This is a genomic window from Nocardia sp. NPDC059177 (assembly GCF_042755165.1).
Classification (GTDB): Bacteria; Actinomycetota; Actinomycetes; order Mycobacteriales; family Mycobacteriaceae; genus Nocardia.
This window is the reverse complement of sequence record NZ_JBHZBX010000024.1, coordinates 1-56,541: the sequence shown is the minus strand read 5'-3', so window position 1 is coordinate 56,541 and position 56,541 is coordinate 1. Positions and strand designations below refer to the sequence as shown.

The following is a 56,541-nucleotide window of genomic DNA, read 5'->3' as shown; positions in this document are numbered from 1 at the left end:
CGTGGAAGTTCCGGGCGGTCGGGCAGGGCTACGACTCCGGATTGGCTGGTCTCGCCACCGATTTCGGCATCTCCGTCGACGACGAACCGGCCCAGCCGCCGGCCCCCACACAGCAGTACACACCCCCGCCTCCGGCGCCACACGCGGGTCACCCGCCGTTCCCGGCACCGAATCCACCGCACGCCCCGGCTGCACATCCCGCGCCGGGCCAGCCGCAACCCGGCCAGCCCTACGCCCCGGCGCCGTTCCCGCCCGCACCGCACTCCGGCCAGCCGCCCGCCGCACCTCCGCATCCGGGTCAGCCGCAGCCCTACGCTCCGCAACAGCCGGCTCAGGGCCAGCCACAAGGCGCGCCGGTCAACCTCAGCAAGGTCTCGCTCACCAAGGAAGCCCCGTCGGTCTCGCTGACGAAGCATGGTGCCACCGGTGGTGTCATGCGGGTCAATCTCAACTGGACCTCGATGGCCGCCACCGGCCGCCTGTTCGGCAAACTCCGCGGCAAGAACGTCGACCTCGACCTGTGCTGTTTCTTCGAACTGGTCAACGGCGCGATCGGCTCGGTCCGTGCCCTGGACCGCCGCTTCGGCGCCCTCTACGAACCGCCGTTCATCCACCTCGATCAGGACGACCGCACCGGCGCCAGCATCGCCGGCGAGAACCTCTCGATCAATCTCGACTTCACCCAGTTCTTCCGCCGCGTCCTGGTCTTCGCGTCGATCTACGAGGGCGCCAGCGATTTCCGCGGTGTGCACGCCACCGTCACCTTGCAGCCGGTGGGCTCGGCGCCCATCGAGATGACCCTCGACGGCTGCACCGACAACTCGCGCGACGCCGTGCTGGCCGTGCTCGAGAACGTCAACGGTGAACTCGTCGTGCGCCGCGAGGGCACCTTCGTCCGTCCGCCGGCTGGTCAGCCGGGCGGTGGCGTGATGGAGATCGCCCGGCTCTACAACTGGGACTTCGGTTTCCAGGCGGGGCGCGGTAAGTGATGCGCCATCCCGCGACCCGGGTGCTGAACGCGCTTGTCTACCACCCCGACAAGCACGTCGCCCAGACTCCCGCCGCCTTCGGCCTGGACTACCGCGATCTCACCCTGCGCACCGCCGACGGCGTGAACGTGCACGGCTGGTTCGTCCCCGCCGAACGCCCGCGCGGGCACATCCTCTACGCGCACGGCAACGCGGGCACCATCGGCGACCGCGTGTCCATCATCGCGCTGCTGGTCGCCGCCGGGTTCGACGTGCTGGCCTTCGACTACCGCGGCTTCGGCCACAGCGGGGGTTCGCCGGAGGAACAGGGCACCTACCTCGATGCCCGCGCCGCGCGCACGGCCCTGCTCGAACAACCCGGTGTCGACCCGGACCGGGTGCTCTACCTGGGCAAATCCCTCGGCGGCGGGGTCCTGCTCGAGCTGGCCACCGAGTTCGCGCCCGCCGGCATGATCCTGATGTCGACCTTCAGCGGGATGCGCGACGCCGCCCGCTCGGTCTACCCGTTCCTGCCCGCCCCGCTGATCCCGGACGCCTACCCGAGCCTGCGCCGCATCGCGACCTTGCGGGTGCCGATCCTGATGATGCACGGCGACCGCGACGAACTGCTCCCGCTGCGGCACGCCGAACGGCTCTACGCCGCCGCGCGGGAACCGAAGGAGCTGATCGTGGTGCCCGGCGCGGGTCACAACGACGTCATCGACGCCCTCGGCGCGCGCTGGGCGAAGCTCATCAGCGAATGGTCGGAATTCCTCGACAGCTGAGCCGGGCTGCGTAGCCTGGCGGTATGAGCGAAACGAGCGAAATCCTCGGCCGCTTGGCGGCGCTGCCCGACGCCGAACTGGTGACGGTGCTGCGCGCCGCCGTCGCGGGCAGGCCGGGGCTGGTCGCGGTCGCCGCCGCCCTGTCCGAGGTCGAAACCGGTCATGCCGAGACCGGCGCACCTGTGAACCTCGACACCGCCATAGTCGACGCGCATGTAGTGCCTGCCGCATCCGAGCAGGTCGGAGCCACCTTTCCGGTACCGCCGGTACCGCATGGCCTGCCCGGGCCGGTCGCACCGGCCGCTACCGGCGGATATTCCAGCTCCGGCGTGCCGACATTCGACTCCGTTCGGGATAAGGTCGAGCAGCGCTTCGGCACCGCGCAGGGGATGGACGAGCTCGATCGGCAGACCCCGGCGGGCCGCAGCGCCGACGAACAGTGGGAGGCGCGGGAGAAAGCCGCGCGCGAGCGTCTGGATCAGATCCGGAAATCGATGCACCGCAACGATTCCGGCGCCGACGGCACGTAGACCGCGAGGTCCTCCCGGAGCGAGCAGACGACCGTGATGGGTGGACCCGAAGATGACGCAGGCGCGCCAGATCGCCGAACGACTGCTCGACGCGCAGGTGGACTTCCTGCTCGCCGAGGTGACCGGCGACCGGTTCGCCGAGGTGATCGCGCGCGACGTGGCCGCCGTACTGGCGGTCGGTGACACCATCGTCTTCGGCGACGTGGTGCCCCTCGACCAGGGCGAGCAGACGGTCGCGACCGTGTTCGACCGCATCGGCGGCAGCCCGGTGATCGCCGACACCGTCGGCATCTTCGCCGACGCCATCTACGACCACATCGCCGCTAATACCGAGTACACCCTCGGCGACGTGGTCGAGCGCGAGCCGGTGGAAGCGTTGCTGGAGAAGATCTTCGGCATGCACCAGGCCCAGGAACGCATCCTGGACCGGCTCACCGAGAGCCCGCTGGTCGCCACCGTGGCCTCCCGTTTCGTCGACAAGCTGATCGGCGATTTCGTGCAGGCCAATCGGGAACGCGCCGAGAAGATCCCGGGTGTCTCCTCGCTGATGTCGCTGGGCCAGTCGGCGGCGAACCGGGCCAAGAAGGTCGCCGACAGCACCTTCGTGGGCGACCTCGCCGGCAAGGGCGCCCTGTTCGCGCTCAAGCGCACCAACAACGCCATCCGTGACATGCTGCGCGATGCGCCGGTGCATTCCGCGGCGATGGAATTCTGGGACCTGCACGCCGACGAACCCGTCGCCGGCCTGCGCGAATACCTGACCCAGAAGGATCTCAACGAGCTGGTCCAGCTCTGCTACGAGATCGCGGTGACCACCAGGGAGAAGGAATACTTCAGCCTGCTCGTGCGCGAATGCGTCGAGGTCTTCCACCAGAAGTACCGCGACCACACCCTCACGGCCATGCTCCCCGAACTCGGCCTCACCGCCGAGGACATCAGCACCGAGATCCTGCGCTACGGCCCCGCCGTCATCGAAGCCGCCAAGCGCAACGGCGTCCTGGCCACCCTCCTCCGCGAGCGCCTCGAGCCCTTCTTCCTCTCCGACCAGGTCCTCGCCATCCTCACCCCCGAGTAATCAGAGACCGCGCTCGCTCAACGCCGTGCGCAGCGGAATACCGTTGCGCTGAGCGAGGATCCGGCGGCGGCGCACATCCGCGGCGGACCGCGGACGGAATCCGGGCCCGCAACCCGCACAGCAGCTGGGGTGGAAGCGCAGGCCCGCGTCGAGAACAGCGGCGAGTGCCCGCCACCCGCTGTGATCGCGTCTCCGGGGTACGGAGAGATAGCGCCCGGCATCGACCATTGGTGCCCGGCACCGCGGACACCCCCTGCCGTGTTCGCTCGGCCGGATCTTGACCGAGACCCGGCACGGCAGACAGACATGATGACTCGAATACGGTGCCCCCATGCCCTCATCGTAGGGGCGGCGGCTCGTTCACTGCCAACGGTTATCCGGTGACCATCAAGCCCCGGAGGGGTCGAGGGAACCGCCGGGGCCTGAGGGTGGGAAGGGCTCAGTGGGAGCCGAGGAGGGTGCCGAACAGGGTGGCGAACTTCGCGGCGAGGCTGTCGCCGAGGAAGGCGAGGGCGCCGGGGGTAGCGGCCATCGTGCCCGCGTCGCTGATGGTGCAGCCGGGGGCGGCGGGGATGCCGTCGAGGCGGTCCTTCAGCCACAGCAGCGCGGCGGGTCCGCCGACCACCTCGGCGACGATGTGCTCGCTGGCGTGGTCGCGGGTGTAGGTGAGCGAGGTGCCCGGGTCGCGGCAGTAGGTGTCGACCAGCGCGTCGGTCGCCGCCAGCGGCAGGATCTCGTCCCAGGCCGAATGCCACAGGAACATCGGCATATCGGGCACGGTCTTGCCCATCTTGGTGTCGGCGAGCATCGCCGCGACCGGCGCGTCGTCGAGCGGATCACCGTCGGAGCCGATCATGCCGATCATGTTCAGGAACGGCAGCAGGGCCGACTGGTACTGCACGCACAGCGGGGACTTGATCGCGGACAGGGCCTTGCCCACCGGGTCGAGCCGCTGATCGAGATAGGCGGCGAAATCCGGGTATTCGCGGGCGAGACCGAGGATCGCGGCGAAGACCAGGCCCGAGGTCGCCTGGTTGTTCGCCATGCGCAGTGCCGCGCCGAGATCCGCGCCGACACCGCCCTCGGCCGCGCCGACGATGTTGAGTTCGGGGGCGTAGGTGGCGTGCAGTTCGGCGGCATGGCCGGTCGCGATCGACCCGCCCGAATAGCCGTAGAGGCCGACTCGCGCCTGCGGTCCCGCCTCGAGCGGCGCGAAATTCGTCGCGGCGCGGATGCCGTCGAGGGTGATCCGGCCGGCCAGCGGCCCGGCGGCGTAGGCGGAGTTCGGGCCCTGGTGATCGGGCACGACCACGGCCCAGCCCTGCGACAAGGCGGCCTGCGCGAACAGGAATTCGGCCGGGGCGACGATCTGTCCCGCGAGCGGGGCGACCGAAAGATGTTGCAGCGCATACGACGGCGCGCAGTAGCCGGCCGTCGAGTCCTCGGCCAGCTGGACCGAGAGCAGTTTGCGCGGCTCCACGGACTTGCCGCGCGGCTTGATCACCGTCGCGACCGCGGGGATCGCCTCGTCGCGGCTGTTGTTCGACCGGTAGGAGATCTGCCAGGCATCCACCGCGATCGGCAGCAGGCCGAAATCGGCGACGGTCACCTGGCGGACCGCGATGATCCCGCCCGGTGCGGTCGCGGCGACCACATCGGCGGGCGGGAGGTAGAAGCCGGGATCGAGCTCGGGTGGCAGCGGGATCACCGGGGCGGGGGGAATCGCGGTGGGTTCGGCCGCGACCGGCCCGGCGACCACGGCCGAGCTCACCGCGATCATGCCCGTGACCAGGGCCAACCACCGCGAAACGGTAGGAGTTTTCATCGTGCACAGTCCTCACGTGATTTGAGACGACGGCGTCTCAATGAGGGCTACTATGGCATGGATGTGGCGTGGATCGCAATCAGCCGCGGGTGGCGTCCACCGATGTCAGCGCGTTGAGCAGGGTGGAGAAGACCTCGACGAGCTCGTCGACGGGTGGCCGTGGGTCGTCGAGGCTCCACTGGTGCACGGCGCCGTTGACCGCGCCGATGAACGCCGCCATCGCCATCCGCCAGCCCCCGGGTGGCGTGTGCGCGTCCGGCACCCCGGCCGCGATGGCGGCGACCACCTCGCCCCACTGCTCCCTGATCCGCGCGCGATGCGCCTCGACCGCCGGGCTCACGCCCACGATCTCCACGAAAGCGACCGTGGCACAGCGGATATCGGTGGTGATGGCCCGGGTGTAGGCGCGGATCGCCACGTCGGTGAGCGCGCGCATCTCGGTGGTGCCCGCCGCGGCCAGCGCTTCGGTGACCGCCGCGCGCGCCGTGCCCTGCACCGAGTCGTACACCGCGACCAGCAGTTCCTCGCGGTCGGCGAACAGCTCGTAGAACTGCCGCCGCGACAGCCCGGCCGCCGCACAGACATCGGTCAGCGAACTGTTGGCGTAGGACTTCTCCGCGAACACGCTCAACCCGGCCTCGATGAACAGCGCCCGCCGCTCGACCTGCCGTTCGGCGACCGAGTTTCCGGTGTAGTTGTGTCGAGTCCGCGCCGGTTTCACGCGTCCGACCCTACTGACCCACCCGGCGGGCCCGGTGGCTCAGACACCGCCCGCACCTACACTCGCCACCATGGGCGAGCACAAACAGCGGATGCTGGCGGGAGAGTTGTACAAGGACAGCGATCCCGAACTGGTCGCGGAACGTCAACGCGCGCAACGACTGTGCGACGAGTTCAACCGCACCGGACCCGACGAGACCGAGCGGCGCACCGCAGTGCTCACCGAACTGCTGGGCAAGATCGGCGCGGGATCCTGGATCATGCCGCGGTTCCAGTGCGACTACGGCTACCTGATCGAGATCGGCTCCAACAGCTTCCTCAACTACGACGCCGTCCTGCTCGACTGCGCCTCCATCGTCATCGGTGACGACTGCTCGATCGGCCCGCGCTGCCAGCTGCTGACCGCCCTGCACCCCATGGACGACCACGAGAAACGCCGACAGCGCTGGGAGTCCGCCGCGCCGATCCGGATCGGTGACAACGCCTGGTTCGGTGGCGGGGTGATCGTGTGTCCCGGGGTCACCATCGGCGACGACGTGGTGGTCGGCGCGGGCAGCGTGGTCACCCGTGATCTGCCCGATCGGGTGTTCGCCGCGGGCAACCCCGCGCGCGTGATCCGCACACTCTAGCCGGTCGCCGGCGCGTGGCGTCGGGTCGCGCCGGGGGGTGCGCGGCCATACTGTCTGTCCATGGGCGAAGCGCGGATCGAGACCGAACAGGAAGCCACCCGGCCGCTGCGCGAGGACATCCGGTTTCTCGGCGGCATCCTGGGCGACACCATTCGCGACCACGAAGGTCCCGAGGTGTTCGACCTGATCGAACGGGTGCGGATCGAGGCGTTCCGGGTGCGCCGCGAGGAGGTGGAGCGCAGCGCGGTCGCCGATATGCTCGACGGCACGCCCACCGAGGTCGCCATCCCGCTGATCCGGGCGTTCAGCTACTTCGTGCTGCTGGCCAATCTCGCCGAGGACATCCAGCGCGATCGCCGCCGGGCCGCGCATGTGGCGGCGGGGGAGGCGCCGCAGGACTCGTCGCTGGCGGCCACCTACGCCAAACTCGACGCCGCCGCCCTCGACGGCACGACGGTGGCCGAGCTGCTCACCGACGCCCTGGTGTCGCCGGTGATCACCGCCCATCCCACCGAGACCCGCAGGCGCACGGTGTTCGACGTGCAGTCCGAGATCACCGCGTTGATGCGGCTGCGCCGCCGGCTCTGCCCCGGCGAGCACGGCTTCGACGAGTCCGAACTGCGGATCCGCCGCGCCGTGCTGACCCTGTGGCGTACCGCGCTGATCCGCTTGGCGCGCTTGCGGATCCAGGACGAGATCGCGGTCGGCCTGCGCTACTACGACCTCACCCTCTACGACGTGATCCCCGCGATCAACGCCCAGGTGCGCGCCGCGCTGCGCTACCGCTGGCCCGAGCACGAGCTGCTGGACCGCCCGATCCTGCGCCCCGGCTCCTGGATCGGTGGTGACCGCGACGGAAACCCTTATGTGACAGCCGAAGTCGTGCACACCGCGGCCGGGCGGGCCGCGGCCTACGCCTTCGGGCGATACCTGGACGAGCTGGTCGAGCTGGAGAAGTCGCTGTCGCAGTCGGGCAGGCTGGTGCCGGTCACCGACCCGGTGGCCGCGCTCGCCGCGGCGGGCTACCCGGACCCCGCCTTCTTCGCCGACGAACCGTATCGCCGTGCGCTGCACGCGATCCGGGCCCGGCTCAGCGCCACCGCCGCACTCGCCCTCGGCGACCTGCCCGCGAGCGGCCTGGACACTGCGGCAGCGCCGTATCCGGCACCGCAGGCCGTGCTCGACGATCTCGACGCGATCGACGAGTCGATGCGCGCCAGCGGCGACGGACTGCTCGCCGACGACCGGCTCGCCGCCCTGCGCCACGCCATCGAGACCTTCGGCTTCCATCTCCAGAGCCTGGACATGCGCCAGAACTCCGAGGTCCACGAGCAGGTCGTCACCGAGCTGCTCGCCTGGTCGGGCGTGCATCCGGACTATCCGAGCCTGTCCGAGGCCGAGCGCGTCGCCCTGCTGTCGGACCAATTGCGCACGCGTAGGCCACTTCTCGGCCCGCACGCGCAGCTCAGCGAGCTCGCCGACAAGGAGCTGGGGGTGTTGCGCGCCGCCAAGGAGGTGATCGACACCTTCGGCGCGCCCGCCGTCCCGAACTACATCATCAGCATGTGCACCTCGGTCAGCGACATACTCGAGGCGGCCCTGCTGCTGAAAGAGGCAGGCATCCTCGATCCGGGCACCGCGGGCGGCACCCCGAGCAGTCCCGTCGGGATCGTGCCGTTGTTCGAGACCATCGAGGATCTCGGCGCGGGCGCGGTGACGCTGGCCGCGGTGCTGGAGGTCCCGGTCTATCGCGAGCTCGTCGCCGCGGCCGGAATGCGCCAGGAGGTCATGCTCGGCTACTCCGATTCCAACAAGGACGGCGGCTATCTGGCCGCGAACTGGGCGCTGTACCGCGCCGAACTGGACCTGGTGGAGACCGCCGGGAAAGCGGGTATCCGGCTGCGGTTGTTCCACGGTCGCGGCGGCACCGTCGGCCGCGGTGGCGGGCGCAGCTACGACGCCATCCTGGCCCAGCCGGCCGGCGCGGTGCGCGGCTCTCTGCGGCTCACCGAACAGGGCGAGGTGATCGCCGCCAAGTACTCCGAACAGGGTGCGGCACACCGCAATCTGGAGTCATTGATCGCCGGCACCCTGGAATCGACGCTGCTGGATGTGGAAGGTCTCGGCGCCGACGCCGAACCGGCCTACGAACTGCTCGACGATCTCGCCGCCCGCGCTCGCGCCGCCTATGCGCGGCTGGTGCACGACACCCCGGGTTTCGTCGAATACTTCCGTCAGTCCACGCCGGTGGCCGAGGTCGGCGATCTCAATATCGGCAGTCGTCCGGCCTCGCGCAAACCGACCAATTCGGTCGCGGATCTGCGCGCCATTCCGTGGGTGATGGCCTGGAGTCAAGCCAGAGTGATGCTGCCCGGCTGGTACGGCACCGGCACCGCGCTCGAGGACTGGGTCGGCGGTGATCCCGAGCGGCTGGCGCGGCTCACCGAGCTCTACCGGACCTGGCCGTTCTTCCGCACCGTATTGTCCAACCTCGCGCAGGTGATGGCCAAGAGCGATCTCGACATCGCCGCGCGCTACGCCGACCTGGTGGCCGACGAGCGGCTGCGCGCGGAGATCTTCGGCATGATCGCCGACGAGCACGCCCGCACGATCCGGATGTATCAGGCGGTCACCGGGCATGACGAGCTGCTCAGCGACAATCCGTCGCTGGCCGAGTCGATCCACAACCGGTTCCCGTACCTGGAGCCGCTCAATCAGCTCCAGGTGGATCTGCTGCGCAGGCTGCGCGGCGGTGACGAGTCCGAACTGGTGAAGCGCGGGATCCTGCTCACCATGAACGGCCTGGCCACCGCTCTGCGTAACTCCGGGTAGGCCTACAGGCAGACGCTGATGCTGATCGGGCCGACCGGGATGCTGGTGCAGATCGCCACCGAGCCGACGACCGGCTGCGCGGTGGCGGCCGACGCGGTGCCCGCGCCGATGGCGGTGGCCGACAGTGCGAGCGCGACGATGGCGAGCGGGCGGGCAGTCTTGGCAAACATAGGTACATCCTCGATTGTTCGGTGATATCGCACCCCTGGCCGGGGCATTCCCATCGAAACATATTCGCCGCGTCTGGTCACCCCTCTTTGAAACAGATACTGGTCAGATGTCCGAAAGATTGTCGCCGGGGAATTGCGGCACCGCGCGCACAATAGAAAATGACGATTTCCGCTCGGAGTGGAAATTCAGCCTTTCCGCGTGGGGACATCTCGGCGAGGAGCCCAGCCGAGTTCGGCGGAGATGGCGTCGGCAGTCGCCCTGACCTGCGGCAACAGTGCGAGCACCTGATCGTGGTCGAGCAGCACATCGGGCACCGACACCGACACGGCCGCCACGACCTCGCCGATCCCGTCGCGCACCGGCACCCCGACGCAGTTGACGAAACTCTCGTGTTCCTCGTGGTCCTCGGCGAAGCCCAGCGCGGCGACCAGTTCCAGCTCGGCCAGATACTGCGCGGGCGTGCGCAGGGTCCGGGTGGTGAACGGGTGATAATCCAATCGCGCTGCGACAGCGGACCATTCGGCTCTCGGTAGCGCGGCCACGAGAACCTTGCCGACCGCCGTGCAATGCAGCGGCGCCGGTCTGCCGATACGCGAATACATCCGCACGGCCTGTTCGGCATCGACCTTGTCGATGTAGACGGCATCGCCGGATTCGTAGGCGGCCAGGTGCACGGTCTGCCCGGTGGCGGCGCCGAGCGCGCTCAAATGCGGGCGTGCGACCGTGCGCACATCGCGGTTCTCCAGTGCGCGACTGGCCAATTCGAACACCCGGGTGCCCAGCGAGTACCGGTGCGCGGCGTCGCGCACGACGAAACGCTCGGCCAGCATGGTCTGCAGCAGCCGCAGCACGGTCGACTTGTGCACCCCGAGCCGCCCGGCCAGTTCGTCGAGGGACTGCGAATCCTCGCCGAGGGCAATGAGAATGGTCAGGGCGCGCGACACGCTTTGGCTCATGCCCCGATCGTCCCATCCCGGGCCCGCGGAGAGCGCCCGAGTCGCCTCCGGTGCTATGGCCGGACGCCGGAGTTCTTGCGCCGGTGGCACTTTCGCCGTGTCACCGGTCGCGGTACGGGCAGCCGCGGTGCACAGATGGCCGCAGCGCGGGTGGGTGCGGTCGAACCGATCGTCCACACACGGGCGCGTACGAACACGAGGTCGCCGAGCTGTGCGCGCTCGTAGACGACGCGGCGTGCACGAGCGGTCAGGGGCCGGTGATGAGCACGGTCGTGCCCCGCCGACGGTGACCGCGCTGGGCTGCGCCGATGTAGCCTGCATCGCATCCGTTACGGCCGAAGGGACGCTGTGAACATCATCGACAACGATGTCGTGGACGCGCTCGCCGACACGGTGCTCGGTCCCCAGGACAAGAGCGTGCCGCCCGCGGCCTGGGGTCGCAGCGTGCGCGAGTACCTCGGCACCGCGCCGGAACTGCGGCAGTGGCAGACCCCGCTGCTGACCCTGGATCGCGGCAGGCTCGACGCCAACCTCGCGCTGATGGCCGAATGGACCGCCACCGCGGGCGTCGCGCTCGCCCCGCACGGCAAGACGACCATGGCGCCGCAGCTGTGGCGCGAACAGTTGATGGCCGGATCCTGGGCGATCACCCTGGCCACCGGCTGGCAGGCCCAGCTGGCGCGCTCGTTCGGGGTCGGCCGGATCATGCTGGCCAATACGCTGCTCGACCCGGTCGGCCTGGCCTGGGCCGCCGCCGAAACAGCACGCGACGCCGCGTTCGAGTTCTACTGCTGGGCCGACAGCGTCGCCACCGTCGAACAGATGGACGCAGTCCTGCGCGCAACCCCGCCCGGCCCGCCGCTGCGGGTACTCGTCGAACTCGGCGGTCCACACGGCCGCGCCGGCGCGCGGACCAGAACCGAGGCGCATGCGGTCGCCGCCGCCCTGCGGGCCAGTGACCGGCTCACCCTCGCCGGAGTCGCGGGTTACGAAGGCGCGCTGGCGCACGATCGCAGCACCGCGGGCATCGCCGCCGTGCGCGGCTATCTCGGCGAACTCGCCGCGCTGCACACCGAACTCGCCGCGGCTGGCGCCTACCCCGGCCCCGCGATCGTCACCGCGGGCGGCAGCGCCTATCCCGAAATGGTGGTCGAGGAACTGGCCGGCCTGGCCGACACCACCACGACGGTGGTGCTGCGCAGCGGCGCCTACCTCGTCCACGACGACGGCTTCTACGCCGGCATCTCCCCGCTCACCGCGCCCGCGGTGGCACCCGGTCTGCGCTCGGCCATGCACGGCTGGGCGCGCGTGGTGTCGCGGCCGGAACCCGAACTCGCGCTGCTCGACGGCGGCAAACGCGACTTCCCCTACGACGAGGGCCTACCGGTCCCACAGTCGGTGGCCGGTACTCCGCTGCCCACCGCTGCCGTGGTCACCGCACTCAACGACCAGCACACCTTCCTGCGAATCCCCGGCGCGGGCCCGGCGGAACTGCCCGTCGGCAGCATCGTGCGCCTCGGCCTGTCCCATCCGTGCACGGCCTTCGACAAATGGCGGCTCATCCCGGTGATCGACAGCGTCGAAGCCGCGACGCCACGCGTGGTCGACCTGATTCGCACCTACTTCTGACCGCGTCGTCAGCTGAGCGCACCGCCGAGCCGGCGCACGCGATCGCCGCGGTCAATTCGCCCGGCGCCGTCGAGAAAGTCGACCAGGATAGCGGTGCCGGCCGCGTTCGATGCCGACCTCGGTGGCCGTCTCGATCGCCCAGTCCCGGAGCCGTGATGCCCGCGCTGGACTGATTCCCGGAGTGCGGGCATGGTCTGCTTGGGGTGTACCTGCAACGAGGGAGAACGCGATGTCCACAGCAATCGTCGTCGGTGGCGGTATCGGGGGACTGGCCACGGCCGTGGGGCTGGCCCGGCGGGGATGGTCGGTCGAAGTGTTCGAGCGGGCGGCGGAGATCGCCGAGGTGGGCTCGGGAATCTCGTTGTGGAGCAACGCGTTGCGCGCGCTCGACGCGATCGGGGTCGGTGGCGAGGTGCGTGCGCAGGCGGTCGAGGACGCGTCGGCGGGGATTCGTGATCCGCGCGGGCGCTGGCTCGCGCGCACCGACGTGGCGACCTTGCGCGCGCGATACGGCGCACCGGTGGTGATCCATCGGGCGGCGCTGCTCGAGATCCTGCGCTCCGCCTTGCCCGATGATGCTGTGCGGCCCGGGATCTCGGTTACCGCGGCGGGCGCCGACGGATCGGTGGTGCACTCCGCGGGTGAGTCGAGCGCGGATCTCGTCGTCGGCGCGGACGGCCTCCGCAGTGTGGTCCGGCAGGCGGTCTGTGGCGAGGTAGCGGCCAGGTACGCGGGGTACACCGCCTGGCGCGCGGTGGTCGAGCTGCCCGGCAAGCTGACGGAATTCGGTGAGACCTGGGGTCGCGGAGCGCGTTTCGGTATCGCGCCGCTCGCCGACGGCCGGGTGTACTGTTTCGCCGTCTACAACGCGCCCGAACACTCGGCGGGCACCTTCGCCGAGGTCCGCGCCCGCTTCGCCGGCTGGCACCACCCGATTCCCGAGCTGCTAGCCGCCGCCGACCCGGACACGGTGCTGCACAACGACATCTACGACATTCCGGCCCTGCCCTCGTTCGTGGCCGGCCGCATCGCCCTGATCGGCGACGCGGCCCACGCGATGACACCGAACCTCGGCCAGGGCGGCTGCCAGGCGCTGGAGGACGCGGTGGTGCTGGCCCGCCTGGCCGCCGAACCCGGCGGCCTGTCCCGCTACGACCGCGAACGCCGCCCCCGAACCCGGATGATCGCCGCCCGCTCAGCCCGCATCGGCACCATCGGCCAGCTCTCCGCCGCCCCCTTGGTCACCCTGCGCGACACCGCCTTACGACTCACCCCCGCGTCTGTTCCATTGCGCGCGCTGGGCGAGATACTCGATTGGACCTGTTGACGTCGGTCGTCAGGTCGGCTGGTGGTAGCGGGCGTGCATGGCCGCTGCCGTGGCGGCCATGGCCGTGCGGAGTTCGGGTGGGTCGAGGACTTCGAGGTGCTCGCCGAGGGGGAGCAGGGCGTGGGCGAGGATCTCGTAGGACTCGCCGGGGATGTCGAGCTCGACCCAGCCGGTGTCGTCCGGTGGGCTCGCCGAGGCCAGCGCGTCGCGGACCGCGGCCGGGTCGTTCATCAAGCGCAGCAAGTTCAGGTGGTCGGCCGCGACACGGCAGCGCGCCCGGACCCTGAGGATGGCGCGGGCGAACTCGTCCGCCGCCGCCGACCAGTGCGCGGTGAGATCGAAATCGGCGGGGCGGGTGAAGGATTCGCCGGTGGGTGCGGCGCAGGCGATGCGGCTCACCCGGTACGAGCGCAGGGCGGTTCCCTCGCCGGCCACCAGATACCAGGTGCCCGCCTTCATGACCAGTCCGAGCGGATCGACCGTGCGGTCGACGGTCTTGTCGCTGCGCCGGTAACTGATCGCCAGCCGGCGGTCGTGCCACAGCGCGTCGGCGATCGTCGACAGGGCGGGAGTGTCGTCCGGGCGATGGAACCAGCCGGGCATGTCGATGTGGACGCGTTCGGCGATCCGGGTCGCCCGGCCGCGCAGTTCCGGTGGCAGCGCGGCCAGCATCTTGAGCTGCGCGGTGGCCAGCACCGTGCCGAGACCCAGGTCAGCGGCTGCGCCGGGCAACCCCGCCAGCAGCACGGCGTCGGCCTCGTCGGAGGTGAGTCCGGTCAGCCGGGTCCGGTACCCGTCGATCAGCCGCACCCCGCCACCGCGTCCCGGCTCGCAGTACACCGGGACGCCCGCCTCCGACAGTGCGTCGACATCGCGATAGACCGTGCGCGTCGACACCTCCAGCTCCCGCGCCAGCGCGTCCGCGGTCGACCCGCCCGAGGCCTGCAGCAGGAGCAGCAACCGCACCAACCTGCTCGCTCGCATACCTCCCGACACTAGCCGGGAAACCTGACAGGAGATGTCAAGTTTGCCCCGTACCGTACGAGATATGACCACGTGGAGCCAGTTCACCCAGGAAGCACCGAGTATCGCCGCCCTGTTCCTGCGCAGGCACCAGGCCACCGGCAACCTGTGCATGCTCGGCACCCTCCGTGCCGACGGATCACCCCGGATCAGCCCGATCGAACCGATGATCTTCGAGGACATGCTCGTGCTCGCGGGCATGCCGCACACCCGCAAATTCGACGACCTCGCCCGCGACCCGCGCTTCTGCCTGCACACCGCCACCGTCGACACGAATGTCACCGACGGCGACGCCAAACTCTTCGGCACCGTCACCGATGTCACCGACGAGACCGTCCACGCCCGCTTCGCCCAGAAACTGTTCGACGACAGCGGCTTCGACATCCGTGACATGAAGTTCGACCACTTCTTCGTCGCCGACCTGACCGGCGCCTCCACGGTCGAAACGAACGACGACCACCTCGACATCACGGTGTGGAAGCCCGGCACCGGCGAACAGGTGGTCCGCAAACACTGACACCTGGCCGTGCCAGCGAGGTGCCCCGGAACAGGCCGGCGGCTGTGCCACGATGAGGCGCATGGAGCTGCTCGCTTCCGCGGCCGTGGACGGTCCGTCGCCGATCGTGTCGCTGTTCTGGGTCGCGCTGGTGGCGGTGCTGGCGCCATTGCTGTCGCGGGCGTTGCGCGGGTATGTGCCCGATGTGGTGATCCTGCTGCTGGCCGGCACCGTGCTCGGGCCGTTCGCGCTCGGCTGGGCCACCGCCGACGGTGGCGTCGACCTGATCGAGGAACTCGGGCTCGGCATGCTGTTCCTGCTGGCGGGCTACGAACTGGACCCGAAGCTGCTCGGCGGCAAGTCGGGGCGGGTGGCGTGGCTGGTGTGGCTGGCCGGGCTGGTGTTCGCGTTCGGGCTGGTCGCGGTGTCGGCGAGTGGGGAATCGACCACGAATCACATCGCCGTGGCCATCGCGATGACCTCCACCGCGCTGGGCACCCTGCTGCCGATCCTCAAACAGGCCGGACTGCTCGACACCCCGCTCGGCCGGGCGGTGCTCGCGCACGGCGCGGTCGGCGAGCTCGGGCCGATCGTGGCCATGTCGGTGCTGCTGAGCAGCCACAGTGCCGGGGCGGCGCTGGTGGTGCTCGCGCTGTTCGTGGTGGCCGCGCTGCTCGCCGGACTGATCCCGCTGCGCCTGTTCGCCCGCGTCCCCGACCTCGGCGCGGCGCTGGCCAGGATGGACGGCGGCACCTCCCAGCTGCCGGTGCGCGGGTCGATTCTGCTGCTGCTGGTGCTGATGGTGGTGGCCGAACGCTTCGACCTGGATGTGGTGCTCGGCGCCTTCGCGGCGGGCATGGTGCTGCGCAGGCTCATCGCGGCAGGTCATCCGCGCGTCGACGAGCAGCTCGAGACCATCGGCTACGGCCTGCTGATCCCGGTGTTCTTCGTGGTGTCGGGCATGGGCATCGATCTGGCCGCGGTCGCCGGCCAGCCGCTGCTGTGGGTGTCGTTCGTGGCCGCCATCGCGGTCGCGCGCGGGTTGCCGGTGTGGCTCAGTGAGCGGTTCGTGCCGCACGGGCGCAACCTGGAGTCGCCGCGTGAGCGCGCCCAGCTCGCGCTCTTCGCCGCCACCGGGCTGCCGATCATCGTCGCCGTCACCCAGGTGGCGGTGTCGACCGGCATGATGACCGCCGAGACCGCCTCGGTCCTGATCGCGGCCGGCGCGACAACGGTCCTGGTGTTTCCGCTGGTAGCGCGCCTGATCGGCCGTTCGGCACCGGCACAGGCCACACCTGCCCATGAATGAGCTTGCATAGTCGTGCATAATCATCACATGGCTATTTCGTCGGGAGGACCCGTGCTGCGGGTGGCGGTTGCCGGTGCGAGTGGATACGCCGGTGGCGAAGTGTTGCGTCTGCTGCTGAATCACCCCGAGTACCGAGCCGGGCGCCTCGAGATCGGGGCGCTGACCGCCGGATCCAATGCGGGCACCGCCCTGGGCGCGCTCCAGCCGCACCTGCTGCCGCTGGCCGACCGGATCCTGCAGGAAACCACCCCCGAGACCCTGGCCGGGCACGACATCGTGTTCCTCGGCCTGCCACACGGCCAGTCCGCCGCCCTCGCGCAGGCACTGCCCGAATCCACGGTGATCATCGACTGCGGTGCCGACTTCCGGCTCGCCGACGCCGCCGCCTGGGAGAAGTACTACGGCAGCGCCCACGCGGGCAGCTGGCCCTACGGCCTGCCCGAGCTGCCCGGCGGCCGGGAGCGGCTCGTCGGCGCCCGGCGCATCGCCGTGCCCGGCTGCTACCCGACCGTCGCCAGTGTCGCGCTGGCACCGGCGATCGCGGCCGGGATCATCGAACCGACGGTGAACGTCGTCGCGGTGAGCGGGACCTCCGGCGCGGGCCGCAAGCTCGATGTCGGCCTGCTCGGCTCCGAGGTGATGGGCAGCGTGCGCGCCTACAGCATCGCCGGCGCGCACCGGCACACCCCGGAGATCGCGCAGAACCTGAAAGCCGCGGGCGGCGTTGATGTCTCGGTGTCGTTCACCCCGGTGCTCGCGCCGATGCCCCGGGGCATCCTGGCCACCTGCACCGCCCCGGTGAAGGTCGACGCCGCCGCGGCGCGCGCGGTCTACGAGAAGGCCTACGCGGACGAACCGTTCGTGCATGTGCTGCCCGAAGGGCTACTGCCGCAGACGGGTTCGGTGCTCGGCTCCAACGCCATCACCCTGCAGGTCACCGTCGACGCCGACGCGGGTCTGCTCGTGGTGATCGGCGCGGTCGACAATCTCGCCAAGGGCACCGCGGGCGCCGCGGTGCAATCGATGAATCTGGCCGTCGGTTTCGACGAGACCGCAGGACTTTCCACCGTAGGAGTGGCCCCGTGACCAGCAAACTGATCCACACTCAGGGCGTCACCGCGCCGCTCGGTTTCCGGGCGGCGGGCATCGCGGCCGGGATCAAGGCCAGCGGCAAGCCCGATCTCGCGCTGGTACTCAACGAAGGCCCCGAGTACGCGGCCGCCGGGGTGTTCACCAGCAATCAGGTCAAGGCCGCGCCGGTGCTGTGGTCGCAGCAGGTGCTGAAGTCCGGTCGCGTGCGCGCGGTCATCCTGAACTCCGGCGGCGCGAACGCCTGCACCGGCCCCGGCGGCTTCCAGGACACCCACCGGACCGCCGAGGAACTCGCTGCGGCACTGAGCAATTGGGGCACCGAGACCGGCGCGGGCGAGATCGCGGTCTGCTCTACTGGGCTGATCGGTGACCGGCTGCCGATGGACAAGCTGATCCCGGCGATCACCGAGATCGTGCACGAGATGGGTGGCGGCATCTCCGGCGGCACCGAGGCCGCGCACGCCATCATGACCACCGACACTGTGCCGAAGGAATCGGCCTTCCACCACGCGGACAAGTGGAATGTCGGCGGTATGGCCAAGGGCGCGGGCATGCTCGCCCCGTCGCTGGCCACCATGCTCGTGGTGCTCACCACCGACGCCGTGGCCACCGCCGACCAGCTCGACCAGGCGCTGCGCAAGGCCACGAAGTACACCTTCGACCGCCTCGATGTCGACGGCTCCTGCTCCACCAACGACACCGTGCTGCTGCTGGCCAACGGGGCCAGCGGCGTCGCGCCCTCCCAGGACGCGCTCGACGCCGCCGTCTTCTCCGTCTGCGACGACCTGGCCGCCCAGCTGATGGCCGACGCCGAGGGCGTCACCAAGCGGGTGCAGATCACCGTCACCGGCGCCGCCACCGAAGACGAGGCGCTGACCGTCGCCCGGGCCGTCGCCCGCGACAGCCTGGTCAAGACCGCGCTGTTCGGTTCCGACCCGAACTGGGGCCGGGTGCTCGCCGCCGTCGGCATCGCCCCGGTGACGCTGGACCCGAACCGGATCGCGGTGTCGTTCAACGGCAATCCGGTCTGTGTCGACAGCGTCGGCGCGCCCGGCGCTCGCGAGGTCGACCTGTCCGGCGAGGACATCGACGTGCTGATCGAGCTCCATGTCGGCGACGGCACCGCGATGGTGCGCACCACGGATCTCTCGCACGCCTACGTCGAAGAGAATTCGGCCTACAGCTCATGAGCAGCGGTGTGGTGCAGTCCCTTTCGGCGCTGGACAAGGCGCATATCCTCGCCGACGCGCTGCCGTGGCTGCAGAAGTTCCGGGACAAGGTCGTCGTGGTGAAGTACGGCGGCAACGCCATGGTCGACGACGAGCTCAAGGCTGCCTTCGCCGCCGACATGGCGTTCCTGCGCACCGTCGGTGTGCACCCCGTGGTCGTGCACGGCGGCGGCCCGCAGATCAACGCGATGCTGAAGAAACTCGGCATGGCGGGGGAGTTCCGCGGCGGATTCCGTGTCACCACCCCCGAGGTGATGGATGTGGTGCGGATGGTGCTGTTCGGGCAGGTCGGGCGCGAGCTCGTCGGCCTGATCAACGCGCACGGACCGTACGCGGTCGGTATCTCCGGTGAGGACGCGCACCTGTTCACCGCGACCCGGCGCACCGTCACCGTCGACGGCGCGGCCACCGACATCGGCCTGGTCGGCGATGTCACCGAGGTGAACCCCGGTGCGGTCCTCGACCTGATCGACGCCGGCCGGATCCCGGTGGTCTCCACCATCGCCCCCGACGCCGACGGCGTGGTCCACAACATCAATGCCGACACCGCCGCCGCCGCGCTGGCCGAGGGCATCGGCGCGGAGAAACTCGTCGTCCTCACCGACGTCGAGGGCCTCTACACCGACTGGCCCGACCGCTCCTCGCTGACCAGCGAGATCGACGCGAGCGCGCTGGCGGAGTTGCTGCCGCGCCTGGATGCGGGCATGGTGCCGAAGATGGAAGCGTGCCTGCGCGCCGTGCAAGGTGGGGTGCCCAGCGCCCATGTGATCGACGGCAGGGTGCCGCACTCGGTACTGCTGGAGTTGTTCACCGGAGAAGGAATCGGAACGATGGTGACCGCATGAGTGAAGTAGAGAAGCTGCAGCGGCGGTGGTCGGCCGCGATGATGAACAATTACGGCACCCCGAAGGTCGCGCTGGTGCGCGGCGCGGGCGCGGTCGTCTACGACGCCGACGGCAAGCGCTACCTCGACTTCCTCGGTGGCATCGCGGTCAACAGCCTCGGCCACGCCCACCCCGCCATCCTGGAGGCGGTCACCCAGCAGCTGGGCACCCTCGGCCACGTATCGAACATCTACGCCAGCGAGCCGGTGATCGAACTGGCCGAGAAGCTCCTGGCCCACTTCGGCGACGGCGAGGGCAGGGCGTTCTTCTGCAACTCCGGCACCGAGGCCAACGAAGCCGCGTTCAAGATCGCCCGGCTGACCGGCCGGACCAAGATCGTCGCCGCCGAGGAGGCCTTCCACGGCCGCACCATGGGCGCGCTCGCGCTCACCGGCCAGGCGTCGAAGCGGGCGCCGTTCGAGCCGATGCCACCCGGTGTCGTGCACGTGCCCTACGGTGACGCGGACGCGCTGGAACGCGCCGTCGACACCGACACCGCCGCAGTGTTCCTGGAACCCATGATGGGCGAGAGCGGTGTGGTCGTCCCGCCGTTCGACTACCTGGCCCGCGCCCGCGAGATCACCTCGCGGATGGGCGCACTGCTCATCCTCGACGAGGTGCAGACCGGAATCGGCCGCACCGGAACGTTTTTCGCGCACCAGGCGGCGGGCATCGTGCCCGACGCGATCACCCTGGCCAAGGGACTGGGCGGTGGCCTGCCGATCGGTGCCGTGCTGGCGCAAGGCCGGGCCGCCGAACTGCTCACCCCCGGCCTGCACGGGACGACCTTCGGTGGCAACCCCGTCTGCGCCGCCGCGGCGCTGGCGGTGCTGCGCACGATCGACTCCGACGATCTGCTCTCCCATGTGGAATGGGTCGGCAAGAAACTCAGCGACGGCATCGCGCTGCTCGAGCATCCCGAGATCGATCATGTGCGTGGCGCCGGTCTGCTCATCGGCATCGTCTTGAAGAACGACATCTCGGCCTACGTGGACGAGCGGGCGCGGGAGGCGGGCTACCTGATCAACCCCGCCAAGCCCAACGTGATCCGGTTGGCGCCGCCCCTGGTGCTCACCGAAACCCAGGCCGACAACTTCGTCGCCGACCTGCCCGAGATCCTCGACAAGGCCGCCGCCGATGCCAACGAACGAGCCGAGCAGCACCGCAGCCCGGATGCGAAGGGAACGAGCAAGTGACCCTGCGCCACTTTCTGCGCGACGACGACGTGACCCAGGCCGAACAGGCCGAAATCCTCGCCATCGCCGCGGAATTGAAGAAGAACCCCTTCGCGCACCGGCCGCTGGACGGCCCGCGCGGGGTCGGGGTGATCTTCGAGAAGAACTCCACCCGGACGCGATTCTCCTTCGAACTGGGTATCGCCCAGCTCGGCGGGCACGCCGTGGTCGTCGACGGCCGCGACACCCAGCTCGGGCGCGAGGAGACCCTCGGCGACACCGGCAGCGTGCTCTCGCGCTATGTCGACGCCGTCGTGTGGCGGACCTTCGAACAGTCCCGGCTCGACGAGATGGCGGTCACCGCGACGGTTCCGGTGGTCAACGCGCTGTCCAACGAGTTCCATCCGTGCCAGGTCCTCGCCGATCTGCAGACGATCGCCGAACGCAAGGGCAGCCTCGCGGGCCTGAACCTCACCTACTTCGGTGACGGTGCCAACAATATGGCGCACTCGCTGCTGCTCGGTGGCGTGACCGCGGGCATCAATGTGACCGTGGCCGCCCCCGCCGGGTTCGAGCCGCTGCCGTGGATCCTGGAGGCCGCCGCCAAGCGCGCCGCCGAGACCGGCGCGACCGTGACGGTGACCGGTGATCCGGTGGCCGGCGCGCGCGGCGCCGATGTGCTGGTCACCGACACCTGGACCTCGATGGGCCAGGAGAACGACGGCCTGGACCGGGTCGGCCCGTTCCGCCCGTTCCAGCTCAACACCGAACTGCTCGGCCAGGCGAATCCGGAAGCTATTGTGCTGCACTGTCTTCCGGCGCACCGCGGCGAGGAGATCACCGACGAGGTGCTCGACGGCGCGCAGAGCGTGGTCTGGGACGAGGCCGAGAACCGGCTGCACGCGCAGAAGGCGCTGCTGGTCTGGCTGCTCGCGAAAGCCGCCGCGTGAGACCGCGAACCGGGGCCGGCGCCCAGGCCCGGCGATGAGCGCGGCGCCCGAGAAGGGCTCGCCCGCCATCGCCCGCACCCGCGCCGGCCGCCAATCGCGGATCGTGGAACTGCTGTCCGCGCATTCGGTCCGCAGCCAGACCGAGCTCGCCGCGCTGCTCGCCGCCGAGGGTATCGAGACCACCCAGGCCACGCTGTCGCGTGACCTCGACGAACTCGGCGCGGTGAAACTGCGCGCCGCCGACGGTGGCGCCGGCGTCTACGTCGTCCCCGAGGACGGCAGCCCCGTGCGCGGCGTCACCGGCGGCACCGGCCGCCTCTCCAAACTCCTCGGCGACCTGCTGGTCTCCACCGACGCCAGCGGCAACCTCGCCGTCCTGCGCACCCCACCCGGCGCCGCCCACTTCCTCGCCAGCGCCCTCGACCGCGCCGCCCTGCCCTTCATCGTCGGCACCATCGCCGGCGACGACACCATCGCCGTCATCGCCCGCGAACCCCTCACCGGCGCCGAACTGGCCGCCGAAATCGAACGCCTGGCCTGATCGGCGCACCGTTTCGTAGCCGGTCCCGGTATTCAATGATGGACGCATAAAGTTAAGTAACTAGGTCGCTTAGTTAACGATAGCTGCTCAGCCATAGGTAAGGTGGGCTGATGACGAACGATCCGGCCGGGTGGCCCGCCGTTCGATACGAGCAGCATCCGTGGGTGGTGCGCGATACCTACGTGTCGCGCACCCAGCTGCGTCGACACGCGGGGCCGTACTCCGCCGCGGTGCTGTCCGGCATCGCGGAGCAATCAGTGGCGCTGCCGGTCGGCCTGCTGGCCGAGGCCGACGAGGCCGCGCAAGAACTGGTGCGGTTCGACGCGCACCTGTCGGCCGAGCTCGGCACCGACTGCGAACTCGGGCCGATGAGTTCGGTGCTCCTGCGCACTGAGAGTTCCGCGTCGTCGCAGATCGAGAACCTCACGGTGGGCGCCCGGCAGCTCGCGATGGCCGAACTCGGCGAGCACACCAACAGGAACGCGCGCATCGTCACCGCCAATGTGCGCGCCATGGAAGCGGCTCTCGACCTCGGCCGGGCAGTCGACGCCGACTCGATCCTGGCGATGCACCGAGCACTGCTCGGTGAGTCCGATCCCACCCAGGCCGGACGCTGGCGCGACCAGCAGGTGTGGATCGGCGGGAGCAACCTCGGCCCGCACCTGGCTGATTTCGTTCCACCACACCATGATCGAGTCCCCACCGCCATCGCCGACCTGATCCGATTCGTCAACCGCACCGATGTGCCCGCCTTGGCGCACATCGCACTCGCCCACGCGCAATTCGAGACGATCCATCCGTTCACCGACGGTAACGGCCGAACCGGCCGCGCTCTGGTCCACGCGATGCTGAGCGGCCGTCAGCTGACCAGACACATCACCGTGCCCATCTCGGCAGGCCTGCTGGTGAACACCGGGAGCTACTTCGACGCCTTGAACCGGTATCGATCCGGTGACCCCGAACCGATTGTCCGCCAGTTCGTCGACGCGACCTTCTACGCCATCGGCAGCGGCCGCCGGCTCGTCGACGAACTCCGATCCGTCCGTGCCACGTATCGCGGACAGACCACCGCGCGTGCGGATTCCGCAGCATGGAAGCTGATCGATCGGCTCATCGCCCAACCGGTCGTGAACAGCGCCTACGTCGCGGAGTCCTTCGGGATCAGCGGTGTCGCCGCGCAGCGGGCGATCGATCGTCTGGTGGAATCCGCAGTGCTGCGCGAGGTTTCGCAGCGCGCCCGCAATCGCGTCTGGCAAGCCGACGGAATACTCACCGCTCTCGACGATTTCGCGGCAGGAATTCGCCGAGTCCGAGGTTGACACCCGTCAGCGCGGGCGGAGACGGCTGCCGTGACATTCCAGAGCAGTAGGTAGATCGTCCAGGCCGAGCCCAGGCCCTGGGCTGCGCCGACGATCGTGTGGCGGATGAAGTCGTAGGTGCTGGTTCGGGTGACCGGGTCGTCGACGGCCGAGGCGGCAGCGGCTACCGGTGCGAGGAGAAGCAGGGTGAGGACCATGTGGCGCCACGGCGCAGGCATGGTTGGGGGACGCCGGTGAGTTCGGCGAACGAGGAGGTTGGCGAGCACTGCCGTGCCGACCAGCGACGAGGCGTAGCCGAGCATGTTGTAGGTCTTGTGTGGTTCGAGAACCGGAGCGCGCATCAGTTCCCAGTGCTGGACCGCGAAACCTGCTGTCTGCGTAAAAGAATCCCACACGAGATGGGTCAACGCGCCGAGAACGAGAGCGATGATCGTCGACAATGCTCGACCCCAGGCGCCCGAATGAACCGGCGCGGGCAGTCTGACCCGATAGGGGAGTAGGGCGGCAGCGGGCCCGGCGGAGAGGCGGAAGGCCGAGAGCAGTGCCAGCCCGATCACCAGATCCCAGCCGAGGACGCCGAGCGGCGAGTGGGTCATGCTGCCGCTGACCGGAATCGGCAGGTAGTAGACGACATCCGGGGCGACCGATCCGGCGATCAATGCGGGCAATGGCAGGAATCGGCGAAACGGCAGCACGGCCAGCGGATGGGCGAGCGTGAACGGCACCGGCTCACCGTATTCAGTGGATGTGGAGGTGCTGTGGTGCTCCTGCGGAGAGTTTGTCGCGCCGCACGTGCCCGATGGGTCGCGGACGGGATCCATCCGGCCCCGCTGATCGTGGCGGCGACTGTCAGGTGCCACGGACGACTGAGGCTGGTCAGTTCGCCGGGCGGACCGTGCCGACGGCGCGGGTGAGGTGGCCGAATTCAGTTCGGTGACAATCGCCGCCAGGTCCAGTTGACATGGATGTCGAGCGGCGAGTCGGGAGTGACGGTTCTCGGGTCGGTGTTCAGTCCGTCGGGTGGACCGGACTGCGCCTCCACCGACAGTGATTCCGTCGGCAGGGTCCAGACGACCACATCGGATACCGGGCTGGTGATGGTGAATTCGAGGAAGCCGGGCCAGGTGAGCTGGGCGCGGACACCGTCGGGCATACCGAAGCAGTCGTCCCACGGCGGCGGGGCAGGCCGGATGTGGCGGCCGGTGGGCAGGTAGTTCTCGCCGCGCTCGTACTGCCAGGCGGGGTGGAAGTCGAGTTCGAGCGGGCCGGTGGCGGCGGGGACCGCACGCAGGAACCAGGGATGCCAGCCGCCCTGCGCGGGGAACGGGTCGCGGTCGGTGGCGATGCGCATGGTCAGGGCGAGGCCGGTGGGGGTGAGGGTGAACGTCTGGGTGACGGTGCCCGCGAACGGCCACGGATCGGTGAGCCGGTAGCGCAGCGTGGCCGTGGAATCCGTGGCCTCGACCACGGTCCAGACGCCGTCGCGGACGGTGCCGTGGATGCTGTGCGGCGGATTGTTGATCGGCATCCGGTAGGTCCGGTCACCGACGGTGAACGTCCCGTAGCCGAGCCTGCCCGCCCACGGCGCCATGACGAAACACCCCGTGCCCGGATCCTGCCTGAGCAGTTCGGTCCCGCCGATCGTCAGGCTGTGCAGCGCACCGCCGTCACCTGGCGCGACGATCAGCGCCGCGTCGCCCGCGTGCAGGTGCACATCCTCGGCTGCCATGTCCGGAGACTATCGGCGCCCGCGCGCCGGCGCGCAGCCCCACGCCGGATCTCAGGTGAACGGATACTGACTTCCGCCCGCACCGCCACCCTGCTGGTCCGGTGTCGCGACATCGATGATGTCCTGGATCAATTCGACCACCGCCCGGCCGACATCGAGTACCCCGTTGCCGAGCGTCGAGAATTCCTGCGCGATGTACTGGAGCATCATGTTCGTCCTCACGTCCGTGGAGCCGAATAGTGCACTCCCAGGGTGCCATACACCGCCGACACGCCCGTACATTTGTCCGGGTGCGACCTGACACCGCGTTCGAACCGGTCCCCGATCCCCGTCCCGCCGACACGGCCTGGCCCGAGATGGTCTGGCCGGTACCCGCCGACACCCGGCTGACGGGCGAGACGGTGACACTGACGGCGTTCGACCCGGCCCGTGACGCCGCCGACCTGTTCGCCGCGCTGGACTCCGACGCGGTCTGGCAGCACCTGCCCTGGCGCCCCGCCGACGCCGCCGAATTCGGGCAGTACGTGCGTGAGCTCACCGCCGCGGGGGACTGGCACGTGTGGATCGTGCGCTCCCGCACCGCGCTCGGCGACCGAGCCGCCGGGTCCGTGCTCGGCCTCACCTGCTACCTGGACGCGCGCCGGCGCGACGCGTCGCTGGAGATCGGTTTCACCGCCTACACGCCGTCGGTGTGGGGCAGCGCGGTCAACCCCGACGCCAAACTGCTGGTCCTCTCCTACGCTTTCGAGACCCTGCGGGTGGGCCGGGTGCAACTGAAGACCGACGTCCGCAATCACCGCTCGCAGCAGGCCATCGCGCGACTCGGGGCGCACTACGAAGGGACGCTGCGGCGCCATTTCCGGCGCGGGGACGGGACCGTGCGCGACAGCGTGTTGTTCTCGATCACCGCCGAGGATTGGCCGCGGGTGCGCGCCCAGCTCGAGGACCGGCTCCGCGCGGTCGGTCACGGCATGACCGGCCGGTGAGTGTGCCGGGTCAGGCGGTGCCGAGGAAATTCAGGATGGCCAGCAGCAGGGGCGCGGCGATGTCGAAGCCCATGCGGCCGAGCGCGAGCCCGGTGGTGGCCAGCGACTCGTAGTGATCGGACAGGACACCGAGGATCTTGTCTTCGTTCATGGAGCTGCCTCTCGGGGGTCGGCGGGTCAGTAGAGGAGTTCGCGCAGAATCGGCGCGCCCATCTCGATGACGACCTTGGCGACGGTCAGGCTGAGATTGCCGAGCCCGATCACCACCGTGCCGATCAGGTCGTAGTTGTCCTGGGCGAACTGCTGCAATTCATGCATGGTGACCACTCCCTCGACCCCGACCGATTGGTAGCTGCTGTGACCAGCGTCTCACATCGGCGGGGGTGTTGCCAGGGTGTGTACCGGGATCGTCGCAGGTGGCCGTCTATTTCCGGGCGAGGCGACCGGCCGCCCACCCCCGGTGATGAATGAGATTGCATCATCATGCATAATCATTTGCAGCAACGGCGCGAGCCCAACCGGGGGCCGGAGCATCCATACTGCTCAGGGCAGCCCGTGCAGATGTACGTACCAGACTTCGAGGAGCACAACAGACATGTCCGATCGCGTCGTACTCGCCTACTCCGGTGGGCTGGACACCTCCGTCGCCATCAGCTGGATCGCGAAGGAGACAGGTTCGGAGGTGGTGGCCGTGGCCATCGACCTCGGCCAGGGCGGCGAGGACATGAACGTGGTGCGCCAGCGCGCGCTGGACTGCGGCGCCGTGGAGGCCATCGTGGTCGACGCGCGCGACGAGTTCGCCGACGAGTACTGCCTGCCCACCATCCAGGCCAACGCCATGTACATGGGCCAGTACCCGCTGGTCTCGGCGATCAGCCGCCCGCTGATCGTCAAGCACCTGGTCGAGGCCGCGAAGTTCCACAACGCCACCACCGTCTCGCACGGCTGCACCGGCAAGGGCAACGACCAGGTCCGCTTCGAGGTCGGCATCGGCGCCCTCGCCCCCGACCTGAACGTGATCGCGCCGGTCCGCGACTACGCCTGGACCCGGGAGAAGGCCATCGCCTTCGCCGAGGAGAACAAGCTCCCGATCAACGTCACCAAGAAGTCTCCGTTCTCCATCGACCAGAACGTGTGGGGCCGCGCCGTCGAGACCGGCTTCCTCGAGGACCTGTGGAACGCCCCGACCAAGGACGTCTACGACTACACCGCCGACCCGACGGTGAACTTCGAAGCGCCCGACGAGGTCATCATCACCTTCGACAAGGGTGTGCCGGTCGCCATCGACGGCCGTCCCGTCACCGTGCTGCAGGCCATCGAGGAGATGAACACCCGCGCCGGTCGCCAGGGCGTCGGCCGCCTCGACATGGTCGAGGACCGGCTCGTCGGCATCAAGAGCCGCGAGATCTACGAGGCCCCGGGCGCCATCGCGCTGATCACCGCGCACCAGGCACTGGAGAACGTCACCATCGAGCGCGAGCTGGGCCGCTACAAGCGCCAGGTCGAGCAGCGCTGGGGCGAGCTGGCCTACGACGGCCTGTGGTTCTCCCCGCTCAAGCGCGCCCTCGACGCCTTCGTGACCGACACCCAGCAGCACGTCACCGGCGACATCCGGATGGTGCTGCACGGTGGTTCCGCCGTGGTCAACGGCCGCCGCTCCGAGCAGTCGCTCTACGACTTCAACCTGGCCACCTACGACGAGGGTGACACCTTCGACCAGTCCCTGGCCAAGGGCTTCGTCCAGATCCACGGCCTGTCCTCGAAGGTCGCCGCCCGCCGCGACCTGAGCTGACCCGCCTCGGCTGACCCGCCTCCCCGCGACTTTTGCCGGTCGTTGGGATGTGGTCGGGGTAGTTGCCGGGCTCGCCCAAGCAGGACTGCTGTTCTGGGCGTGCCCGGTGAGTTACCCATGTTCTCGCTAGATCAGTCAGCAACTTAGGCTCGATGGGTCGGCCCTTGTGCGCGTGGGCCGTGACCGCCTGTCGACACCCAGGAGAGGGGCACACGATGACCCACAGTGGAACCAACGAAGGTGCGCTCTGGGGTGGGCGATTCGCGTCCGGCCCGGCCGAGGCGATGGCGGCGCTGAGCAAGTCGACCCATTTCGACTGGGCGCTGGCTCCCTATGACATTCGTGCGTCCAAGGCGCATGCCCGCGTGCTGCACAAGGCGGGGCTGCTTTCCGATGAGGACCTGACCGGCATGCTGGCCGGGCTGGACGCCCTCGCCGCTGACGTCGCCTCGGGTGCCTATGGTCCCGCCGACTCCGACGAGGACGTGCACGGTGCGCTCGAGCGCGGGCTGATCGAGCGGGTCGGTACCGAACTCGGTGGCCGGCTGCGGGCGGGCCGCTCGCGCAACGACCAGGTCGCCACCCTGTTCCGCATGTGGCTGCGTGACGGTGTGCGCCGGGTCGCCGCCGGTGTGCTCGATGTGGTCGACGCGCTCGTCGCCCAGGCCGCCGCCCACCCGGACGCGGTGATGCCGGGCAAGACCCACCTGCAGGCCGCCCAGCCGGTGCTGCTCGCGCATCACCTGCTCGCCCACGCCCACCCGCTGCTGCGCGATCTGGAACGCCTGCGCGACTTCGACAAGCGCGCCGCCATCTCGCCGTACGGTTCGGGCGCACTGGCTGGTTCCTCGCTGGGCCTCGACCCCGAGCAGATCGCCACCGAACTGAATTTCACTGCGTCCGCGGCCAATTCGATCGACGCCACCTCCGCGCGCGATTTCGCCGCCGAGGCCGCGTTCGTGCTGGCCATGATCGGCGTCGACCTGAGCCGGATGGCCGAAGAGGTCATCGTCTGGAGCACACCGGAATTCGGCTACGTCACCCTCGCCGACGCGTGGTCGACCGGCTCGTCGATCATGCCGCAGAAGAAGAACCCGGACGTCTCCGAACTGACCCGCGGCAAGGCCGGCCGCCTGATCGGCAACCTGACCGGTCTGCTCGCGACACTCAAAGCCCAGCCGCTGGCCTACAACCGGGACCTGCAGGAGGACAAGGAACCCCTGTTCGACTCGGTCGCTCAGCTCGAACTGCTGCTGCCCGCCATCGCGGGCCTGGTCGGCACGCTCACCTTCCACACCGACCGGATGGCCGAACTCGCCCCCGCCGGTTTCACCCTCGCCACCGACATCGCCGAATGGATGGTGCGCCAAGGCGTTCCGTTCCGGGTCGCCCACGAAGCGGCCGGCGCCTGCGTGCGCGTCGCCGAGGGCCGCGGGGTCGGACTCGACGAACTCACCGACGCGGAATTCGCCGCCGTCGACCCGTCGCTCACCGCCGGGGTACGGGAAGTCCTCACCGTCGGGGGCTCGATCGCCTCCCGCAACGCCCGCGGCGGCACCGCCGGTGTGCGCGTGGCCGAGCAGCTCGACGAAGTCCGCAAAGCCGCCGAGGACGCCCGCGCCTGGCTGCGCTGACCAGCCCAGGCAACGACACCACGGCTCCCGGCTGCCGCACTCCTGCACCGCGGCTCCCGGTTGCTGTCGGGGCGGGCGTGGTGGGTGAGCACGTGCGGCGGCTCACCCCGTGACACCGGTGGCCTGCTGGAGCCGGCCAGCTCCGAGTGCCCGCCTGGCGCTGCTCTGGTTGCCGGCCCGGGGTGTCGCCGCGTCCGGTTACCCTGCGCGCATGACCTTGCTTTTCCTGGCGTTGGCCATCGCGACGGAAGTGACGGCGACGGTATCGCTGAAACTGTCGGAGGGCTTCACCAAGCTGGTGCCCTCGATCGTGGTGGTGATCGGTTACGGTGCCGCGTTCTACTTCCTGTCCCAGGCGTTGAAACGCGGGATGACGATCGGGGTCGCCTACGGGATCTGGTCGGCCGTCGGAGTGGCCGCCATCGCGACGATCGGGGTGTTGTTCCTGGGGGAGCGGCTCACCCTGGTGCAGGTGGGTGGGATCGGGATGGTGATCCTGGGTGTGCTCGCGCTGGAACTCGGTGGCGCGCACTGAGTTCGGGGCCGACCTACAGTTCCGCGCGCACCCGGAACCCGGCGTCACGTAGGGCGTCGAGGACCTCGTCGCGGTGGGCTGGCCCGCGGGTCTCCATGGTGAGCGACACCTCGACCTCGTCGACCGCCAGCCAGCTGCCGGTGCGCGAGTGGACGATGTCGACCACGCTCGCACCCGCCCGGCCGACCACCCCGAGCAGCGCCGACAGCGCCCCCGGCCGGTCGGCGATGGTCACCCGCAGCGCCAGGTAACGCCCTGCCGCGCTGAGACCGTGGCCGATCACCCGGGTCAGCAGCAGCGGGTCGATATTGCCGCCGGACAGAATGCTCACCACCGGGCCGGGAAGATCGCGATCGCGCAGAACCGGGGTGAGCAAGGCGGCGACCCCGGCCGCGCCCGCGGGTTCGACGATGAGTTTGGCGCGTTCGAGGCACAGCAGCAGCGCCTTCGACAGCGCGTCCTCGTCGACGGTGACGATCTCGGGCGACAACTCGGCGACATGGGCGAACGGCACCGCACCGGGCAGCCCGACGGCGATCCCGTCGGCCATCGTCGCCATCCGCGGCGCGCGCACCGGGGTACCCGCCGCGAGCGAATCGGGCCAGGCCGCCGCCTCGGCCGCCTGCACACCGATCACCTTCACCCGCGGGGCGAGTTCGTGCAGCGCAATCGAGACGCCCGCGAGCAGCCCGCCCCCACCGGTCGGCACGACGACGGTGCCCACGTCCGGCACCTGTTCGAGGATCTCTAACGCCACCGTCGCCTGCCCGGCCACGATATCGGGATGGTCGAACGGGTGGATCAGGGTCGCCCCGGTGCGTTCGGCGAATTCCTGTGCGGCGACCAGGGATTCGTCGATGGTGTCACCCACCTGATGCACCTGCGCGCCGTAGGCCCGGGTCGCGGCGAGTTTCGGGAGCGACGCCCCGATCGGCATGAACACCGTCGAGGTGATCCCGCGTTCCGCCGCCGACCACGCCACCCCTTGCGCGTGATTACCCGCGCTCGCCGCCACCACGCCGCGGGATCGCTCGGCTACGGGAAGGTGGGCGATCCGGGTGTAGGCGCCGCGCGGCTTGAACGACCCCGTCCGCTGCAGGTTCTCGCACTTGAGCAGCACCGGCGTCCCCACCCGCTCGGACAGCACGCGCGACTCCACCGTCGGCGTCCGCCGGATCACCGGCGCGAGCAACGCCGCAGCCGCCTCGATCCGCGCCAGCCCGACGGTCTCCATAGCCACATCGTGCCAGCCCCACCCCGCGAACCCGCCCGAGACACCCGGACGAAGCAGGCCATCCACCTGGACGATTGATCACCAGGCCACCAGGGAGGCATCGCCCGAGAAGGAAAATCCCTGGAGGCCTGGTGAACACAGGTCCAGTTGGGGCTACCCGGTGGCTTTGGCGATGTTGTGGGCGACGGTGCCCAGGCGGGTGAGGCGAGCGTCGCCGAGGGGAGTGAGCTTGCCGCCCAGGCGGTTGGTGACGAAGGCCAGGGACAGGCCCGTTTCGGGGTCGGCGAAGGCGCCGGAGCCGCCCAGGCCGAAGTGGCCGAAGGCCGAGATGGGGTCGGCCTTGGACGGTTTCATCGGGACGCCGTGGAAACCGAGCGCCCACGGAATACGGAAGGCGAGCACGTAGTCGGGGGTGAAGACCTGGCGGGCGCTGAACCGGCGGATCGACTCCGGATCCAGGATGCGGGTGCCGTCGAGCTCGCCGCCGTTGGCGAGGGCGGCGTAGAGGCGGGCCAGCGCGCGGGCCGAGAAGACACCGTTCACGCCGGGCATCACCGAATCGTGCACCCGCGGGTCGACGATCAGGTCGGCGAAACCCTGCGGCGTGGTCTCCGCGGCGGCAGCGAAACGGGTGCGGGTGAGCAGATCCGAGCCCCGGTCCCACTCCATGCCCGCGGCGCGCAGACGCGGGAAAGTGGTGGCGATGCGGTGACGCTGCTCGGCGGGCACCCGGAACCAGAGTTCCTCCGCGCCGAGCGGTTCGGCGAGGTCGGTGCGCACCACCTCGGTGAATTCGCGCCCGGTCACCCGGTGCACCAGCTCGGCGGCCAGATGGCCGTAGCTGATGCCGTGATAGCCGCTGGTGGTGCGGTGTCGCGGATCAGGGGTGGCGGCGGCGAGCGCGGCGGTGACGGCGGCGTCGTCGAAGAAGGTGTCGGCCGGGCCGGGCAGCAGGCCGCGCAGCCGGTGCAGACCGGCGCGATGGGTGAGCACATCACGCACGGTGATGTGCGACTTGCCCGCCGCCGCGAACTCCGGCCAGTACTCGGCGACCGCGGTGTCGTAGTCGAGCAGTCCGCGCTCGGCCAGCTGGTGGATCGCCGTGGACGCCACGCCTTTTCCGGTGGAGAAGCCCAGGGCCACCGTCTCCGCCGACCACGGCACCCCGGGGCTCGCATAGCCCGCCCACACATCGACCACGGGTTCGCCGTGCAGGTACACCGCCAGCGCGCCGCCGCCGTGCGAGGGCTTGCGGAACAACCGGTCGAAGATGGCAACCAAGCGGACGAAACGTCGGTCCACCGACTGCGTTGTCGAATCTCCCATGAACCGAGCATGCCATCCGGGACAAGCGACCGATCGGTTCGGCTCCGGGGGATTCAGACGCCGGCGGATTCGGCGGTCAGCGCGTGCAGCACGGCATCGAGATCGTCGACGTCGACGACCAGCCGGGTGAAATCGGGGCCGTCGAGGTCAATGCGCACCGCGCTACCGCCGAACGTGGTGTCCCAGAACTCCTTCCGGCCCTTGCCGCGGTACACGCCGGCCGCGATCACGCCGGGGATGAAGGTGCCGGGGGCGCGCACCCAGGGCGGGCGCAGATCCACCTCGGCGGTGGTGATCTCGGTGATGGCGGCGCGGTCGATCACGACCTGCTGGCGCAGGGCGAGGAGGCGGTGGCCGCCGAGCACATGGATCGTCACCGTGTCGTCGTCGATCTCGACCTCGACCATCGCTACCTCACTCACCTCTGCGGAAATCTGTCCCTGTCCAGAATCGGTGTCGCGCCTGGTCAGGGACTGTGGCGAGTCTGTGATTCAGCCAAGAACTCCTACGGCATAGAAAGATGTAGATATGTGCATTAAACAGGTTTTATGCAAAAATGGTGCCATTCGCGCGTGACGGAAAAGGACGCAGGGAGGCAGGGAGGTGGCTCCTGGGCGGGGTGCCGCCTTCTGGAGAAGGGCGGCACCCCGGCCGAGGTCAGCCGGCGCGGTAGGCCTCGTCGGCGATGTCGAGGACCTGGGCGAGCCATGGTGTGTACCTGCCCGGGTTCGCGGCGAGATCGGCGCGGAGGGTTTGTGGTGCGATCCAGGCCCACTCGTCGATCTCGGCTGGGTCCGGGTGCGGTGGGTGGTCGCCTGCCGCGCCGATCAGCACGTGGTCGTACTCGTGCTCGACGCGCCCGGTGGTCGCGTCGCCGGCGTGGTAGCGGAAGGTGCCGACCTCGGTGAGGTCGGCGGTGAGCCCGAACTCCTCCCGCAGCCGCAGCGCGGCGGCCTCGGCGACCGCCTGACCGGGCAGTGGATGCCCGCAGCAGGTGTTGGCCCACTGCTGGGGGAAGCGGGTCTTCACCGCGGCCCGCCGCTGGATCAGTACCTGTCCGCGCCGGTCGAACAGCAGCACCGAGAAGGCCCGGTGCAGCGCGCCCGGTGGCCGATGCGCCTCGGCCACCGAGCACGCGCCGATCGCCACACCGGAGTCGTCGACCAGCTCCACGGGCAGTGCTTCGCGGGTGGTCGACGGGTCGGCGAGCTTTTCGGTCACCTGGCCACCTTATCGGCGACGATCATCAGGTACTGGAAGCTCCCCTCCCGGTAGGCGGTGAGGAACGGCTGCTCGACACCGGTCGCGAGCTCGGAATGGGTGCGCAGATCCCAGTAGGGGATGGTGTCGGGCGTCAGGTCGACGACGGTGGTCGGGATCAGACCGTTGTCGGCGAGGGCCCGGAAGTACTCGCTGCGGGGATGGATCATGCAGCCGTAGTGCGCGTCGATCCAGCTGACCGAGGCGGAGCGACCCCCGGTGACATCGTTGGAGCAGCCGGTGATGCACACGTACCGGCCGCCGGGTTCGAGAATCCGGTCGAATTCGGCGAACAGCTCGAACAGGTCGACGTACATGGTGGTCTCGTTGGTCCAGATACCGCGGACCGATTCCTCGTCGAAACCGGTGTCCAGCATGTTCCGGAAGTGGAACTGCACCCGGTCGGTGACGCCGCGGGTCACGGCCTGGTCGTTGGCGAAGCCGACCTGGTACTCCGAGATCGAGACCCCGTCGACGCGGCAGCCGAAACGCTCGGCCGCCATGAAACTGGTGCCGCCGCGCCCGGACCCGCCGTCGACGAGCCGATCGGCCGGCTCGATCGCGCCGAGGTTGTCGAGCAGGAAGTCGGCCTGGGCGGTTTCGAGGCGGTGCAGTTCGCGCACGATGCGGTCCTGCCTGGTCTGTTCGGGGCCCTCGAGCACCGACCAATCGGGTTCGCCGATGCCGTAGTGGTGGTGGTAGAGGCCGTCGACCTCGCCGAGCTTGGTATTGACCCGGTCGTCGTTGGGATTGTTGTTCCAGTACGCCGCTACCGAGCGCTGGTAGGTGGTGCGCAGGACGGTGCGGTCGGTGCTGGGGTTCGCGATGGTCATCGGTCGTCCTCTCCTGGTGCGATGTCGTGGTAGCGGCGGCTGCCGGCGTGCCAGGCGCGATTGCCGCCCATCCAGGCCCACAGGCCGGTCAGGAAGCGGCGCAGCTCGGGGGAGCCCGCGGCGGCGAGCGGGGCAGCTTCCCGTTCGAAACGGTGCATCAGTTCGTCGTGGATCTGCGCGGTCCGCAGGACCGCGTCGGCCCGGCTGCAGTTGTCCTCGGCGGCGAGCACGGTCGGCAGATTGAACTCTCTGCCGTCCGAAAGGTCCTCGCGCGCCATCGAATACAGGTCGTTCACCATCTGGGCGGCCAGCGCGGCGGTGGTGACGACCCGCCGGACAGCCGGGTCGGTGTAGTCGGCGGCGCCGAGTTCGTAGCCACCGACGACGTCGATCGGCGCCATGCACGGCAGGAAGCTGTGCGGTTGGCGGTTGGTCAGGTATTCCCAGACCGGGGGCATCCGGCCCGCCGCCCGCCAGCCGGCCTCGGCGCCGAGGGCGATGAACCAGCCCGCGATCTCGGTGCGCAGCCTGGCCAGCTGCGCCGGGCTCGCATACCCGGACAGGTGGGCGAAGGAGGTGCGGAACGCGCGCAGGATCGGGTCGGCCTGCATGGCCTGTTCGAGCCGGGGCGCGTAGCGGGCCGGGAGGTGGGCCGGGTCCATCGCGGCGGCGGCGAGTTCGAGCCGTGGTCCGAGCTCGGCGGCGGCGCTGGACGGGGTGCCGTCGGGTGCGGTGTCGCCAGGGGCGTCCTCCTCGCAGTAGTAGTCGTCGACCGACCATTCGGCCACGGCGCACCGGGCGGCGGCCAGCAGCAGATCGGGGTCGTCACAATCGGGATGGGCGAGCATGATGAGCCGGCCGAAATCGGCCTTGCCGAGGTCGTCGAGGCGGCCCTCGTAGAGGCCGATCTCGGCGGCCCAGGCGAGCAGGCCGACATTCACGGCCTCGGCGAGCGCGGGGTCGTCTCGTTCGGGTGGCGGGCAGTACAGCGCCGGAATCTTCTGCGGTGCACCGGGTTCGGTGATGGGGGCCGGGGTGGGCCACAGGCCGCTGGTACCGATGCCGGAAGGTCCGAGCAGACGCCGGGGTTCGGCGACGGCGATCGCCGCGGGCGTGGATCGCCGGGGGATCGTGGCCGCTGCCCGGCCGAACGGCGCGAACAGCTGGGCCGGTGCCGTCGCGTGATGCAGCAGCGCGGTCACCGTGGCGGCCAGTTCGGTGCCCGCGTGCGGGGCGGCCGCCCTGGTCAGGATGGACACGACTCGACGCCGATCAGTCGGCCCGGCGCGCGACGAGCACGTCGTCGAGCACGCCGAGCGCGTCGGGAACCAGGACGGCGGCCGAGTAGTAGCAGCTCACCAGGTACGACATGATCGACTGGTCGTCGATCTGCTTGAACCGCACGTTCAGGCTCGGCTCGTACTCGTCCGGAATGCCGGTCTGGTGCAGCCCGACCACCCCCTGGTCCTTCTCGCCGATGCGCATGGCCATGATCGAGGTGGTCTGCGTGCCGCTGACCGGGATCTTGCCGCACGGCAGGATCGGTACGCCGCGCCAGCCGGGCACCCGCGAGCCCTGGTACTCCACCGGATCGGGGTAGAGCCCGCGCCGCGAACATTCACGACCGAACGCCGCGATCGCCTTGGGGTGGGCGAGGAAGAATTTGGTGCCGCGGCGCATGCTGAGCAGTTCGTCCATGTCGTCGGGCGTCGGCGGACCGGATTCGGTGGTGATGCGCTGTTTGAGGTCGCAGTTGTGCAGCAGCCCGAATTCCGGATTGTTCACCAGGTCGTGCTCGCGGCGCTCGTAGAGCGCTTCGACGGTCAGCCGCAGCTGCTGGTCGATCTGGTTCATCGGATCGTTGAACAGATCGGCCACCCTGGTGTGTATCCGCAGCACGCTCTGCGCCAGGCTGAGTTCGTACTCGCGGGGGCTGGCGTCGTAGTCGACGAAGGTGCCCTCGAGCAGCGGTTCACCGGAGTGACCCGAGGCGATCTCGATATCGGATTCGCCCTTGGAATTCTGGTTCCGGCCGGGCAGCCGATCGGTTGCGGTCCGGATGCCGGCCAGCTCGGGATTCGTTTCCAGGAATTGTTCGAACGATGGCCGGGGCAGACACAGAATTGTGGTTCTGGTCACGGTCTTGACGGTGTCCGGCCAGATCGCCGAGGGGTCGGTGAGCATGTCCTCGCCGTAGTAGTCACCGCCGGAGAGCATGCCGAGTTTGGTCGACTCGCCGTATTCACCGGAACCGATCCTGGCGAGTTTTCCGTGCACGACGAGAATCACCTGGTCCATCGGATTGCCGAATTCGGCGACGACATGGCCGGGATCGAGATCGTATTGCACGAACAGTTCGGCGAGCGGCCGCAGCAATTGGTCGTCGTCGATATCGTGCAGGGCGGGCAGCTCGCGCAATTCCTGTGGAATCACCCTGGCCCGCGAACCGTCGACGACGAATTCGACCTCGCCGTTGCCGAGGGTGTGGGTGAGCCTGCGGTTGACGCGGTAGATACCGCCCGCGACCTGCACCCACGGGAGTGCGCGGGAGAGCCGGCGTGAGCTGATGCCCTGCATCTGCGGCTCGGATTTGGTGGTGTGCGCCAGCTGATGAGCCGCGGTGGTGCTGAGGGTCTTGCGGACGGAATTGTCTGTGGGCAGCGGCATTTCGATGGTCATGAAGATCCTCACCTCGGGACGGAAATCGGCACGGCCGATCGGCCTGGGTGGCGCGACGGTGCGCGACACAGGCTGGGGGTGGGCAACGATGCGAATCGAATGGTCCTGCGCGGTGGAGAAACCGGGCGTGTGAAACGGTGAAGCACGAAAGATGATGCGTGGCAGTACGTTCCGGACGTCAACGATGGTAGGACCTCGAGCCGTCCGCCCGTGGGCTATTCCGGAAAACAGGGCTGTGACCGCGCGGCCGCGCAGCAGCGGCGGTGACCCGAATCCCCGCAACATGCGCCCAGTCACAGACGACACATAATGGAGGTCCGGTGTGGTTAGCTCATCTGAGCACATCGGGGTGTGTGAGGTGTGTCACTTTCAGCAGGGTAGGCCAGGTGGGAACAGTGGATATCAGTCCAAAGGGTGTGGTCGGTTCGATGCAGCGGTTGCTGGCTACCGCGCAGAACGGCCTTGAGGTGATCCGCTTCGGCGGATTGGCGCACGACGTCGAGTCCTCGCCGTTCGAGGTCGTCGAGCGACGGCGCATGTACCGGTTGCGGCACTACTTCCCCGACGATTCGACGCCGGGGCGTCCGGTGGCGCTGCTGGTGCCGCCGTTGATGGTCAATGCCGACATCTGGGACGTGAACGCGGCCGGGGGTGCGGTCGGGATCCTGAACGCGGGCGGAATCGACTGCTGGGTGGTCGATTTCGGGTCGCCCGCGACCGAGGAGGGCGGCTGGGAACGTGACCTGGCCGACCATGTGCTCGCGGTGAACTCCGCGATCGACACCGTCTGCGAGGCCACCGGGGCGCAGGTGCACCTGATGGGCTATTCGCAGGGCGGCATGTTCGCCTACCAGACCACCGCCTACCGTTACGGCAAGGGCGTGGCCTCCATCGTCACCTTCGGCAGCCCGGTCGACATCGTCGCGGGCATGCCGTTCGGGCTGCCCTACGGGCTGGTGTCGGAGGTGGCCGATTTCCTGGCCGATCACGTGATGCACCGGCTGCCGATCACCGAGTCCATGGTGCGCGTCGGTTTCCAGATGCTCGACCCGGTCAAGACCGCGAAGTCGCGGATCGACTTCCTGCTGCAGCTGCACGACCGGGAAGCGTTGCTGCCCAAGGAACGTCAGCGCCGCTTTCTCAACAGTGAGGGCTGGGTGGGGTACGCGGGCCCGGCGGTGGCCGATCTGCTCAAGCAGTTCGTCGCGCACAACCGGATGATGCTGGGCGGCTTCGTGATCCGTGATCATCCGGTGTCGCTGGCCGAGCTGAAGTGCCCGATCCTCGCGTTCGTCGGCGAGGTCGACGACATCGGCCAGCCCGCCGCGGTGCGCGGGATCGTGCGCGCCGCACCGAACGCCGAGGTCTACGAAGCCAGTTTGGTGGCAGGGCATTTCGGTCTGGTCGCCGGTTCGATCGCGACCAACCACACCTGGCCGCTGGTGCGCGACTGGATCGCCTGGATGGACGGTGACGTGGCGCTGCCCCCGGCCATCGCCCCGATGCAGGAACACGTGCCGAGCAATGCCCCGCGCACCGCCGCGACCCGGGTGGTGCACACCGCGGCCACGCTGGTCGAGGCGGGCGCCGGGGTGGGCAAGGCGCTGGAAGGCATCGCAGGCAATACGATTCGCGGTTCGGTGGAGATGGCGGGGGAGGCCGCCCGGGCGCTGCCCCGGCTGACCCGCCTGGGCATGATCCAGCCGCACACCCGCATCTCGCTGGGCAAGCTGCTCACCGAGCACGCGCGGCGCGCGCCGCAGAAGGACCTGGTGCTCTTCGACGACCGGGTGCACACCAACGCCGCTGTGGAGGAACGCGTCGACAATGTCGTGCGCGGACTGATCTCGGTCGGCATCCGGCCCGCCACCCGGGTGGGCATCATGATGGAGACCCGGCCCAGCGCGCTGGCCTCGGTGGCCGCGCTGTCGCGCCTGGGTGCCGTGGCGGTGCTGCTGGCGCCCGGCGCCGAACTTGACCGCGCCATCGAGCTCACCGGCGTGCAGACGCTGATCACCGACCCGGAGAACCTGCGCACCGCCGCGGCGACCGGCGCCCGGGTGCTGGTGCTCGGCGGCGGCGACGCCAGGCAACTGCCGGTGCCCACCGGTGACCGGGTGATCGACCTGGAGCAGATCGACCCGGCGGCGGTGCGGGTGCCCGCCTGGTATCGCCCCAATCCGGGCCTGGCGCGCGAACTCGCGTTCGTGCTGGTGCTCGGTTCCGGTGACCGGCTCGAGGCCAAGTACATCACCAACCACCGCTGGGCCCTGTCGGCCTTCGGCACCGCGAGCGCGGCCGACCTCGACCGCCGCGACACCGTGTACTGCCTTGCGCCACTGCATCATTCGTCGGGCCTGCTGGTGAGTCTCGGTGGCGCGATCGCCGGCGGCAGCCGGATCGCGCTGGCCCGGCCGGTCGACCTGGACCCGGGCCGCTTCGCCGAGGAGGTGCACCGCTACGGCGTCACCGTGGTCACCTACACCTGGACGATGCTGCGCGATCTGCTCGACGCGCAGGTGTTCCCGGCGGGGTACAACCATCCGATCCGGTTGTTCATCGGGTCCGGTATGCCCGCGGGGCTGTGGCGGCGCACCACCGAACAGTTCGCGCCCGCTCGGGTACTCGAGTTCTACGCCTCGATCGACGGTGACGTGGTGCTGGCCAATGTGCCCGGCGCCAAGATCGGTTCCAAGGGCAGGCCGGTTCCCGGCACCGCGCGGGTCGAGCTGGTCGCCTACGACCCGGTCAGCGAGCAGATCCTGGTGGGCGACAACGGTTTCGCCCGCCGCTGCGCCGACAACGAGCCCGGCCTGCTGCTGGGCAAGGCCGTCGACGGGGGCGACATCTCCGACGGCGGGCTGCGCGGGGTGTTCAAGGCGGGCGATGCCTGGTGGCCGACGGAGAACCTGTTCCGCCGCGACAGCGACGGCGACTACTGGCTGCTCGACCGCCGCGACTCGGTCATCCGGACCGCGCGCGGACCGGTGTTCACCCAGCCGATCGTCGATGTCCTCAACGACATCACCGCCGTCGACATGGAAGTGGCCTTCGCGCTGCCCACCGCGGCGGGCACACTCGCCGCGGCCGCGCTGAGCGTGCGCACGGGCTTCCGGATCGAACCGGGCGACGTCACCGAGGCGATGCGGGCACTGGACCGCGACCAGCGACCCGACCTGGTCTACGTCGTCGACGACATCCCGCGCAGCCCCAGTTTCCGGCCCTCGGTGTCGGCGGTGCAGGCCGCCGGACTGCCGAAGGCCGGTCCGGGCACCTGGGTCTACGACCGGGACAACGACACCTACGAGGTCCTCACCGAGGTCGCGGCGGCGGTGCTGTTCGGCGGGAACTGACCCACCGCGGGTGGCCGGGCACGACCCGGTCACCCGCCGGTGTCACACGCGGTATTCGGTGACCGCGTCGATGACGCGCGAGAGCTGCACGTCGCTGAGCATCGGCCACAGCGGCAGGCGCAGGATCGTCGCCGAGAAGTCGGCCGACTTCACGCACGGCACCGGGGTGCGGCCGTATTTGAGGCCGGCCGGGCTGGAATCGAGCGGGATGTAGTGGAACGGCGCGACGATACCGCGCTCGGCGAGATGACGGATGAGGCCGTCGCGGCTGTCCTCGGTCGGCATCCGCAGGTAGAACAGGTGCGCGGTGTGGCCGCGGTCGTCCGGCACGGTCATCGGGCGCACGCTGTTGCGGGTGGCCCAATCCGGCAGCGCGGCGGCGTAGGTATCCCACACGCGGTGCCGACCGGCCTGGATGGTGTCGAATTCGCTGAGCTGGGCGTCGAGCACGGCGGCATTGAGTTCGCTGGGCAGATAGCTCGAGCCGATGTCCTGCCAGGAGTACTTGTCCACCTGGCCGCGCAGGAACCGGGCGCGGTCGGTGCCCTTCTCACGCATGATCTCCGCGCGGCTCATCAGGATCTCGTCGGAGAGCAGCAGCGCGCCGCCCTCGCCGCAGTGCACGTTCTTGGTGTCGTGGAAACTCTGGGTGCCCAGGGTGCCGATGGTGCCGAGCTGCCTGCCGCGCCAGGTGCCGCCGAGGCCGTGCGCGTTGTCCTCGATGATCGCCAGCCCGTGCTGGGCGGCCAGCGCCAGCAGCGGTGCCATATCGGCGGCGACCCCGCCGTAGTGCATCACCAGGACGGCCTTGGTGTGCTCGGTGACCGCGGCCGCGGCGGCGGCCGGATCGATGTTGCCGGTGCTGTCGTCGATGTCGACGAACACGCAGGTCGCCCCACGTAGTGCCATCGCGGTGGCCGCGGAGGTGAAGGCGAAACTGGGGACGATCACCTCGTCGTCGGGACCCAGTTCGAGCAGTAGCGCGCCGAGTTCGAGCGCGTGCGTGCACGAGGTGGTGAGCAGGGCGTGCCCGGCGCCGGTGATCGCCTTGATCTTCGCGGTCGCGGACTTGGTGAACTGGCCGTCGCCGTGGCTGTGATCGGAATCGAGCACGGTCATCAGGTTGGCGCGTTCGGCCTCGGCCCGGAACGGCCTGCTGAAGATGATGCGATCGCTCACGCGAGGGAGCCCTTCTCCGTCGCGGCTGCCGGCACCGCGGCGTCGACTCGGTGGGACACGGCCGGCGCGTGCATCGTATCGGGGCGCGGTGTCGGGGTCTGCACGGTCAGGTAGAGCGGTTTGCCGACCAGGATGTGCAGTGCCACACCGAGGTATTCGGCGATCAGGCCGAGTGAGAACAGGATCGCGCCCGAGCACAGCAGCATCGCCACCATGATGGAGGCCCAGCCCTCGGGATCGTGGTTGTCGTCCTGGGTCAGTGCCTGCACCACGACCACCGCGGCCATGATCACCCCGGCCAGCGCGAGGCTGACCCCGAGCATGCTGACCAGCCGCAGGCCACGGGTGCCACTGCACAGCACCATCTTCCAGAACAGGGAGAACAGGCGCCGGTAGTTGTAGCCGGACTCGTCGCGCCCCTCGGCGCGCAGCACCACCGGCACCGACTCCGTCCGGCCGACCACCCAGGTGAGCGCGACATCGAGGTAGGCGCCGTTGGCGGCGACCTCGGCCAGCTGGCGCCCGATGTCGCCGCGGATCAGCCGGAAGCTCTCGAACCGGGTCGAGTCGGGGAAGGCGAACACCGTCGCGAGCACGATCTTGGCGCCACGCGAGGTGAGGTTGCGCAGGAAACCGTGCGGGCGGGTGTTGGACGGCTTGGAGTAGATCAGGTCGGCGCGCGAGGCCAGCGCGGCGTCGAGGAAATCGGCGATGAACGCCGGATCGTGCTGGCCGTCCTCGTCCATGGTGACGATCCAGTCGCCGCGCGCGGCCGCCATGCCGGCGATGGTCGCCGCGTCCTGACCGAAGTTGCGGCTCAACCAGACCACGCGGACCTGCGGGTAGCCGCGTTCGAGTTCCTGCAGCACCACATCGGAGCGGTCCGGGCCGTTGTCGTGGACGAGGATGATCTCCTCGATCGCGAAGCGCGCGCCGGCCACGGTGGTGGTCGGCCCGGTCAGCCGGTCCAGTTCGGCGACCAGCGTCGCGATCGTCTCCTCGCCCCGGTAGACCGGGACGACCACCGACACCGAATGCACCTGGCCCGAACCGCCGTTGCGTTCGGAAGCACCGGCGTGCAGCACAGCGCCGGGCCGGGACGAGGGTGCGGAAGGAATCGGCATCGTCGACTTTCGGTGTGACTGGAACAGACCCAACAGTGCTGGGAACTTTAACACCGCGCCACGGCGCGTCGGCGCCTGCGGCACGGCCTGTGCGACGGTGCCGATCCGGCCGGTTACCTGTAGGGTCTGGTCCTCGTGGTGGAAAGTAGAACCCCTGCCCGTCGTGCCGTGTACCTGTGGGGCTTGCTCACCTCGCTCGGAGTGATCGCCGGCTACGGCGCGGTTCTGCTCGCCAACGTCCGGCACTTCTATACCGACGACACCGAATCCCAGTACGTCCCGCTGTGGGTGATGCTCGGCAGGCGGCTGCGCGACGGCGATCTGCCGGTGCTGGTGCCCGAGCACTGGATGGCGGGTAACTACGCCATCGAGGAAGCGGGACTGCTGAATCCGCCGCAGCTGCTGATCGATCTGATCGCGCCGTCGGTGGACAATCTGGTGCTGTACGCGACCGTGGTGAAGCTGATCTTCGCGATCATCCTCGGCCTGGGTGTCTACCGGATCTGCCTGGCCTACGGGTCGCGGGTGCAGTGGGCGGCGCTGGCGGGGGTGTCGATCCCGTTCACCGGCTGGCTGTTGTTCTTCGACGAGGCCAGCTGGATGACCGCCTTCACCGGCACCGCGTGGATGGTGCACGCGTGGGCTTCCGGGGTGCGCTATGCGCGGGGTCGTGGCGGGCCGATTCCGGTGTTCGTCTACCTGTATCTGGCGATCTCGGTGCAGTACATCTTTCCGGCGGTGGAGGCCGGTCTGATGATCGGCGCGGTCGCGATCGGTGAGCTGGTGTATCAGCGGACCTGGCGGCCGTCGCTGAAACTGCTGCTGGTGTCGGCGCTGGCGGCGCTGGCCGGGGCGGCCACCTATCTGCCGAGCATGTTGTCGGCGAAGGTGACCTGGCGTGGCACCGCCCAGATCAACAACGACCAGTTCCTCACTGTGCCGTGGTCGGAATCGCTGAACGCGAGCCTGCCCTCGACGCTGCCCGCGTTCACCTCGTGGTGGGGATACGTGCAGCCGCTGCCGGTGGTCTACATCGCCTGGTTCCTGATCCCGGCGCTGGCCTTCATCGACTGGGGCCGGGCGCGCGCGGCGTGGCGCGAGCTGACCGGCATCACGGTGTTCGCGGTCGCCGCGCTGATGTGGACCGCGGGTCCGGGCACGATCGGTCCGCTGCGCTGGCCTGCCCGGGTGCTGCCGATGGTGGCGCTGGGCCTGCTGCTGCTGGTGTGTGTGCTGCTCGGGCGGTTCGCGACAGTCAAGGACTGGCGGCCGCGGTGCGCGGCGGCGGCGGTGCTGGTCGGGCTGCTGTGGGTGCGGTCGTTCTCGGCCGATCCGCATCATGTGACCGCGCATCTGCTCGCCGCGGCGGCCATCGTGGCGCTGGGTGCGGGCATGGTGTGGCTGGCCATGAACAAGGGGACCTCCGCGGCGGTCGCGCTGGGGATCATCGCGGTGTTCCCGATCGCCTATGTCCAGGTCGACCGCGCGCAGCCGACACCGATGAGCTGGAATCTGCCCAGCGACCGGGCGGCGGCCAGGGCGGCGTTCCCGGAGTTCGCGGGCACCACCCTGCAGCTCGGTGACCGCGCGCTGATCCAGCCGGGGGAGCGCAGCCTCGACGGCGCCTACGGCTCGCTGGTGTTCGGCAACTACGCCAAGGACATCGAGCGCACCTACGTCAGCGGCTACACCCCGAACGGGCACTTCTGGTTCGGCGAGATGCTGTGCATGCGCTGGGACACCAGCGTCTGCCCGGACGCCTACCGGCGCGCGTTCGCGGTCGAGCCGTCCACCGGCAAGACCATCGTGGACCTGATGAACGTCGACCGGGTCGTGCTGCAGACCGCGCTCTACCCCGATGCCCGCAACCAGCCCGCCCCCACCGGCTGGCGCTGGGCCGACTACCCGGGCCACGAGAAGTACATCGCCGTCCTCGAACGCGAGGACGGCCTGATCTCCACCCGCAACGGCCGCATCTCGGCCGTCGAGGGTGCGACCGCGGTCTCCACCGCGGAATCCGACACCACCAGCCGGGTCAGGGTCAGTTCCGAGAACGGCGGCCGGATCGTGTTCGCGCGGCTGGCCTGGCCGGGCTACCGGGTGAGCCTGAACGGCGAGGACATCCCGTTCCAGGTCGTGGCCAAGAGTTTCGTCGCCGTCGACATCCCCGCGGGCACCCGCGACGCCGACCTCGAGCTGACCTGGCGTCCGCCGGGCTGGAAGATCGGCGGCGCCGCGATCGCGGCCGGGCTGCTCGGGCTCGGGGTGTTGCAGTGGCTCTACCTGCGCGGCCGCAAACCGGAGGACGAGCAGGACGCGCCCGCCGCGGAGGCGATCCCCGACGACGACGCCGAGCTCGCGGACGCGCTGCGATGACCACCGAGGCGGCGCCCGCCGACGGCGTGCTCGAGACGCCGGGCCCGCTGTTGCGGATCGTCAAACGCCAGGAGCTGGCCTTCGCCGTCGTCGGCGGCTTCAACACACTGCTGGGCATGGTCCTGGTGGTGTGCTGGCTGCGGGTGCTCGGCGACGGCAGGCCGGGCCTGGCGGTGGTGGCCGCCTACGCGGTGAGCACGGTGGTCGCCTTCGTGCTGCATCGCACGCTGGTGTTCCGGGTGCGCGGCAGGCTGGTGCGCGATTTCGTCGCCTTCTGCGGGGTGAACGCGGGCGGGCTGGTCCTCAATGTGGTCCTGGTGGAACTGGCGGCCACCGTTCTCGGCTTCCCGGCCGAGCCGGCGTCGGTGCTCGTGATGGGGCTGGTCGCGGTGCTGAGCTTCTTCGGGCACCGCTACATCTCCTTCCGGCGGGCGCGGTAGGTTAGGGGCATGGCGCACGAATCCACCCTCGACGCAACCCTGCTCGGCCTGCTGGCCTGCCCCCAGGACAAGGGCCCGTTGCAGCTGGTGCGCACCGAAGCCGGGGCGAGCGTCCTGTACAACCCGCGGCTGCGCCGCGCCTACCCGATCGACAACGGCATCCCCGTCCTGCTGATCGACGAGGCCCGCGATGTCACCGACGCCGAGCACGAATTCTTCCTCGCCGAGTCCTGACCGGACCCACCTGCTCGAGTTAGGCTTGCCTTACCAACTCGATCAGGAAGAGGGTGTCCGATGGCCGACGACGTCGCGCTCAGCGGAATTCCACTGACCATGCTCTGGACGTTGCACAACCGGGCGTCGGAGGCGCGGCGACCCGACGCCGTCCTCGACGATCCCGACGCCGTCCGCCTCTACGAGTCCATCGATTTCGACTACCGCGCCACCTTCGGCGAACCCGACGGCACCCACGCGGTGCGCGCCGTCCGGTTCGACGCGGCGCTGCGGCCGTGGCTGGCCGCGCATCCCGGCGGCACCGTGGTGGAACTGGCCGCCGGCCTGGAAACCCAGTTCCAGCGCTGCGACGACGGCGCGGTGCAATGGTTCTGCGTCGACGTGCCCGAGGCGATCGAGATCCGCGCCAGGTTCCTGCCGCCGGGCCCGCGCACCACCTACCTGCCGATCAGCGCGCTCGATCTGTCCTGGCTCGACCGGATCGATCCCACGCGCGGCGTCTTCGTCACCGCGCAGGGGCTTTTCATGTACTTCGACCCCGCCGACGTCCGCCGCCTGGTGGTCGCGATCCTCGACCGATTCCCCGGTGTGGAGCTGATGTTCGACACCATCCCGCCGTGGTTCTCCCGCAAGACGCTGCGTGGTTTCCGCAAGACACCGGACTACACCGCCCCGCCCATGCCGTGGGGTGTGCGGCGCACCGAAGTGCCCGCGTTGCTGCGCGAGTGGAGTTCGCGGGTGGACTCGGTGGAGGTCTCCGCGTTCAGCCCTTCGCACGGTCCACTGCCGGTGCTGCTGCCGGTCTTCGAACGACTGCCCGTGCTGCGCGACATCCCGCCCGGCATCGTGCGGGTGCGCGGGGTGTCCTGAGTGCGGATCAGGCTGTGGCGGTACCGATCTCGCCGGTGAGGTACCGCTGCACGCTGGGCCCGACGGTGGCGACCACGGTCGCGGCGGGCATCGACGTCAGCGGTTCCAGGCCGACGATCTTGCGCGCGATCAACACCCCCATCATCTGCGCCGCGACCAGGGCGACCCGCGCGTGCCCGTCGTCCTGCGGTGTCGCGATACGCAGACGCACCCGTTCCAGCACCACCTGCAACAGGAACGACCGCGCGAGCTGCGTTTCCCCCGCGATCATGCTGCGCACCATGGCGACCACGCCGGGCCCGGCCGGAGAGTCCCACACCGACAACACCGCGCCCACGATCGTCGCGCCCAGCTCGTCCACGGGCGCGGTGTCGATCGCGGACAAGGTCGCCTCCGGGTCGGCCGGGAAGTCGACCACCGCTGCGAACAACTGCTGTTTGGTGCCGAAATAGTGGTGCACCAGTGCGGGATCCACGCCCGCGTCGGTCGCCACGGCCCGGATCGAGGTCTTGTCGAAGCCCAGCTCGGCGAAGCGGGCGCGGGCGGCGTCGAGAATGGCGGCCTTGGTGTCGACATTGCCCGGCCTGCGCCCACTGCGCCTGCGCGGCCGGGTCCGGTCGCCACTCATGCTGTGTCCTCCTCGGGTCACGCGGTCCGTCGTCGCAGGGTAGCCGCGGCCAGCGCCAGCGCCACCACCGCGAAGCCCGCGACGACGGTGATATCGCGCCACATCGTCGCAGTCGGTTCGGCGTGCAGCGACACCTGCTGCAGCGCGTCCACCGCGTAGGTCAACGGCATCACATTGCTGATCGCCTCCAGCCAGCCAGGCAGCTGACTACGCGGAACGAGCAGGCCGCACAGGAAGATCTGCGGTGCCACGATCACCGGCATGAACTGCACGGCCTGGAATTCCGTGCGCGCGAACGCGCTGGCCAGCAGGCCGAGCCCGACGCCGCACACCGCGTCGACCATCGCGATCAGCATCACCCAGCCGGGGCTGCCCGCGGCGGTCATGCCCAGCAGCCAGAACGACACCGCGCAGGCGATCGCGGCCTGGGCCGCGGCCGCGGCGGAGAACGCGGTGCCGTATCCGGCGAGCAGGTCGAGCTTGCTCAGTGGGGTGGTGAGCAGCCGCTCGAGTGTGCCGGAAGTGCGTTCGCGCTGCATCGCGATGGCGGTGATCAGGAACATCACGATGAACGGCAGGATACCCAGCATGGTGATGCCGACCCGGTCGAACATCGTCAGCGGGGTGAGCGCGGTCCGTGGCGTGTCCTGGTAGATGAAGTACAGCAGCGTCATCAGGACCGCTGGGACCACCAGGATCATGGCGACGGTGCGGTGGTCGTTGCGCAGCTGACGCAGGATCCGGCCGGTGGTGGCGGTGTAGGGCCGCAGGATGGTGGTCATGCGCGCGCTCCCATCGTGATCAGGGTGAGGAAGGCGGTCTCGAGGTTCTGCTCGTCGGTGCGTTCGCGCAGTTCGTCGGGACTGAGCTGGGCGAGTAGCGCGCCCTCACGCATGAGCAGCAGGGTGTCGCAGTGTTCGGCCTCGTCCATCACGTGACTCGACACCAGCAAGGTCGTTCCCGCCGCGGCCAATTCGCGGAACTGTTTCCACAGCTCGACCCGCAGCACCGGATCGAGCCCGACCGTCGGTTCGTCCAGCACCAGCAGTTCGGGCTTGCCGACCAGCGCGCACGCCAGCGAGGCCCTGGTCTTCTGCCCGCCCGAGAGCTGATCGCCGAGCTGGCCGGCGTATTCGGCCAAACCGACCGCGGTGAGCGCGGATTCGACATCGTCGCGATCGCGGCCGTAGAGCGCGGCGTAGTAGCCGACGTTCTCCCGGACGCTGATATCGGCGTAGATGCTCGGCGCCTGGGTGACGTAACCGACCCGCCGCCGCAGCCCGGCGCTGCCCGCCGGTTCGCCGAGCACGGTGATCGTGCCCGACTGCACCAGCTGGGTGCCGACGATGCTGCGCATCAGAGTGGTTTTGCCGCAGCCGGACGGCCCGAGCAGGCCGGTGATGGACCCGCGCGGGATCGCCATCGACAGGCCGTGCAGCACGGTGCGCTTGCCGCGCCGGACCGTCAGATCGCTGACCTGCACAGCGGCCGACGGCGGTGGGGTGTGCGACATGGTCGCCTCAATTCATCGAGTGTTGAATTCACTACGTGATGAATTTAGCGCGACCCGGTCGGCACGGCAAGGGTCAGTGGGCGTGTCCCGGCGGCGCGCCCGCCTGCTGACCGGGCTCGACGACGACGAACTGGCCCATCATGCCGAGGTCCTCGTGCCAGAGCAGGTGACAGTGATACATGTACGGCGTGTCCGGATCAGCGGGTCCGTCGAAGCGCAGCGCCAGTCGCGCCGTCACCCCTGGCGCCAGGAAAATGGTGTCCTTGGGCCCGGTCAGCGCCGGTGGTGGCGCGCCGCCGGCATAGTCGAGCACCCGGAACTGCACGTCGTGGACGTGGAAGTTGTGCGGCATGCCGTCGACATTGCGTACCGCCCAGATCTCGGTGGTCCCGCGGGTGACGACGGTGTCGACGCGATCCATCGCCATCTTCGCGCCGTTGATGCCGGAGAAGGCGAGATCGAACCGTCGTTCGGTCACCGCGTCGCTCCCGTCGGGCGTCGACGCGGGCACCAGAGCGGCCGGCAGCGCCGGGGACTCGCGCAGCGTCGGGGCGGCGCGCAGTTCCAGGATGTCGAAGGTGTCGTCGCCGCCGGCGAAGCGGTTGGCCCAGAAATCGAGCCCGGCGTCGAGGCGGTCGCTGCGCAGGACGGTCCGTTCGCCGGGCCGCATCCGCACCACGATCTCGGCGCGTTCACCGGGGGAGAGCTGGACGCGATCCAGCGTGGCCGGCCGTTCCAGCAGCCCGCCGTCGGTGCCGACGAGCGCGAACGGGCGGGCATCGTCGAAGGTGAAGGTGTAGATGCGCGCGGTCGAGGCATTGAGCAGCCGCAGGCGCACCAATTCGTCGCCGATCTCCTGGTACGGCGCGAGGGTGCCGTTGACCAGCGTGCGATTCCCGAGGAAGCCGACATCGCGGAACGCCGTGTGCGCGCCGTCGAGACGGTCCCCACGCAGCCGCAGGTCCTGCACGATCACCGGCAGGTCGTCGACACCATAGGTACTGGGCAACCGCAGGGCGGCCGCGGCGGCGTCGTCGACGAGGAACATGCCCGCCAGCCCGCGACGGACGTGGTCCTCGGTCGCGCCGTGCGGGTGCGGGTGGTACCAGAGCGTCGAAGCCGGTTGCGCCACCGTCCATTCCGGTGTCCAGGTCGCGCCTGGCTCGACCATCTGGTGCGGTCCGCCGTCCATCGTGGCGGGCAGGTGCATACCGTGCCAGTGCACGGTGGAGGCCTCGGGCAGCTGGTTGCGAACACGCACCCGGACGCGTTCGCCGTTGTTCGCACGCAGCGTCGGTCCCAGATAGCTGCCGTTGAAACCCCACGTCTCGGCCTCGTGCCCCGGCTCGAACGCTGTTGTGCCGCTCTGTATGTCGAGGGTGAACACGCGGGTGCCGTCGGGTTCGACGGTCGACGCGGCCAGCGGCGGGATCGTCAGCGGCCGGGTGAATTCGGTCGTGCCGACGGTGGAGATGTCGGCGGTCGACCAGACCCAGGCGACGCCACCGGCGATCACGGTGAGCACGACGACGACCAGCACACCGGCACCGAGCAGTGCCCGGCGCAGGCGGCGGCGCAGTGGAGAAACCATGCGTCGACGGTAGGGAGCGTGCGGGCCTGTCCACATCGGGGAGCGACCCCGATCCGCACCTCGAGATTTCACCGAGCATCAGTATTCGTCCAGGTCGGGCCTATGTGATGTGGATCACTTGCAGAGGTGTCACGTCGTGGCCGGCCCATTTGTCCCATGAACATCCCACCGACAAGGAGTGCCGCCATGACCACCACCACGCACCGCATCGTCGTCCTCGGCGCCGGCTACACCGGCCTGTTCGCCGCGGTCCGGCTCGCGCGCCGCACACGCAAGCTGGATGTGCGGATCACCCTGGTCAACCCGTCGGCCCGCTTCACCGAGCGGCTGCGGATGCACCAGATCGCCGCGGGCCAGGAACTCGCGCACCACGACATCCCGGCGATCCTGGACGGCACCGGCATCCAGTTCGTCCAGGGCTGGGCCACCGCCATCCACCCCGAGGCGCGGACCGTGCGCGTCGACGGTGCGGGCGACCTCGCCTACGACGAGCTGATCTACGCGCTGGGCAGCGCCACCGACACCGCCACCGTCCCCGGCGTCGCCGATCACGCCTGGACCCTGAACGATCCGCGCGTCGCCCACGAATTCGCGGGCCGGCTGACCGAACTCGCCGCAGTGGGCGGGACGGTCGCCGTCTGCGGCGCCGGCCTGACCGGCATCGAAGCCGCCACCGAGATCGCCGAGAGCCACCCCGGCCTGCGCGTCACCCTGGTCGGATCCGGCGAACCCGGTGCCATGATGGGGGAGAAGGCGCGCGCCTACCTGAACGCCGCACTGGACCGGCTCGGCATTCAGCGCGCGATCGGTCAGCGCGTCACCAAGGTGCTGCCCGCGGCAGTCGAACTCGCCGACGGCACGCTGCTCGCCGCCGATCTGACCCTGTGGACCAGCGGCGTGCGGGTCGCACCGCTGGCCGCCGAGTCCGGCATCGCCGTCGACGAGCACGGCCTGATCGTGGTCGACCCGACGCTGACGTCGGTGTCGCACCCCACGATTCACGCCATCGGCGATGCCGCCGCCGTCCGGCAGGCCTGGGGCGCGGTGCACGGCACCTGCCAGAGCGGGCTGCCCACCGCCGCCTACACCGCCGACAGCATTGCCGCGCGGCTGCGCGGAAAGCCGGTGCGCCCGTTCCGTTTCGGCTACTTCCACCAGCCGGTCAGCCTGGGCCGCCGCGACGCCGTCATCCAGTTCACCCATGCCGACGACAGCCCGCGCCGGCTGTACCTCACCGGCCGGCCGGCCCGGATCTACAAGGAACTGGTGAGCAGCAGCCCGGTGCCCTCGGTCAAGGCCAGCAAGAAGATGACCACGACCGTCCAGCTGTCCAAGGGCGGCAAAGCGACACGCGTTCGGGCCTGAGCGCACTACCATCCGGCACGGTGGAACCCATGCCGGATCAGGATCCCTTTCTCGAACACCGCCGCCTGCTCTTCGCCACCGCCTACCGCATGCTCGGCACGGTCACCGACGCCGAGGACGTGCTCCAGGACACCTGGCTGAAGTGGAACGCCGTCGACCGGGCGACGGTCACCCATCCCCGGGCGTATCTGGTCCGTACCGTCACCAACCTCGCGCTCAACCGGCTCACCTCGGCCCGCGCCACCCGCGAGCAGTATGTCGGGCCGTGGCTGCCCGAACCGGTGCTGACCTCACCCGACATCGCCGAGGACACGGCGCTGGCCGACACCGTGTCCACCGCGATGCTCGTCGTCCTGGAGACCCTCGCGCCCGTCGAACGCGCGGTGTTCCTGCTGCGCGAGGTCTTCGGCTACACGCACGCCGAAATCGCAGGCACCCTCGACCGTTCCGAGGCGAACGTGCGCCAGATCGCGCACCGCGCGAAGAACCACGTGCGCGCGCGGCGACCCCGCTTCGACACCGACAAGGCCGCCCGCGCGCACGTCACCGACCAGTTCATGGCCGCCTGCGCCGGCGGTGACCTGAACGCGCTGATGGACCTGCTCGCCCCGGATGTCACCTGCTGGTCCGACGGCGGCGGTGTCGTCACCGCGGCACGGCGGCCGCTGCACGGCCCCGACCATGTCGCCCGCTGGATTCTCGGCGTGCTGGCCAAACCGTCGTCGGCGGGGATCGAACTCACCGCCGCCGAGATCAACGGCGAACTCGGCGCGCTCGCCGCGCTGGCAGGCAATCCCGGCGCGGCCTTCACCTTCGACCTGGTCGACGGCCGGATCAAGAACCTGCGTTTCCAGGTCAACCCGGGCAAACTGGCCGGGCTCTACCACGGCACCGACCTGCTGGGCTGACGACGCCGTCCCGGCATGGGCGACAATGGCGACCGTGTCCGCTCAGGAACTCGCCGTCGACCCGCCGACCGCCGCGCGCAGACTGCTCGGCGCCACCCTGTCGTCACGCGGGGTCGCGCTGCGGATCGTGGAGGTCGAGGCCTACGGCAGCGATCCGGCCGGTCCGTACCCCGATCCGGCCGCGCATTCCTGGCCGGGACCCACGGCCCGCAACGCGGTCATGTTCGGGCCGGCCGGGCGGCTCTATGTCTACCGCTCCTACGGAATTCACCTGTGCGTCAACGTGACAGCCACCTTCGACGGTGTCGCGGGCGCGGTGCTGGTGCGCGCCGGGGAGGTGGTGGACGGTGTCGAGATCGCGCGGGAGCGCAGGCCCGCCGCCCGCACCGATGCCGGTCTCGCTCGCGGCCCCGGCAATGTGGGCAGTGCGCTCGCGATCGGCTTGGACGACTACGGCGCCGAGCTGTTCGACCCGTTCGCCGCCGTCCACCTCGCCCTGCACCCACCCGTTCCCGACGCCGCCATCGCGGTGGGTCCGCGTGTCGGCGTCAGCGTGGCCGCCGAGGTGCCGTGGCGGTTCTGGCTGCCGGACTCCGCCGCGGTATCGGCCTACCGGCGCAGCCCACGCGCACCGGCGCGAACGGTGTCGTCCCGGCGTCCATGACCGCCTCGGCCGCGCACGCTGCGCGACCCGGTCGCAGATGCTCGGCGTGCAGCACGGCGCGAGCCGGAAAGCGCGGCCAACCTGGCTGACACGTTCTGCCCGCTGATCCCGGCCGCCGAGTTCGTCGGCCGCGACAACACCGCCGCCTCGATCTCGGTGACGAACCCAATGGTCGCGGCGCATTCCGGATGCGACGATCGAGAATCCGAGATCGATGCCCGACCAGCAGGAGCGGCCCGTGTTCACCTTCCCCAGCAGCGACGGCACCACGATCCACGTGCGGAGCTGGCTGCCCGCCGACCCGCGCGGCATCGTGCAGATCGCGCACGGCATGGGCGAACATTCCGAACGCTACGGCCACCTCGCCGAGCGGCTGGCCGAACTCGGCTATGCCGTCTACGCCGACGACCACCGCGGTCACGGGCACAGCATGGGCGAGATCCCCGGCGACCTGGGCCCCGACGGCTGGAACCTGCTCGTCGCCGACGAAGTCGCGCTCACCGGCATCCTGCGCGAACGCCACCCCGGCCTGCCGCTCACCCTGTTCGGGCACAGCCTCGGCTCCTTCGCTGTGCAGCAGTACCTGCTCGACCATTCCAGCCTGATCGACGAGGCCGTGCTGTGCGGCACCACCGCCGTCGACGGACTGTTCGCCGAGATGGCCGCGGCCGGCGGCGACCTGACCGCCTACTTCAACGCCGGATTCCAGCCCACCCGCACCGACGCCGACTGGATCAGCCGCGACGAAGCCCAGGTCGACGCCTATCTCGCCGATCCGTGGTGCGGCTTCGCCATCGACGAGGCGAATATGGGCCTGCTCGCGGCGACCGCGTCGACCCGGCTGTCGAACCCGGGCACCATACGCACCGACCTGCCGATCTATGTGATGGTCGGCGACAAGGACCCACTCAACGCGGGCCTGCGCCTGTCGGACCTGCTGGTGCGGCGCTACCGCGACGCCGGCCTGACCGACATCACCTACCAGGTCTACCCGGATGCCCGTCACGAGGTGCTCAACGAACTCCAGCGCGACGAGGTCGAAGCCGATCTGCTGGCGTGGGTGACCCGCGCCCGGGTCTGAACCCGGATACGGAAAGATGGAGCACCGTGACCGGTGACATCTTCGACGAACTGACCTGGCGCGGCCTCATCGCGCAGTCCACCGACCTGGCCGAGCTGCGCGCTGCGGCCGCCGCGGCGCCGCTGACCCTCTATGCCGGTTTCGATCCCACCGCGGCCAGCCTGCACGCGGGCCACCTGGTTCCGCTGCTCGCGCTCAAGCGATTCCAGCGCGCCGGCCACCGCCCGATCGTGCTCGCCGGCGGCGCCACCGGCCTCATCGGCGACCCGCGCGACGTCGGCGAACGCACCATGAACTCCACCGACACCGTCGCCGACTGGGCGCAGCGCATCCGCGGCCAGCTGGAACGCTTCGTCGACCTGGACGACTCGCCCACCGGCGCGGTGATCGTGAACAACATGGACTGGACCGGCTCGCTGTCGACCGTGGACTTCCTGCGCGATGTCGGCAAGCACTTCTCGGTGAACGTCATGCTGGCCCGCGACACCGTCAAGCGGCGCCTGGAAGGCGAGGGCATCTCCTACACCGAATTCAGCTACATGCTGCTCCAGGCCAACGACTACCTGCAGCTGCGGCGCGAACACGGCTGCACGCTGCAGGTCGGCGGCTCCGACCAGTGGGGCAACATCATCGCCGGCGTCGAGCTGAACCGTCGCGTCGACGGCGCGCACGTGCACGCGCTCACCGTGCCGCTGGTGACCTCGGCCGACGGCAAGAAATTCGGCAAGTCCACCGGCGGCGGCAGCCTCTGGCTCGACCCCGAACTGACCAGCCCCTACGCCTGGTACCAGTACTTCGTCAACACCGCCGACGCCGATGTCGTGCGCTACCTGCGCTGGTTCACTTTCCTGAGCCGCGAGGAGCTCGACGCACTCGAACAGGCCACCGCCGAGCGCCCGCACGCCCGCGAAGCCCAGAAGAAGCTCGCCGCGGAGATGACCACGCTGGTCCACGGCGACGCCGAGACCCGCGCGGTCGAACTGGCCAGCCAGGCGCTGTTCGGTCGCGGTGAGCTGAGCGAACTGCCCGAGAGCACGCTCGGTGCCGCGCTGCGCGAGACCGCCGTCGACGGCAAGGTCGCCGAGGTCACGCCGGGGGAGCCGAGCACCATCGTCGACCTGCTGGTCGCGTCCGGCCTGTCCGAGAGCCGGGGGGCGGCGCGGCGCGCGGTCAACGAAGGCGGCGCCTCGGTGAACAACGAGCGGATCACCGATATCGAGTGGACTCCGTCCGAGCCCGACTTCCTGCACGGGCAGTGGCTGGTACTGCGTCGCGGAAAGAAGAACATGGCCGGGGTTCGTCGGATAGCCTGAACCCGTCGCGGAGGCCTGAATCACACTCGTGTGATTCAGGCCGGCGATACCCCTGGCTACAACGCGCCTACCAGCGCAGATACCCTGTTGTCCAGGCGATTTGACGCGGCGTTATCCGGCGCGTAACTTATTGGAAGTCAGAGCGACACGGACACCAACCCGGAGCCGAGACGCTGGTCCGAGCGGCCGGCGGGGCCAGGGAAACGCGGTAGGACGGGGAAGCGCCTGGCGGCGCCTCAACTGAGTGACCAGGATTACGATTGACATCGCCTGGAAGTGAAGTTAGGCTGGAACAGTTGCCCTGCAGGAGATCCGGACGAGAGCCGGTGGTTCTGCTTGTGCGTGTGTTCTTTGAGAACTCAATAGTGTGTCGATGAATGTCAGTGCCAATATTATTATTGGTTCCGCTTCTCATACCCCCCGGTTGAG

General features: G+C 69.5%; 53 protein-coding genes and 1 pseudogene (1 of these 54 only partly in view). 31 read left to right on the top strand and 23 right to left on the bottom strand.

What is annotated here, in order from left to right; translation table 11 throughout:
- The 4 genes in view from ACFXK0_RS25110 to ACFXK0_RS25095 are tightly spaced (at most 52 nt apart) and all read left to right on the top strand, a layout consistent with a single transcriptional unit that may run on beyond the window.
- Positions 1 to 989, top strand: partial view of a TerD family protein gene (locus ACFXK0_RS25110; protein ID WP_379413314.1) — the 3' portion only. It extends 430 nt beyond the left edge of the window; only the last 989 of its 1,419 coding nucleotides appear in the window; its start codon lies off the left edge, out of view; its stop codon occupies positions 987 to 989.
- Positions 989 to 1,753, top strand: coding sequence for an alpha/beta hydrolase (locus ACFXK0_RS25105; RefSeq protein WP_379413312.1), 765 nt, complete (start codon positions 989 to 991; stop codon positions 1,751 to 1,753). The genes ACFXK0_RS25110 and ACFXK0_RS25105 overlap by 1 nt, the downstream gene beginning before the upstream one ends.
- 23 nt (positions 1,754 to 1,776) lie before the next feature.
- Positions 1,777 to 2,283, top strand: coding sequence for a PspA/IM30 family protein (locus ACFXK0_RS25100; RefSeq protein ID WP_379413267.1), 507 nt, complete (start codon positions 1,777 to 1,779; stop codon positions 2,281 to 2,283).
- A gap of 52 nt (positions 2,284 to 2,335) precedes the next feature.
- On the top strand, positions 2,336 to 3,358 hold the full coding sequence (locus ACFXK0_RS25095; RefSeq protein ID WP_379413265.1) for a hypothetical protein: 1,023 nt from the start codon (positions 2,336 to 2,338) through the stop codon (positions 3,356 to 3,358).
- A 439-nt stretch (positions 3,359 to 3,797) separates the two neighbouring features.
- Here the strand turns inward: ACFXK0_RS25095 and ACFXK0_RS25090 are convergent, their stop codons facing one another.
- On the bottom strand, positions 3,798 to 5,138 hold the full coding sequence (locus ACFXK0_RS25090) for a lipase family protein (protein ID WP_379413310.1): 1,341 nt from the start codon (positions 5,136 to 5,138) through the stop codon (positions 3,798 to 3,800).
- Positions 5,139 to 5,262: 124 nt separating this feature from the next.
- Positions 5,263 to 5,904: a TetR/AcrR family transcriptional regulator gene (locus ACFXK0_RS25085; protein WP_379413264.1), complete on the bottom strand. Its 642-nt coding sequence runs from the start codon at positions 5,902 to 5,904 to the stop codon at positions 5,263 to 5,265.
- A 70-nt stretch (positions 5,905 to 5,974) separates the two neighbouring features.
- Here ACFXK0_RS25085 and ACFXK0_RS25080 point away from each other — a divergent pair, with 70 nt between their 5' ends.
- A complete protein-coding gene (locus ACFXK0_RS25080) occupies positions 5,975 to 6,532 on the top strand; it encodes a sugar O-acetyltransferase (RefSeq protein ID WP_379413262.1) in 558 nt (185 codons plus the stop codon).
- 60 nt (positions 6,533 to 6,592) lie between these two features.
- Positions 6,593 to 9,364: a phosphoenolpyruvate carboxylase gene (gene ppc, locus ACFXK0_RS25075; RefSeq protein WP_379413261.1), complete on the top strand. Its 2,772-nt coding sequence runs from the start codon at positions 6,593 to 6,595 to the stop codon at positions 9,362 to 9,364.
- Between the two features lie 2 nt (positions 9,365 to 9,366).
- On the opposite strand, the gene ACFXK0_RS25070 is transcribed toward ppc, so the two are convergent.
- On the bottom strand, positions 9,367 to 9,534 hold the full coding sequence (locus ACFXK0_RS25070; RefSeq protein WP_379413260.1) for a hypothetical protein: 168 nt from the start codon (positions 9,532 to 9,534) through the stop codon (positions 9,367 to 9,369).
- A 186-nt stretch (positions 9,535 to 9,720) separates the two neighbouring features.
- Complete coding sequence (locus ACFXK0_RS25065; protein ID WP_379413258.1) at positions 9,721 to 10,491, bottom strand: IclR family transcriptional regulator; 771 nt, start codon at positions 10,489 to 10,491, stop codon at positions 9,721 to 9,723.
- Positions 10,492 to 10,839: 348 nt separating this feature from the next.
- On the opposite strand from ACFXK0_RS25065, the gene ACFXK0_RS25060 reads away from it, so the two are divergent.
- Positions 10,840 to 12,120 (top strand): amino acid deaminase, encoded by a 1,281-nt coding sequence (locus ACFXK0_RS25060; protein ID WP_379413256.1) that lies wholly within the window; start codon positions 10,840 to 10,842, stop codon positions 12,118 to 12,120.
- A 229-nt stretch (positions 12,121 to 12,349) separates the two neighbouring features.
- A complete protein-coding gene (locus ACFXK0_RS25055; protein WP_379413255.1) occupies positions 12,350 to 13,447 on the top strand; it encodes an FAD-dependent monooxygenase in 1,098 nt (365 codons plus the stop codon).
- A gap of 9 nt (positions 13,448 to 13,456) precedes the next feature.
- Here ACFXK0_RS25055 and ACFXK0_RS25050 read toward each other — a convergent pair whose 3' ends face one another.
- A complete protein-coding gene (locus ACFXK0_RS25050) occupies positions 13,457 to 14,431 on the bottom strand; it encodes a helix-turn-helix transcriptional regulator (RefSeq protein WP_379413253.1) in 975 nt (324 codons plus the stop codon).
- A 64-nt stretch (positions 14,432 to 14,495) separates the two neighbouring features.
- Between ACFXK0_RS25050 and ACFXK0_RS25045 the strand changes: the two genes are divergently transcribed.
- From ACFXK0_RS25045 to ACFXK0_RS25005, 9 genes are all read left to right on the top strand, one after another.
- Entirely contained in the window at positions 14,496 to 14,987 is a 492-nt protein-coding gene (locus ACFXK0_RS25045) for a pyridoxamine 5'-phosphate oxidase family protein (RefSeq protein ID WP_379413252.1), read from the top strand.
- A 61-nt stretch (positions 14,988 to 15,048) separates the two neighbouring features.
- Positions 15,049 to 16,275: a cation:proton antiporter gene (locus tag ACFXK0_RS25040; RefSeq protein ID WP_379413251.1), complete on the top strand. Its 1,227-nt coding sequence runs from the start codon at positions 15,049 to 15,051 to the stop codon at positions 16,273 to 16,275.
- A gap of 27 nt (positions 16,276 to 16,302) precedes the next feature.
- On the top strand, positions 16,303 to 17,361 hold the full coding sequence (gene argC / locus ACFXK0_RS25035; protein ID WP_379413249.1) for an N-acetyl-gamma-glutamyl-phosphate reductase: 1,059 nt from the start codon (positions 16,303 to 16,305) through the stop codon (positions 17,359 to 17,361).
- Entirely contained in the window at positions 17,358 to 18,557 is a 1,200-nt protein-coding gene (gene argJ / locus ACFXK0_RS25030) for a bifunctional glutamate N-acetyltransferase/amino-acid acetyltransferase ArgJ (RefSeq protein ID WP_379413248.1), read from the top strand. The genes argC and argJ overlap by 4 nt, the downstream gene beginning before the upstream one ends.
- Positions 18,554 to 19,441, top strand: coding sequence for an acetylglutamate kinase (gene argB, locus ACFXK0_RS25025; RefSeq protein ID WP_379413246.1), 888 nt, complete (start codon positions 18,554 to 18,556; stop codon positions 19,439 to 19,441). Before argJ ends, argB begins: the two co-directional genes overlap by 4 nt.
- Positions 19,438 to 20,676 carry an acetylornithine transaminase gene (locus ACFXK0_RS25020; protein WP_379413245.1) on the top strand — a complete coding sequence of 413 codons (1,239 nt, stop codon included), beginning with the start codon at positions 19,438 to 19,440 and terminating at the stop codon, positions 20,674 to 20,676. Before argB ends, ACFXK0_RS25020 begins: the two co-directional genes overlap by 4 nt.
- Entirely contained in the window at positions 20,673 to 21,605 is a 933-nt protein-coding gene (argF, locus tag ACFXK0_RS25015; protein WP_379413244.1) for an ornithine carbamoyltransferase, read from the top strand. The genes ACFXK0_RS25020 and argF overlap by 4 nt, the downstream gene beginning before the upstream one ends.
- Before the next feature lie 34 nt (positions 21,606 to 21,639).
- On the top strand, positions 21,640 to 22,146 hold the full coding sequence (locus ACFXK0_RS25010) for an arginine repressor (protein ID WP_379413243.1): 507 nt from the start codon (positions 21,640 to 21,642) through the stop codon (positions 22,144 to 22,146).
- A gap of 110 nt (positions 22,147 to 22,256) precedes the next feature.
- Positions 22,257 to 23,465: a Fic family protein gene (locus ACFXK0_RS25005; RefSeq protein ID WP_379413241.1), complete on the top strand. Its 1,209-nt coding sequence runs from the start codon at positions 22,257 to 22,259 to the stop codon at positions 23,463 to 23,465.
- An 83-nt stretch (positions 23,466 to 23,548) separates the two neighbouring features.
- Here ACFXK0_RS25005 and ACFXK0_RS25000 read toward each other — a convergent pair.
- The 3 genes and pseudogenes from ACFXK0_RS25000 to ACFXK0_RS24990 all read right to left on the bottom strand — a co-directional run.
- Positions 23,549 to 24,286: pseudogene (locus ACFXK0_RS25000) on the bottom strand (DUF4184 family protein); the annotation flags it as partial.
- Between the two features lie 104 nt (positions 24,287 to 24,390).
- Entirely contained in the window at positions 24,391 to 25,194 is an 804-nt protein-coding gene (locus ACFXK0_RS24995; RefSeq protein ID WP_379413239.1) for an aldose 1-epimerase, read from the bottom strand.
- A 51-nt stretch (positions 25,195 to 25,245) separates the two neighbouring features.
- Positions 25,246 to 25,404 carry a hypothetical protein gene (locus ACFXK0_RS24990; RefSeq protein ID WP_379413238.1) on the bottom strand — a complete coding sequence of 53 codons (159 nt, stop codon included), beginning with the start codon at positions 25,402 to 25,404 and terminating at the stop codon, positions 25,246 to 25,248.
- 80 nt (positions 25,405 to 25,484) lie between these two features.
- Between ACFXK0_RS24990 and ACFXK0_RS24985 the strand changes: the two genes are divergently transcribed.
- Complete coding sequence (locus tag ACFXK0_RS24985; RefSeq protein WP_379413236.1) at positions 25,485 to 26,180, top strand: GNAT family N-acetyltransferase; 696 nt, start codon at positions 25,485 to 25,487, stop codon at positions 26,178 to 26,180.
- Between the two features lie 10 nt (positions 26,181 to 26,190).
- Here ACFXK0_RS24985 and ACFXK0_RS24980 read toward each other — a convergent pair whose 3' ends face one another.
- A complete protein-coding gene (locus ACFXK0_RS24980) occupies positions 26,191 to 26,331 on the bottom strand; it encodes a hypothetical protein (protein WP_379413234.1) in 141 nt (46 codons plus the stop codon).
- A 26-nt stretch (positions 26,332 to 26,357) separates the two neighbouring features.
- A complete protein-coding gene (locus ACFXK0_RS24975; RefSeq protein ID WP_379413233.1) occupies positions 26,358 to 26,498 on the bottom strand; it encodes a hypothetical protein in 141 nt (46 codons plus the stop codon).
- Positions 26,499 to 26,775: 277 nt separating this feature from the next.
- On the opposite strand from ACFXK0_RS24975, the gene ACFXK0_RS24970 reads away from it, so the two are divergent.
- The 3 genes from ACFXK0_RS24970 (at position 26,776) to ACFXK0_RS24960 (ending at position 30,141) form a co-directional block, all read left to right on the top strand.
- A complete protein-coding gene (locus tag ACFXK0_RS24970; RefSeq protein WP_379413231.1) occupies positions 26,776 to 27,972 on the top strand; it encodes an argininosuccinate synthase in 1,197 nt (398 codons plus the stop codon).
- 215 nt (positions 27,973 to 28,187) lie between these two features.
- Positions 28,188 to 29,606 (top strand): argininosuccinate lyase, encoded by a 1,419-nt coding sequence (gene argH / locus ACFXK0_RS24965; RefSeq protein ID WP_379413229.1) that lies wholly within the window; start codon positions 28,188 to 28,190, stop codon positions 29,604 to 29,606.
- A gap of 211 nt (positions 29,607 to 29,817) precedes the next feature.
- Positions 29,818 to 30,141 (top strand): DMT family transporter, encoded by a 324-nt coding sequence (locus ACFXK0_RS24960; protein WP_379413227.1) that lies wholly within the window; start codon positions 29,818 to 29,820, stop codon positions 30,139 to 30,141.
- A 13-nt stretch (positions 30,142 to 30,154) separates the two neighbouring features.
- Here ACFXK0_RS24960 and ilvA read toward each other — a convergent pair whose 3' ends face one another.
- The 7 genes from ilvA to ACFXK0_RS24925 form a co-directional block, all read right to left on the bottom strand.
- On the bottom strand, positions 30,155 to 31,375 hold the full coding sequence (gene ilvA, locus ACFXK0_RS24955; protein WP_379413226.1) for a threonine ammonia-lyase: 1,221 nt from the start codon (positions 31,373 to 31,375) through the stop codon (positions 30,155 to 30,157).
- Between the two features lie 153 nt (positions 31,376 to 31,528).
- Complete coding sequence (locus tag ACFXK0_RS24950) at positions 31,529 to 32,701, bottom strand: serine hydrolase domain-containing protein (protein WP_379413225.1); 1,173 nt, start codon at positions 32,699 to 32,701, stop codon at positions 31,529 to 31,531.
- A gap of 53 nt (positions 32,702 to 32,754) precedes the next feature.
- A complete protein-coding gene (locus tag ACFXK0_RS24945; RefSeq protein ID WP_379413224.1) occupies positions 32,755 to 33,123 on the bottom strand; it encodes a hypothetical protein in 369 nt (122 codons plus the stop codon).
- Between the two features lie 235 nt (positions 33,124 to 33,358).
- On the bottom strand, positions 33,359 to 33,922 hold the full coding sequence (gene idi / locus ACFXK0_RS24940; protein ID WP_379413222.1) for an isopentenyl-diphosphate Delta-isomerase: 564 nt from the start codon (positions 33,920 to 33,922) through the stop codon (positions 33,359 to 33,361).
- Positions 33,919 to 34,794, bottom strand: coding sequence for a geranyl diphosphate 2-C-methyltransferase (locus ACFXK0_RS24935; RefSeq protein WP_379413220.1), 876 nt, complete (start codon positions 34,792 to 34,794; stop codon positions 33,919 to 33,921). The genes idi and ACFXK0_RS24935 overlap by 4 nt, the downstream gene beginning before the upstream one ends.
- Entirely contained in the window at positions 34,791 to 36,053 is a 1,263-nt protein-coding gene (locus ACFXK0_RS24930; protein WP_379413219.1) for a family 2 encapsulin nanocompartment cargo protein terpene cyclase, read from the bottom strand. Before ACFXK0_RS24930 ends, ACFXK0_RS24935 begins: the two co-directional genes overlap by 4 nt.
- Positions 36,054 to 36,066: 13 nt before the next feature.
- On the bottom strand, positions 36,067 to 37,473 hold the full coding sequence (locus tag ACFXK0_RS24925; protein WP_379413217.1) for a family 2B encapsulin nanocompartment shell protein: 1,407 nt from the start codon (positions 37,471 to 37,473) through the stop codon (positions 36,067 to 36,069).
- A gap of 395 nt (positions 37,474 to 37,868) precedes the next feature.
- Here ACFXK0_RS24925 and ACFXK0_RS24920 point away from each other — a divergent pair, with 395 nt between their 5' ends.
- Entirely contained in the window at positions 37,869 to 40,826 is a 2,958-nt protein-coding gene (locus ACFXK0_RS24920) for an AMP-binding protein (protein ID WP_379413216.1), read from the top strand.
- A 42-nt stretch (positions 40,827 to 40,868) separates the two neighbouring features.
- Here the strand turns inward: ACFXK0_RS24920 and rffA are convergent, their stop codons facing one another.
- The gene (gene rffA / locus ACFXK0_RS24915) at positions 40,869 to 42,005 is read right to left on the bottom strand and encodes a dTDP-4-amino-4,6-dideoxygalactose transaminase (protein ID WP_379413215.1); all 1,137 of its coding nucleotides are present in this window, start codon (positions 42,003 to 42,005) and stop codon (positions 40,869 to 40,871) included.
- On the bottom strand, positions 42,002 to 43,045 hold the full coding sequence (locus tag ACFXK0_RS24910) for a glycosyltransferase (RefSeq protein ID WP_379413309.1): 1,044 nt from the start codon (positions 43,043 to 43,045) through the stop codon (positions 42,002 to 42,004). The genes rffA and ACFXK0_RS24910 overlap by 4 nt, the downstream gene beginning before the upstream one ends.
- A gap of 222 nt (positions 43,046 to 43,267) precedes the next feature.
- Here ACFXK0_RS24910 and ACFXK0_RS24905 point away from each other — a divergent pair, with 222 nt between their 5' ends.
- The 4 genes from ACFXK0_RS24905 to ACFXK0_RS24890 are packed head-to-tail and all read left to right on the top strand — an operon-like array spanning position 43,268 to position 47,049.
- Positions 43,268 to 45,505, top strand: a complete 2,238-nt coding sequence (locus ACFXK0_RS24905; RefSeq protein WP_379413214.1) for a hypothetical protein — start codon at positions 43,268 to 43,270, stop codon at positions 45,503 to 45,505.
- Positions 45,502 to 45,945, top strand: a complete 444-nt coding sequence (locus ACFXK0_RS24900; RefSeq protein ID WP_379413212.1) for a GtrA family protein — start codon at positions 45,502 to 45,504, stop codon at positions 45,943 to 45,945. Before ACFXK0_RS24905 ends, ACFXK0_RS24900 begins: the two co-directional genes overlap by 4 nt.
- A gap of 9 nt (positions 45,946 to 45,954) precedes the next feature.
- Positions 45,955 to 46,179 (top strand): Trm112 family protein, encoded by a 225-nt coding sequence (locus ACFXK0_RS24895; protein ID WP_379413211.1) that lies wholly within the window; start codon positions 45,955 to 45,957, stop codon positions 46,177 to 46,179.
- 60 nt (positions 46,180 to 46,239) lie between these two features.
- Positions 46,240 to 47,049 (top strand): class I SAM-dependent methyltransferase, encoded by an 810-nt coding sequence (locus ACFXK0_RS24890; protein WP_379413209.1) that lies wholly within the window; start codon positions 46,240 to 46,242, stop codon positions 47,047 to 47,049.
- Positions 47,050 to 47,056: 7 nt separating this feature from the next.
- Here ACFXK0_RS24890 and ACFXK0_RS24885 read toward each other — a convergent pair whose 3' ends face one another.
- From ACFXK0_RS24885 to ACFXK0_RS24870, 4 genes are all read right to left on the bottom strand, one after another.
- Complete coding sequence (locus tag ACFXK0_RS24885) at positions 47,057 to 47,677, bottom strand: TetR family transcriptional regulator (protein WP_379413207.1); 621 nt, start codon at positions 47,675 to 47,677, stop codon at positions 47,057 to 47,059.
- A gap of 17 nt (positions 47,678 to 47,694) precedes the next feature.
- Positions 47,695 to 48,459, bottom strand: a complete 765-nt coding sequence (locus ACFXK0_RS24880; protein ID WP_379413206.1) for an ABC transporter permease — start codon at positions 48,457 to 48,459, stop codon at positions 47,695 to 47,697.
- Positions 48,456 to 49,190, bottom strand: a complete 735-nt coding sequence (locus tag ACFXK0_RS24875) for an ABC transporter ATP-binding protein (protein ID WP_379413204.1) — start codon at positions 49,188 to 49,190, stop codon at positions 48,456 to 48,458. The genes ACFXK0_RS24880 and ACFXK0_RS24875 overlap by 4 nt, the downstream gene beginning before the upstream one ends.
- A gap of 73 nt (positions 49,191 to 49,263) precedes the next feature.
- The gene (locus tag ACFXK0_RS24870; protein WP_379413203.1) at positions 49,264 to 50,781 is read right to left on the bottom strand and encodes a multicopper oxidase family protein; all 1,518 of its coding nucleotides are present in this window, start codon (positions 50,779 to 50,781) and stop codon (positions 49,264 to 49,266) included.
- A 186-nt stretch (positions 50,782 to 50,967) separates the two neighbouring features.
- Between ACFXK0_RS24870 and ACFXK0_RS24865 the strand changes: the two genes are divergently transcribed.
- The 5 genes from ACFXK0_RS24865 (at position 50,968) to tyrS (ending at position 56,112) form a co-directional block, all read left to right on the top strand.
- On the top strand, positions 50,968 to 52,146 hold the full coding sequence (locus tag ACFXK0_RS24865; RefSeq protein ID WP_379413202.1) for an NAD(P)/FAD-dependent oxidoreductase: 1,179 nt from the start codon (positions 50,968 to 50,970) through the stop codon (positions 52,144 to 52,146).
- Positions 52,147 to 52,175: 29 nt separating this feature from the next.
- A complete protein-coding gene (locus ACFXK0_RS24860) occupies positions 52,176 to 53,054 on the top strand; it encodes an RNA polymerase sigma-70 factor (protein WP_379413201.1) in 879 nt (292 codons plus the stop codon).
- Positions 53,055 to 53,088: 34 nt separating this feature from the next.
- Positions 53,089 to 53,718 (top strand): DNA-3-methyladenine glycosylase, encoded by a 630-nt coding sequence (locus tag ACFXK0_RS24855; RefSeq protein WP_379413199.1) that lies wholly within the window; start codon positions 53,089 to 53,091, stop codon positions 53,716 to 53,718.
- A gap of 214 nt (positions 53,719 to 53,932) precedes the next feature.
- A complete protein-coding gene (locus tag ACFXK0_RS24850; protein ID WP_379413198.1) occupies positions 53,933 to 54,799 on the top strand; it encodes an alpha/beta fold hydrolase in 867 nt (288 codons plus the stop codon).
- A gap of 26 nt (positions 54,800 to 54,825) precedes the next feature.
- Positions 54,826 to 56,112, top strand: coding sequence for a tyrosine--tRNA ligase (tyrS, locus tag ACFXK0_RS24845; RefSeq protein WP_379413196.1), 1,287 nt, complete (start codon positions 54,826 to 54,828; stop codon positions 56,110 to 56,112).
- Positions 56,113 to 56,541 lie beyond the last annotated feature (429 nt).

Excerpts from the sequence above, each read along its gene's own strand:
- ACFXK0_RS24895 (WP_379413211.1), top strand. The coding sequence starts at position 45,955 with ATGGCGCACGAATCCACCCTCGACGCAACCCTGCTCGGCCTGCTGGCC.
- ACFXK0_RS24935 (WP_379413220.1), bottom strand. The coding sequence starts at position 34,794 with ATGACCATCGCGAACCCCAGCACCGACCGCACCGTCCTGCGCACCACC.
- ACFXK0_RS25070 (WP_379413260.1), bottom strand. The coding sequence starts at position 9,534 with ATGTTTGCCAAGACTGCCCGCCCGCTCGCCATCGTCGCGCTCGCACTG.
- argC (WP_379413249.1), top strand. The coding sequence starts at position 16,303 with ATGGCTATTTCGTCGGGAGGACCCGTGCTGCGGGTGGCGGTTGCCGGT.
- ACFXK0_RS24970 (WP_379413231.1), top strand. The coding sequence starts at position 26,776 with ATGTCCGATCGCGTCGTACTCGCCTACTCCGGTGGGCTGGACACCTCC.
- ACFXK0_RS25090 (WP_379413310.1), bottom strand. The coding sequence starts at position 5,138 with ATGATCGCGGTGAGCTCGGCCGTGGTCGCCGGGCCGGTCGCGGCCGAA.
- ACFXK0_RS24875 (WP_379413204.1), bottom strand. The coding sequence starts at position 49,190 with ATGTCGCACACCCCACCGCCGTCGGCCGCTGTGCAGGTCAGCGATCTG.
- ACFXK0_RS24865 (WP_379413202.1), top strand. The coding sequence starts at position 50,968 with ATGACCACCACCACGCACCGCATCGTCGTCCTCGGCGCCGGCTACACC.
- ACFXK0_RS24850 (WP_379413198.1), top strand. The coding sequence starts at position 53,933 with ATGCCCGACCAGCAGGAGCGGCCCGTGTTCACCTTCCCCAGCAGCGAC.
- ACFXK0_RS25065 (WP_379413258.1), bottom strand. The coding sequence starts at position 10,491 with ATGAGCCAAAGCGTGTCGCGCGCCCTGACCATTCTCATTGCCCTCGGC.
- ACFXK0_RS25045 (WP_379413252.1), top strand. The coding sequence starts at position 14,496 with ATGACCACGTGGAGCCAGTTCACCCAGGAAGCACCGAGTATCGCCGCC.
- ACFXK0_RS24975 (WP_379413233.1), bottom strand. The coding sequence starts at position 26,498 with ATGCATGAATTGCAGCAGTTCGCCCAGGACAACTACGACCTGATCGGC.
- ppc (WP_379413261.1), top strand. The coding sequence starts at position 6,593 with ATGGGCGAAGCGCGGATCGAGACCGAACAGGAAGCCACCCGGCCGCTG.
- ACFXK0_RS24950 (WP_379413225.1), bottom strand. The coding sequence starts at position 32,701 with ATGGGAGATTCGACAACGCAGTCGGTGGACCGACGTTTCGTCCGCTTG.
- argB (WP_379413246.1), top strand. The coding sequence starts at position 18,554 with ATGAGCAGCGGTGTGGTGCAGTCCCTTTCGGCGCTGGACAAGGCGCAT.
- ACFXK0_RS24925 (WP_379413217.1), bottom strand. The coding sequence starts at position 37,473 with ATGACCATCGAAATGCCGCTGCCCACAGACAATTCCGTCCGCAAGACC.
- ACFXK0_RS24885 (WP_379413207.1), bottom strand. The coding sequence starts at position 47,677 with ATGAGTGGCGACCGGACCCGGCCGCGCAGGCGCAGTGGGCGCAGGCCG.
- ACFXK0_RS24880 (WP_379413206.1), bottom strand. The coding sequence starts at position 48,459 with ATGACCACCATCCTGCGGCCCTACACCGCCACCACCGGCCGGATCCTG.
- ACFXK0_RS25100 (WP_379413267.1), top strand. The coding sequence starts at position 1,777 with ATGAGCGAAACGAGCGAAATCCTCGGCCGCTTGGCGGCGCTGCCCGAC.
- ACFXK0_RS24890 (WP_379413209.1), top strand. The coding sequence starts at position 46,240 with ATGGCCGACGACGTCGCGCTCAGCGGAATTCCACTGACCATGCTCTGG.
- ACFXK0_RS25095 (WP_379413265.1), top strand. The coding sequence starts at position 2,336 with ATGACGCAGGCGCGCCAGATCGCCGAACGACTGCTCGACGCGCAGGTG.
- ACFXK0_RS25055 (WP_379413255.1), top strand. The coding sequence starts at position 12,350 with ATGTCCACAGCAATCGTCGTCGGTGGCGGTATCGGGGGACTGGCCACG.
- ACFXK0_RS25005 (WP_379413241.1), top strand. The coding sequence starts at position 22,257 with ATGACGAACGATCCGGCCGGGTGGCCCGCCGTTCGATACGAGCAGCAT.
- ACFXK0_RS24860 (WP_379413201.1), top strand. The coding sequence starts at position 52,176 with ATGCCGGATCAGGATCCCTTTCTCGAACACCGCCGCCTGCTCTTCGCC.
- ACFXK0_RS25040 (WP_379413251.1), top strand. The coding sequence starts at position 15,049 with ATGGAGCTGCTCGCTTCCGCGGCCGTGGACGGTCCGTCGCCGATCGTG.
- argH (WP_379413229.1), top strand. The coding sequence starts at position 28,188 with ATGACCCACAGTGGAACCAACGAAGGTGCGCTCTGGGGTGGGCGATTC.
- ACFXK0_RS25050 (WP_379413253.1), bottom strand. The coding sequence starts at position 14,431 with ATGCGAGCGAGCAGGTTGGTGCGGTTGCTGCTCCTGCTGCAGGCCTCG.
- ACFXK0_RS24870 (WP_379413203.1), bottom strand. The coding sequence starts at position 50,781 with ATGGTTTCTCCACTGCGCCGCCGCCTGCGCCGGGCACTGCTCGGTGCC.
- ACFXK0_RS24900 (WP_379413212.1), top strand. The coding sequence starts at position 45,502 with ATGACCACCGAGGCGGCGCCCGCCGACGGCGTGCTCGAGACGCCGGGC.
- ACFXK0_RS25080 (WP_379413262.1), top strand. The coding sequence starts at position 5,975 with ATGGGCGAGCACAAACAGCGGATGCTGGCGGGAGAGTTGTACAAGGAC.
- ACFXK0_RS25020 (WP_379413245.1), top strand. The coding sequence starts at position 19,438 with ATGAGTGAAGTAGAGAAGCTGCAGCGGCGGTGGTCGGCCGCGATGATG.
- ACFXK0_RS25105 (WP_379413312.1), top strand. The coding sequence starts at position 989 with ATGCGCCATCCCGCGACCCGGGTGCTGAACGCGCTTGTCTACCACCCC.
- ACFXK0_RS24995 (WP_379413239.1), bottom strand. The coding sequence starts at position 25,194 with ATGGCAGCCGAGGATGTGCACCTGCACGCGGGCGACGCGGCGCTGATC.
- ACFXK0_RS24960 (WP_379413227.1), top strand. The coding sequence starts at position 29,818 with ATGACCTTGCTTTTCCTGGCGTTGGCCATCGCGACGGAAGTGACGGCG.
- ACFXK0_RS24980 (WP_379413234.1), bottom strand. The coding sequence starts at position 26,331 with ATGAACGAAGACAAGATCCTCGGTGTCCTGTCCGATCACTACGAGTCG.
- ACFXK0_RS24990 (WP_379413238.1), bottom strand. The coding sequence starts at position 25,404 with ATGATGCTCCAGTACATCGCGCAGGAATTCTCGACGCTCGGCAACGGG.
- ACFXK0_RS25010 (WP_379413243.1), top strand. The coding sequence starts at position 21,640 with ATGAGCGCGGCGCCCGAGAAGGGCTCGCCCGCCATCGCCCGCACCCGC.
- ilvA (WP_379413226.1), bottom strand. The coding sequence starts at position 31,375 with ATGGAGACCGTCGGGCTGGCGCGGATCGAGGCGGCTGCGGCGTTGCTC.